This window comes from Phyllobacterium zundukense (genome assembly GCF_025452195.1).
GTDB classification, from domain to species: Bacteria; Pseudomonadota; Alphaproteobacteria; order Rhizobiales; family Rhizobiaceae; genus Phyllobacterium; species Phyllobacterium zundukense_A.
In genome coordinates, this window is the sequence record NZ_CP104973.1 from 685,966 (window position 1) to 743,636 (window position 57,671).

Sequence of the window (57,671 nt, forward strand, 5' to 3'; positions counted from 1 at the left end):
TGCTGGATCGGTCACCGATTTCAATGTCATGACACGGCGGGGGCGCTGGACTCACAGCGTCGACAATCTGTCCATCGATGGGACACAGGTCCTGCCAATCGTCGGGAATGTCTGCATCATCTTCTGCCGCACTGGTGAAATCATCCTTGATAAGAACCCGAGCGAAAATTTGTCAGGGGGTGGCGAAAAGTGCCATTTGCAGCCCGCCTTGGCGAATTTTCGCTCGGGTTCTGAGTCGTCAGCGCTTGAGGCGCATGATGCTGCGTTGATCGATGCTTCGGCTGATAGCGTGGCGATTTCCATTGGCGGGTCGGGAGAGGCAATCATCGTGCACCTGTCGCAAACTCTATCGGCCGAATAAGAGGTCGCCTTGGATCAGTTGGAAAACCCCATTACCGATACGCCGAAGGGTCAGCTCTCCGCCCGTATCCGCCACGACATCGAACAGCGGATCCTGCTCGGCGAATGGGCTCCCGGTTTTCGCATTCCGATGGAACGCGAATTGATGGAAACCTACGGTTGTGCGCGGATGACCGTGAACAAGGCTCTGTCGGCGCTTGCTGCTTCCGGACTCATCGAGCGCCGACGCAAGGCGGGAAGCTTCGTTTCGCAGCCGCTGTCACAATCGGCCGTCATCGAAATTCCGGACGTGCGTGCCGAGGTCGAGGCCATCGGTCAGGTCTACAGACTTGAGGTGATTTTACGGCAACAGCGCCGCTCGACGCGAGACGACATGGAACGCCTCAATGTACAAACGCCGCGTCAGGTCCTGGCGATTTCCTGCCGTCATTTTGCCGGCCGGCGCGTCCATGCTTTCGAGGACCGGCTGATCGATCTTGTCAGCGTTCCGGAAGCCGCCGATATCTCCTTCGCCGACGAACCTCCGGGAACATGGCTGCGCGGTCATGTGCCGTGGTCGGAGGCTGAAAACCGGATCAGCGCGTTCAATGCGGATTCCATGCTGGCCACTCGTCTGGAGGTGAAGGAAGGCTCGGCCTGTTTGCAGGTCGAACGATCGACATGGAGAGGCAAACGGCCGATCACCGCCGTTCGTATGTTTTACCCGGGTGAAACCTATCGGCTGGTTGCCCATTTCAGTCCGAAGGGCGACATGCCGCGCCGCGATCTTTCGTAGTCTCCGGTTTGGAACCAAACCAGTCTGAACCGGAACATTTTTTGCACACGAACAGGCAAAACTCATGCAGGAGTTGCCGAAACTGTTGCAAGAATCGTCGAATCTGGCGCAAGATTTTCCACCTTGACGGGAAATTCCCGTGTGCTCAGTTGCATTCCTCTTTGCCGCATGGATTTTCCGGTCTGGCTCCTGTATTTAAACCTGCGAAGTGAAAATGGGGCGGTAATGCGCAATATTCGAAACGACTGGCGATTGGCGGTGCGCATGCTTTGCGCATTGGCGCTCGTATTCGTTGCCTTCGCGCACCAGCCCATTTCAGCCTCTCCAGCCAGCGATATCGACCTTGCCGCCTATACTTTACCGGACGGGTCAGTACCCGTTCTCTGCCTCGACAACCAGGTGGAACAAGGTTCCCACAAGAGCGCCTGGCACGGCAATGGTTGCGAGGCCTGCCGTCTTTCGGCGTCCGTCGTTCTGCCGGTTCCGCCCATGGCGTTCGGCTTGAAAAACGAGCCAGTTCAATCACTTACGATTAAGCGGGAAGCGGTCCGGATCGCGCGCAGCCTCTTTCCGCCATCGGCTCCACCGCAAGCTCCTCCCCTCGTCTGACATAAAATGCGCCCTCGAGGGCGCGTCGCGGCGGCCTGCTCCGGCGGTGCCGTCAACCTTGCTGTCAGACGACTGGAACACATATGACCGTCTCAAGCATGGCTTCCGGGAAGCCTTATTATCTCAGTCTTTCGCTCTATCGCGCCATTTGGCGCTGGCACTTTTTCGCCGGCCTTCTGGTCATCCCTTTCATGCTCAATCTCGCCATCACCGGCAGCCTCTATCTGTTCAAGGACGAGATAGACAACACCGTCTTCGCCTATCGCAACGTGGTTCAGCCGCGCGGCGAATTTCTTGCCCCTTCGCTCCTGACCGACAACGCGAAAGCGGCGGTGCCGGGATCAAAAGTGCTGCGATATCAATCACCTGGTACTCCAACACAATCGGCAAGAGTCACCGTAGGTACCCCCGACGGGAACGTTCTGGTCTTCATCGATCCCTATAGCGGCGCGGTTCTGGGCAAGGTCGGCGAAAAGGAAGAATTCAACTGGGTCGTCAAGAAAATTCACAGCCTCGAATATTTCGGCCTTGCCTTCAACCGCATCGTCGAAGCCGTCGGCGGCCTTGCGTTAGTCCTTGTTATTACAGGCTTTTATCTGTGGTGGCCACGTAAACAGACTGGCGGTGTCGTCACTGTTCGCGGAACTCCGGACAAACGTGTGTTCTGGCGGGATCTGCATGCCGTGACCGGCGCAGGTGCCGGCGCATTGATCTTCTTCCTTGCGATATCCGGCATGCCGTGGTCGGGCTATTGGGGTGACAAGCTGAACACGACGTTGTCCGGCTATGGACTTGGCTATCCCGTTCAGCTGTGGGACAATGTCCCGGTTTCAAAACTTCAGACAAAACAATTACTTGGCAACTCCGGATGGACTGTCGAAAATGCACCGGTGCCGGTGTCAACGTTGGGCGGAACGCCCGTCGGGCTTGACCGGATCGTCGCCTCCGCGGCGGCAGCGGGCATGACACCAGGCTTTGAAGTCTCGCTGCCTGCCAGCAAGAGGGGGGTTTATACCGCAGCCGTCTTCCCCGACGATATCGTAAAACAGCGGACAATCCACTTCGACCAGTATAGCGGTAACCCATTGGTTGATTTGAAGTTTTCCGACTATGGAGCCGGTGCCAAGGCCATCGAGTTTGGCATCGGTGTGCATCAAGGCCAATATTGGGGCCTTGCCAACCAACTCGCCATGTTGGCGACATGCCTTGCGATCATCCTCGCCTCTTTCTCTGCCGTGGTCATGTGGTGGAAGCGGCGTCCTTCAGGACGGCTCGGCGTGCCACCCATGCCGCAGCAAAAAAGTGTCTTTGCAGTATTTACCTTGGTCATACTGGTATTCGGCATCGCCTTTCCACTGACCGGGTTCGCAATTCTCGGCATGTTGATCCTCGACCAGTTGATCACGCGCATCCCTTCGCCTTTGCAACGTGTATTCTCATAAGAAATCTGAATTGGAGACGCCTCATGAAATCTTTTTCCAGAATTACCGCCGTCGCACTGGTATTTGCGGCAATCTCGTCTGCTCAGGCGCACGATCATTCCAAGATGACGCAGGGTGCCGCCACTAGCGATGACAGCTCCATGGACCCCGTAAAAGCTGGGGATCTGACCTTGAGCGGCGCCTTTACCCGCGCCACCCTGCCCGGAGCGAAAGTCGGTGGCGGCTATATCAAGATCGAAAATCAAGCGAGCGGACCGGACCAGCTCCTTGGCGGCTCCAGTCCTGTTGCTGCGCGCGTCGAGGTGCATGAAATGAAGATGGATGGCAACGTCATGCAAATGCGCAAGCTGAAGGACGGACTTGCGATTCCGGCTGGCGGCAGCGCAGAACTCTCTCCTGGAGGCACACATTTGATGTTGATCGACCTCTCAGCCCCCCCTGAAAGAGGGCGATATGGTACCTGTTACGCTCGATTTTGCCAAAGCCGGCAAGGTCGACGTCCAGTTCATGGTCGGGCCTGCAGGCGCAACAAGCATGGAGCATAATTGATGAATTTCCGCTTCTTGCGCTATGCACTATGGGCGCTGATCGCCATTTTGTGCGGTTTTCTTGTCTTCACCTATGTCAACGCGCGCAATGGCGGTAATACCCAAGCGGTCCAGCTCGGCGTTCCGTTCAATCTCGTTGACCAGAACAACGCTCCGATTACCGCCGCGGCCTTCAAGGGCCATCCAACTGCGCTGTTCTTCGGGTTCACCCATTGCCCCGAAGTCTGCCCGACGACGCTCTTCGAAATGGCCGGATGGCTGAAGACGCTTGGCGATGAAGGCAAAGACCTGCGCGTCTTCTTCATCTCCGTCGATCCGGAGCGCGACACCCCGGACGTCATGAAGGGCTATACATCGGCCTTCACGGACCGGATTACCGGCATCACCGGCAATCCGCAGGAAGTCGAGAAGCTCCTCAAGGGCTGGAAGATTTATGCGAAGAAGGTGCCAACCGAAAACGGTGATTACACCATGGACCATACGGCATCAGTCATGCTGCTTGATCGCGACGGGCGGCTAAAAAGCACGATCGACTACAAGGAAAGCCCAGACGTTGCGTTGAAAAAGCTTCGGCTGCTGATCGCCGGATAAACATGCGCTTGCTATCTCTTCCGGTCCCCGGTCCGGAAGAGATAACTATGCTCTTCGCGGGTCGATCCGAACATTTGTATACTAAAAAGCTCATAATTTCCTAGAATTATTCTAACCTATTGATATTTTTATAGGTTTTAAAGATTTAGTATTTGACATTGCGGTTTTCAAAAGCCTTTATGCGGAAAGTGCAAAAGCACATCCCTTTGATGTCTGGGCCTTGAACCCTTTCGATTGGAGGACCCTATGATAGGTCTTTTTCTGCCACGCCTGCGCGTGGTTTCCCTGCTGAATCATCAGCAACTGTCTCCTGTCTTTGGCCGCAACAGCTTACGGCAGCTGGTCACCCGCGGTCACCGCAGTGGCCCTCTCGCCCTGATCCGCAACAACGAGCAGGATGGGAGCGGCGATGTATCCACGCATATCTGAGTCCGGCAATAGTGCAGGTTGCTATTTCGACCGCACACCGGAAAAGCTGGTGCTCGAAGGCTACCGGCGTTGGACGGCGGGTTTTGAAACCGGCTCTGTCATCGCGTGGGAAATGGCCTATGGGCTCTACAGCGAGCTGCTCGGCACGCGTAACGGCAACCGTGCACTATCCGAGCTGTCGTTCTTCATCCGGACCCTGCGCCACTGCGCATTATGCCCGCTCAAGACATTTCCATTTGGTTCGCACCATGTCTGCCGGGAAGAATGCATGACCTTAGGGCTCATCGCCGGGATACAAAATTGCGACATGGTTGCGGCACGAACCTGCCTCAATGCCATGGCATGTCCCTCGCGCCATGAGGAAGTGGAGAACGCAGCGATCAGCTTTGCCGAAACGCTGGCCGAGATGGATCAGATGCTCTTGCCGATCCCTAAATCTGCGATCGACGACATCATTTCCCGCCCGTTACGGGCGAACTTTCACTGAGGAGAGAAAGCGCATGATCATCAGTTCACGTATGGAACGCCGCCTTTCCATAGCAGCCACCGCGTTATTGACAGCCGCAATCTTCGTCATGCCAATCAAGACGCGCACTTTCAACGATGCCCGGAACGATCCCGCCGACTACACACGGTTTGCTGACGCGACGCCGGTGAAAATGCCATTGGGCAAATAGAAATCCGGGCAAGTTCACGCAGCTCGACCGGGCGAACAAATTGGGCCGGAAGATTATTCCGGCGTAGTCGCATTTTCCAGAGAAGCCCCCCGCGACCTTCTCAATCGACCAAAAACAGCTCTGCTACTTAAGTTTGAGAGAATCTTATGCCTGCGCGGAATAGACGACTGTTTCAGTAGACTATGCCAATACGGTAGAATATTCTAATTTTTCCCTGTAAAAGGAATTCTTTCTAACGCCCCTATTTGGAGGCGCTCTGCTACGCTTCAGTTCTAATCATACGGAGGCAGGCATGAAACGTTCCCGATTTTCCCTAGCACTGGCGGCTGTGTTGCTCACGGCGACGGTCGCCATTCAGCCGATGTCTGCTGCCCACGCGGACACCACCCTTTTAAACGTGTCTTACGATCCGACACGCGAGCTTTACAAGGACTTCAATGCGGCGTTCGCCGCCAAGTGGAAAGCCGACACGGGCGAGACAGTGACGATCCAGGCATCTCACGGCGGCTCAGGTGCGCAGGCGCGTTCCGTCATTGACGGGCTGGACGCCGATGTTGTGACGCTAGCGCTTGAAAGCGATGTGAATGCCATCGTCAAAGCCAAGAAAATCAATCCTGACTGGATCAAGAAATTCCCGCACAACTCTGCGCCGTATACGTCAACGATAGTTTTTCTCGTGCGCAAGGGCAATCCGAAGGCCATCAAGGATTGGGGGGACCTCGTCAAAGATGGCGTGGAGGTGATCACGCCTAATCCTAAAACGTCCGGTGGCGCCCGCTGGAATTACCTTGCGGCCTGGGCATGGGCCAACGCGCAGTACGGCGGCGATGAAGCCAAGATCAAGGAGTATATTGGAAATCTGTTCCAGCATGTTCCCGTGCTCGATTCCGGTGCACGCGGCGCGACCAATACATTCGCCCAGCGCGAACTCGGTGACGTATTGCTTGCCTGGGAAAATGAGGCGTACCTGGCATCAGCGGAATTCGGCGATGACAAATTTGATATCGTCGTTCCACCCAGCTCGATTCTCGCTCAACCGTCTGTTGCCGTGGTCGATGCGAATGTCGATGCAAAAGGTACTCGCAAGGTAGCTGAAGCCTATCTTGGATATCTGTATTCCAAGGAGGGCCAGGAGATTGCAGCCAAGCACTTTTATCGTCCCTCCGAGCCTGGACTGGTAGCGCCAGAACTAATCAAAAAATTACCGGAGTTGAAACTGGTTACGATCGATGATCCAATCTTCGGCGGATGGGCAAAGGCACAGCCCTATCACTTCGGAGATGGCGGAACCTTTGACCAGATTTACAAGCCGAAACAGTAACAGCATGACATCCAACCTTGCGAAAGCGGGTTGGCGGTTTAAGCAGCCGAGCGTTATTCCGGGATTTGGAATGGCGCTCGGTTTCACTCTTGCCTACCTCGCACTCATTGTTCTTATTCCTTTAACAGGCCTTGTCTTGCGCTCGGCTTCATTGGGCCTTCCCGGATTTTGGCATGTAGCGACTGATCCACGAACCGTAAATGCGCTGAAAATCAGCTTTGGCACATCCCTTATTGCTGCTGTGATCAACGTCATCTTCGGTATCATCGTTGCGTGGGTACTGGTGCGCTACCGGTTTCCAGGCCGCAGAATTGTCGATGCCATCGTCGATCTACCGTTTGCGTTGCCGACGGCTGTTGCTGGCATTGCGCTGACGGCGCTTTATTCGAAAAACGGCTGGATCGGCCGCTGGCTCGATTTGATCGGGATCAAGGTTGCTTTCACGCCGATCGGCATAACGATCGCCCTGATCTTTATCGGTCTGCCCTTCGTGGTTCGGACTGTTCAGCCAGTGATGGAGGAAATCCGCAAGGAAGTCGAAGAAGCTGCAGCGACACTCGGCGCCAACCGCTTCCAGACCATTACACGGGTACTCTTGCCGGGCTTGCAGCCGGCCATCCTGACCGGATTTGCGCTGGCATTTGCGAGGGCGGTGGGTGAGTACGGTTCTGTGATCTTTATCGCCGGAAACCTTCCCTATGTCTCAGAAATTGCGCCGCTTTTGATTGTGATCCGACTAGAGGAATTTGATTATGCGGGTGCGACCGCGATTGCTACGATCATGCTGTTGATCTCATTTTTCATGCTTTTCGTCATCAATCTCATTCAGGCATGGAGCCGGAGGAGGTATGGTTATGGCGCTTGAATCTGGCTCCGTCACAGACCCGACAGCTACAGCTCGGCACGCGACCACCGAGCGGCGTACGGCACGCTTCGTTTTGACAGGTATCGCGTTGGCCTTTCTTGCGCTGTTTCTTGTGCTCCCGCTCGTATCGGTTTTTGTCGAAGCTTTTCGCAAGGGACCCACTGAATATTTGGCTGCATTTTCAGAACCTGATGCTCAGGCAGCCGTTCGTCTGACACTGCTGGTCGCTTCCATCGCGGTACCGCTAAACGTTGTTTTCGGCGTTGTCGCGGCGTGGGCGATCGCCAAGTTCGAATTCAAGGGCAAGGCCTTCCTGACCACATTGATCGATCTGCCGTTTTCGGTATCGCCGGTCATTTCCGGCCTCGTATATGTATTGTTGTTCAGTTCACAATCCGCACTAGGCCCGTGGTTAAAATCACATGGCATCGAGATCCTTTTTGCGGTGCCCGGAATCGTGCTGGCGACCATGTTCGTCACCTTTCCATTTGTCGCGAGGGAATTGATCCCACTGATGCAGGAGCAAGGTACGACCGATGAAGAAGCCGCCTTGTCGCTCGGAGCCAATGGCTGGCAGACGTTCTGGCACGTCACGCTCCCAAACATCAAATGGGGCTTGCTCTATGGCGTACTTTTATGCAACGCCCGGGCCATGGGAGAATTTGGCGCAGTATCTGTCGTTTCAGGACATATCAGGGGCCTCACCAACACGATGCCGCTGCATGTCGAAATTCTTTACAATGAATATAATTTTGTCGCTGCTTTCGCAGTGGCTTCGCTCCTGGCGCTTCTTGCGCTGGTAACACTCGTTCTCAAGACTCTTCTGGAGCTGAGATACGGCGCGGAGCTACGTGCGGTTGGCGGACACTAAAGGGGGTTATTTATGGATGTTCGTGTAAGTGGTGTGCGCAAGGAATTCGATCGGTTTCCAGCGCTGCACGACGTTTCACTTGATATCAATTCTGGCGAACTCATTGCGCTGCTCGGTCCGTCCGGATCCGGCAAGACCACACTGTTGCGCCTGATTGCAGGGCTTGAAACTCCCACCGAGGGTAAGGTTTTCTTTGGCGACGAGGATGCTTCGCTGAAGTCCGTACAGGAGCGGAACGTCGGTTTCGTCTTTCAACACTATGCCCTGTTCCGCCATATGACAGTGATTGACAATGTCAGCTTCGGCTTGAAGGTACGTCCTGGCTCAAGCCGGCCAAGCAAGGACGAAATTCGTCGACGCTCGTCGGAACTTCTGGATTTCGTGCAGCTTTCCGGCCTTGAAAAACGCTATCCGGCGCAGCTCTCAGGCGGCCAGCGTCAACGCGTCGCGCTCGCCCGGGCCATGGCTATCGAACCGCGTGTGTTGTTGCTGGACGAACCCTTTGGCGCGCTTGACGCGAAGGTCCGCAAAGAACTTCGCCGCTGGTTGCGCGAAATTCACGACAAGACAAAGCATACGACTGTTTTCGTGACGCATGATCAGGACGAGGCGCTGGAATTGGCTGACCGCGTTGTGGTCATGAGCCAAGGCAGGATAGAGCAGATCGGTACCCCGGATGAGGTCTATGACCGGCCGAATTCACCGTTTGTCTACAGCTTCATCGGTGAGTCGAGTTCCATCGGCGTTCAGATCAAGAACGGCGAATTATGGCTTGATGGCGAAGCGTTGAGTATCTCGAGCGATCGACCTGACGGTGAAGGACTGCTGTATTTCAGACCGCACGATGTCGACCTTATTGAGGACTCCAACGGAGGCATCGCCGGTACAGTCGTTGCGAGCCGCCGTGTGGGTGCTACGCGACGCATCGAGCTGCGAATAGCTGGTGTAACCGATCATGTGGAGATCGAAATTCCAGCGGACCACCCGGCAACGGAAACAAGCCGCATCGCTTTTCGCCCCAAACATTGGCGCGTGTTCCCAAAGAGCTGATCGACCCAATTTAGCGAAAGACCGGGATAGCCAAATCCCGGTCTTTTTTGTTACAGTCAATGGTCTCATATTTATCGCAACGGGCTTGGCTATTCAGCTGTGACCCGCCGATGCAGCGGCTTTCCCCTGTGCAGAAGCTCCGTAATTGCGTACAAAGACTAATAGAAATCTGACTCATTTTCATCAAAACTGATCGCTAACGATAAAAGTGGTGATAGCTTAATTGCCATGACCTGATTAGACCATAAACTGAACGTGGACGATCGGCCCTGATCGCCTGAGTGCTCCAATCCCGAAGATTCTTTCTTCCAAACTGAAATGAAACCAATGCCCGTATTGAGCTTTTTTCAAGCGTTTGCATCCCAGAAGAAGACTGTTGGTCAGATTTTTGCTGTCCAACCCAACCCGATACGGGCTCATTATAAATCAATCGACGATTTGAGGGATCTTGGGACCCGGGTGGCAAAGGGCGAAGACGTTCGATTGCCCGATTACGAGCCGATGGTTTTTGAGCAGCGGACCGTCGAAAACGCAAGGCTGATCCTGCATTCCTACCGTTCCTCCGATGCGGCAGCACGTAACGGTGAAACGATAACACCAGCAGCCCAATGGCTTTTGGACAATTATTACCTGGTCGACCAGAACATACAGCAGGTCGAGCGCGACCTGCCCAAGAAATTTTTCAGACAGTTGCCGCCGCTTGCGAACCAGCCCAACATTCCGCGGGTAATGGCGCTCGCCTGGCTTTATGTCGCGCATACAGACAGCCAGTTTTCGCTGAATAGCCTGAGCGCCATCGTCGAAGGCTTCCAGACGGTCGAACCCCTGCATATCGGTGAATTGTGGGCACTTCCATCCGCCGTCCGCTTTATTCTAATTGAGAATGCCCGGCGTCTTTCGCTGCGCGTCGAGCGTGCCCGCCGCATGCGCGCGTACGCCAATAGTGTTGCCGACGAAATCACGCTGAACGCTGAAAAAGACACCCTCCCGCAGCTTTTGGCACAGTATGCGCCAGCGGCCAAGGACAGCACGTTTGCCACCCACCTGCTTTACCGTTTGCGTGGCGGCACCGCTCACTCCGGAGCTGCGGTCGCGTGGCTCGAAGACGAGCTCGAAAAGAATGGCAGCGATTCCGAGGATGCCATCATTCAGGAACATACACGCCAATCGACGGGCGGCGTGAGCATGGGCAATCTCATTCGCAGCCTGAAGGCGATCGATGACGTTGACTGGATTACCTGGTTTGAGACAGTCAGCGGCGTCGATGCCGTTCTGCGCGACAACTCCAATTTCGATGCGCTCGACTTTCATTCTCGCAATGCCTACCGCGTTGCCATTGAAAAGATTGCCCGCCGCTCAGGCAAGAGCGAACACGACATCACGCAATCGGCTCTCGAACTCGCACATAAAAGTGCTGAAGAGACCGGTGGCGAAGGGGGCGTTACCGAGCAGCGCAAACGCGATGTCGGTTATTATCTTGCCGGAGACGGCCGTCCGGAACTTGAAGAGACGTGTGGCTACAAGCCGACACTTCTTATTCGTTGGGTGCGGTTCTATCGCAGATTGGGCCTCGCCGGCTTGTGGGCCCCGGCTTCGTTCTTCTCGATCGCTATCCTCGTACTGATCAATTATTTCCTGCGCCGTGCTGGATTGTCCGACGGCATGACTTGGCTGTTCACTTTGCTCGCAGTGTTCCCCACGATGGAAACAGCCAATGGCTTCGTCAACTGGATCATACCGATGTTCATGCCGCCGACGCGGCTCATCGGCTTCGAGTACAAGAACGGCCTGCCCCAGGAGGCAAAAACCCTCGTTGCCGTGCCGACGCTGATTACCTCGCGTGACTCCGTCGATGAGCATATCCGCAATCTCGAAGTGCACTATCTCACCAATCCGCGCGGCGAGGTCTATTTCGCGCTTTTGACGGACTGGGCTGACAGCAAATTTGAACAGACCGATGATGATCTCGACATCTTCGACTATGCGCGCGAGAAAATTACTGCGCTGAATGAGCACTACACGCAGAATAATCCCCGCTTCTTCCTGCTGCATCGCAAGCGTCTGTTCAATGCGCAGGAGAACCGCTGGATGGGCTGGGAGCGCAAGCGCGGCAAGTTGCACGAGCTCAATATGCTGCTGCGCGGCGACAAGGATACGACGTATTTCCCTTCGAACGAAGAAATTCCGACCGACATCAAGTTCGTTATGACGCTCGACTCCGACACGCGCCTGACACCCGACTCCGTCAATCGCCTGGCGGGCAAGCTCATTCATCCCCTTAACAGGCCCATCTACAGTGCCAAGGCAGGCCGTGTGGTCAGTGGCTATGCCATCTTGCAGCCTCGCGTCACTCCTTCCCTGACGACCGGCGATGATGCCTCGTTCCTGCAACGCGTTTTTTCGGTCAATCGTGGCATCGACCCTTACGTTTTTGCAGTTTCCGACGTCTACCAGGACGTTCTTGGTGAAGGCACGTTTACCGGCAAAGGTCTTTATGACATCGATTTCTTTGAAGCCGCACTTGACGGAAAGATCGGCGAAAACGCGGTTCTGAGCCATGACCTGCTCGAAGGCGGCTATGCGCGTAGCGCGCTCGTAAGTGATGTCGAAGTGGTCGAGGATTACCCCACGGGCTACAATGTCGATATCTCGCGCCATCATCGCTGGACGCGTGGCGACTGGCAGCTCCTGCCTTATCTTTTCAGCACACGACCGGGCGTCACCGCAGTCACGCGCTGGAAAATGGTCGACAATCTTCGCCGCTCGCTTACTCCTATATTCTGGATCCTTGCCTCAATTGCCGGCTGGACATTGCTGCCACCGGGGCTAGCTACAGTTTGGCAATGCTTCATGATCTTCAGCATGTTCATCGTGCCGACGATGATCCTGTTTACCAATCTCGTGCCGACGGACATGAACCTTTCGCTCAAGGGGCACTTCCAGGCGATCCTCACGGATATTTTTGCAGGGGCAGCCGACATCGCCCTGCGTATCACCTTCATCGCAAATATGGCTTGCCTGATGCTCGATGCGATGGTGCGCACGCTCTATCGCCTTTTCATTTCGCGCAAACATCTTCTTGAATGGCGCGCGGCAGCTCAAGCAAAGACGAGTTCGCCCGACACGCTGAGCTACTACCTGCAACTCATGTGGCCCGCGATAATTGTCGCCCTGATCGCCATTGGCCTTCCCTTGGCAGTTCAAAGCCGGGCTTGGTTCCTGGCTGTTCCTTTCGCATTGATCTGGCTGCTATCGCCAGTGATTGCATGGCTTGTCAGCCGCTCGGCCAAACCACTCGATGATTTGAACGTGCGCTCATCTGACAAGGGTGAACTGCGACGTTTCGCCCGCCGTACCTGGCACTACTACGATACATTCGTCACCAAAGAGCAGAACTTCATTCCACCGGACAATTTCCAGGAGGACCCGTATCCCGTTATTGCGACGCGCACGTCGCCTACCAATATCGGCATGTATTTGCTCTCGACTGTCGCCGCCCGTGACTTCGGTTGGATCAGTTTTAACGAGACCCTGACCCGCATCGACCAGACCCTCGAAACGCTCGAGAAGATGGAGAAATATCGCGGCCATCTCTACAACTGGTACGAAACGACCACGCTGCGACCACTCCTTCCACTTTACGTTTCGGCGGTGGATAGCGGCAATTTGGCGGGCCATCTCGTCGCCCTGTCATCGGCGCTGGAGAAATGGGCCGAGGCACCCTCGGTTTATCTACAGAGCGATCTCGACGGCGTTCTCGACGTCAGCGATATTCTTGAAGAAGCCATCAGTGACATTCCCGATGATCGCCGCGTTTTGAGACCCTTGCGCCGCCGCCTTGAAGAACGCGTTTCCAACTTCCGCCGGGCAATCACGACGATCAAGGAGGAGCCCGAAACCGCATCGCTACGCACAATCAACCTTGCTCTCTTCGCGGGAGATATCCAGCGCCTGACAGAAGAATTGCATGGCGAACTCGAAAGCCCGGTTAGCGCCACCGCCAATGAGTGGGCGCTCCTGCTCGTCAAGACGTGTCAGGGACATACGGACGATGCAATCGGCAGTCACGAGAGCACAGACATTCTGCGCGAACGCTTGGGTACCCTCGCGACACGAGCGCGGCAGCTAGCATTCGACACCGATTTCACCTTCCTGGAGCGCAAGGAGCGGCGCCTTTTGTCCATCGGTTTCCGCGTGGAAACCAACGAGCTCGATGCCAGCTGTTATGACCTTCTCGCCTCCGAAGCGCGTCTGGCCAGCCTCTTTGCCATCGCCAAGGGCGATATTCCGGTGGATCACTGGTTCAAACTCGGCCGTTTGCTGGTGCCGGTTGGCTGGCGCGGTGCGCTGGTTTCATGGTCCGGGTCGATGTTCGAATATCTCATGCCGCCTCTGGTCATGATCGAACCGCTCGGGAGCATGTTGGATCAAACCAACAAGTTGATCGTACAACGCCAGATCGAATATGGGGAGTCCAAGGGACTGCCCTGGGGCATTTCCGAAGCGGCTTATAACGCCCGCGACCCGGAGATGAACTACCAGTACACCAATTTCGGGGTTCCGACACTCGGCCTCAAGCGCGGCCTTTCCAAAAATTACGTTGTAGCGCCCTATGCCAGCATAATGGCCAGCCAGTATCAACCGGCAGCCGCTGTCAAGAATCTGCAACGTTTGCGTGCCATGGGCGCACTCGGACAGTATGGTTTTTATGACGCCGTAGACTTTACCAAATCGCGCGTCCGCGAAGATGACGAATATGCCGTGGTGCGCAATTACATGGCCCACCATCACGGTATGTCGATTGTTGCCGTCAACAATGTTGTATTCGAAGGTCGAATGCGTGAGCGTTTCCACGCGGATCCCGTGATCGAAGCAGCTGAGCTGCTTCTGCAAGAGAAAGCTCCACGCGAAATACCGGTCCTGCAAGCCAAAGCGGAGAACCCGATGCGCAAGGCGGTGGAGAGCTCGGAAGAAACGGCTTCTATCCGCTTCATCCAGAATCCATTGAGTGCGCCAACCGCAACGCAAATAATGTCGAACGGACATTATTCGGTGATGGTCACTGCCAATGGCGGCGGATATAGCCGCTGGAATGGCCTTGCCATTACGCGTTTCCAACCCGATCCCCTCGAAAGCGGTTATGGTACGTTCCTGTTCCTGCGCGATCTAGAAAATGGCGAATGGTGGTCAGCAACAGGCGATCCTGTGCGTGTTGCAGGCGAAAAGAGCACATCCATCTTCGCGGACTACAAGGCGGAGTTCGTCAAGGAGAATGGCACGATCCATTCTACCGTTGAGGCGATCGTTGCCTCGGATTCCGATGGCGAAGGCCGCCGTATCGTCATCACCAACACCGGTACCAAAGACCGCATTATTGAAGTCACCTCTTACGCCGAACTGGTATTGACGAACGACGATACGGATACTGCTCACCCTGCATTTGCCAAGATGTTTGTGGAGACCGAGATCGACCAGCGTGGCGACGCGATCTACGCTACGCGCCGCAAGCGGGGTAATGACGATCCGGACATCCACGTGGCCCATGTCGTAAGCGACAGTTCCGGTGCGATGCGCGAAATTCAGGCTGAAACCGACCGGCGCAACTTTATCGGTCGCGGGCGCTCTCTACGTAATCCGGCTGCCTTCGACGAAGGTGCGACACTCAGCGGCAGTCATGGTTTTGTGCTCGATCCCATCGCTTCTCTGCGTTGCCGTGTCCGCGTTCCCGCGCACAAGAAGGTTACGCTGGTCTTCTGGACTCTCGTACGTCCCAACCGTCAGGAGCTCGAGGAGGTGGTCTCCCGCTTCCGCCATCCGGATTGCTTTACCCGTGAATTCTCATTGTCGTGGACGAGTTCGCAGGTTCGCCTTCACCACATCGGCATCAACCCCGACGAGGCAGCTGAATTCCAGCGTGTCGCGACGAGCCTGATCTATCCCGACAAGACGCTGCGCATGCCGTCTGAAAACATCGCAAGCGGGCTCGGCAGCCAATCCGAGCTTTGGCCCATGTCGATCTCCGGTGACTTCCCGATCCTTGCGCTTCGCATTGATGATGAAGCTGATATGGAAACCCTGAGGAACCTCTTGAAAGCCCACGAATATTGGCGTGCGAAAGGCCTCGTTGTCGATGTTGTAGTCATCAACGAGCGTTCATTCTCTTACGCACAGGATTTCCAGCGCGGGTTGGAAGCCATCTGCGAAAACAGCCGTGCCCGCGGCGCTCAGCTTGGACCGCGCGTCCACATCTTCACAGTCCGTAAAGATCAGATGAGCGACGCAAGCTACAACACGCTTCTGGCTGCAGCCCGTACTGTCATGCACGCGCAGAATGGTTCGCTTTCCGAGCAACTGAAACGCATGGCAGGTCTGAGTGCCGATCTGGTGCCGGTCACGGAAACCAGGGGTAAATCCATCATAGCCGGTGATATTGAGAATAACGATTTGCGGGGGATCGCGCCGGCACCGACGCAGCTTATGAACAAGCGCCGTCCCAAGATTTCTGCAGACGACCTGTCATTCTGGAACGGGTTTGGCGGCTTCGACATGAAAAACGGCGAATATGTCGTTCGTCTTGGTGGGCTGGTCAGTACCCCGCAGCCCTGGATTAATGTGATTTCCAACCCCAGTTTTGGCTTTCACGTATCAGCCGAAGGCGCAGGTTTCACCTGGTCCGGCAACAGCCGCGACTATCAGCTGACGCAGTGGTCGAATGATCCGGTCATCAACCGGTCCGGCGAGGCGATTTATGTGGTGGATACGGATAAGAACATCGCGTTTTCACCCACGGCATCGGTGCTCCGCGATCCCTCTGTCCAGTACGAAACCCGGCATGGACAAGGTTATTCGATCTTTATTTCGCGCCACGGCAATATAGGGCTTGAGCTTACGCACACGATCGATCCTGACCAACCAGTTCGCCTGTCGAGCCTCAAGATCACGAATAGTGGCGGTACCAGCAAACAACTGCGTGTCTACGGATTTGTTGAATGGGTGCTCGGCAATGCTCGTGCAAAGACCGCGCCATTCATCGTGCCGTCCTGCGACACTGAAACGGGCGTTCTGTTTGCCCGCAATCCATACGGCACGGACCGACGTGAGCGCGTGGCGTTCTTTGCAGCCAGTGTAAAGCCTCAGTCCTATACAGCCGACCGCGCCGAGTTCTTTGGCGCGCTCGGTTCTGTTGATCGTCCAGAGGCGGTTCTTCAGGCAAAGATGCTGTCAAACCTGGTCGAAGCCGGCGGCGATCCCTGTGCTGCACTTGCAGTCGATATCAAAATCGCTGCAGGCGAAACTCAGGAGCTGGTCTTCTATATGGGCGATGCCGGCAGCCGCGAGGAGGCTCGCGAGATACTTGCGGGCCATAGCAAGCGGCCGTTCGAAGACACTCTCTCATCTTCGAGAGCGATCTGGACAGACTTCCTCGATGGGTTGCAAGTCGATACCCCGGATGATGCTTTCAATGTCATGGTGAATCGCTGGCTGCCTTATCAGAGTCTTGCCTGTCGCATCTGGGCACGTTCGGCTTTCTACCAGGCAAGCGGCGCCTTTGGCTTCCGCGATCAGCTGCAAGATACATTGTCCATGCTGATCCTGGACCCATCGCTCGCACGTCATCAAATTCTCAACGTCTCGGCGCGCCAGTTCAAGGAAGGCGACGTTCAACACTGGTGGTTGCCGACGACTGGCGCTGGCGTTCGCACGAAGATCTCCGACGACGTGGTCTGGCTCGGCTATGCCATCGCCCATTATACCTCGGTGACGGGCGACATGAGTATACTGGATGAGCAGGTCGCATTCATCGAAGGCAGGGCGCTAGAAAACGGTGAGCATGACGCCTTCTACCAGCCAACGATCTCAGACGAGAAAGTCAGCGTCTACGAGCATGCAGCCCGTGCGCTTGACCTTGCCGTTGCCCGTACGGGTTCCCACGGCCTGCCATTGATGCTGACAGGTGATTGGAACGACGGCATGAACCGTGTCGGTGAAGACGGTAAGGGCGAAAGCATATGGCTTGGCTGGTTCTTGATCAGCACTCTGCGCGACGTCTTGCCGATCGCAAGGCATTTCAAGGACAAGGAACGCATCGAGCGATGGGAAGTCCATATTGAAAGTCTGAAAGCCGCTCTCGAGAAGGATGGGTGGGATGGTGAATGGTATCGTCGTGGCTACTTTGACGACGGTGCTCCTCTTGGCTCGAAAAAGAGCGACGAGTGCAAGATCGACTCGATCGCTCAATCCTGGAGCGTCATATCCGGCTATGGCGATCCAGACCGCAGCAAGCGGGCAATGCAATCGGTCGCAACACATCTGGTCGACGATGATGTCGATATCATCAAGCTGTTCACGCCACCGTTCAACAAGACGCGGCATGATCCAGGCTATATCAAGAGTTATCCCGTCGGCGTGCGCGAAAATGGCGGGCAATATACACACGCTGCGACCTGGGCAGTTCTGGCCATGGCCAAGCTTGGCGATGCGGATGAAGCGTATCGCTGGTTCAAGAAGTTGAACCCTGTCAATCATTCGCTGACAATGGACAAGGCCGAGTTTTATCGTGTGGAACCTTACGTAGTGGCAGCGGACGTTTATTCGGTAGATCCTATGCGCGGACGCGGCGGCTGGACTTGGTATACCGGATCCGCCGGCTGGCTCTACCGTGTGGCGACAGAAGGCATTCTTGGCATCAGCCGTCGGAACGGCAAGCTATTCGTCGAACCTGCGCTTCCGTCGGAATGGAAGGGCTTCAGTTTCGTTCTGCGCAATGGCGAGGCCCGCTATTCGATAGAAGTGAAATCGGCGTCAAAGGGTGCCGGTAAGATCACTGTCAACGGTAAGAAGCTCACCAAAGCGGAAAATGGCATCCCGTTGCAACCGACGGGCGAACACAAGGTCATCATCGAAGTACCCGTGTCATAAACATTCCGTGTTCTTACACACCCGCCGCCTGTGACATTTCACTGGCGGCGGCTGTGTTTTGGCTGCAGAGCCCATTTCCAATTGGATTACCAGTTGAGAATCTTTGCAACTGACGTCAATCTGGCGCATAGTCAGCGTTATGAAACATGCATTGAATCAGAAGCCAGACTATGAAAAGGAACTACGCAAGGCTGGTGTACGTATCACCAAGCCTCGGCGTATTATCATCGATATTCTGACATCCACCGAAGACCATCCGGATGCGATGAAGATTTTCCATCGTGCCATAGAGATTGACGCCAGCATTTCACTGTCCACTGTTTACAGGACCATGAATCTGCTGGAAGAGATGGGCGCCATCCATCGCCATGCTTTCAATGGCGGACCATCGCGTTTCGAACAGGCCCACGGCGAGCACCATGATCATCTGATCGATATCGATACCGGTGCGGTAGTCGAATTCAAGTCAGACAAAATTGAAAAATTGCAGGAAGAGATTGCCAAGTCGCTCGGCTACGATATCGTCCATCACCGTCTGGAACTCTACGGACGCAAGACCGGCAAGTCCTCATAAAAACCGCCAAAAGGGGCGGCTTTTACGACCATCTAAATACTCAGGCGGCGTTAGACGCTGGCTGCGATGTCAGCAGCTCGTAGAGCAAGCCCGCATCATGGGCGGTGCGCAACTTTGCAATGCGCTCCGGATCACGCAGCATACGCGCAATGCGGGATAATGCTTTCAGATGATCGGCCCCGGCATTTTCTGGCGCCAAAAGCAGAAACACGATATCGACCGGCTGGTCGTCCAGTGCTTCGAAAGCGACCGGCGTTTCGAGCTGAGCGAAAACACCGGCGATTCGCTTCACGCTATTTATCTTTCCGTGGGGAATGGCAATGCCGTCGCCAATGCCAGTAGAGCCCAAGCGTTCACGCTGTATGATCGTGTCAAATACTTCTCGCTCGCTCAGGCCGGTCAAGGCGGCCGCCTTTTCCGACATGATCTGCAAGAGTTGCTTTTTGGAATTGACTTTCAATGCGGGCAGGACAGCGTCGGGCTGAATGAGATCACCCAGATCCATTATCTCTCTTCCTTCCAGTTACCACCCGCGTAGCTGACTGTACGCGAGTGGTCGTTCAAAAATTCGCTATGAATCCGCTTCTTCACGTCGGAGCAACGTTTTCACCCGCCACTGTCGATGGATCGATCCAGCCAATATTTCCATCGGCGCGGCGATATACAATATTTACCTGCGTACTACCAGCGTTTCGGAAAACAACGACGGGACTATCCTTCAAGTCGAGTTCCACGACCGCAGAAGCCACACTCATGCTTCTGAGCGCCATTGATGTCTCTGCGACTATGGTTGGCGCATAATCTTCCGGAATATCCTCATCATCATCCGGTACGGGCGCCATCACCGTGTAAGAAACATCGTCGAAAACCCCATTTGAACCTGGAGCCTGATGCGACTTGAGGCGTCTTTTATAGCGCCGCAGACGCTTGTCCACGCGTTCGCCGGCTGCGTCAAATGCAAGCAATGGATCCTGCGCTTCGCCCGCCGCCTGCAAGACGGTCCCTGTATCGAGGCGAACAAGGCAGTCGGCAATAAATCGAGATCCCTGTTTTTCTACCGTGACATGACCGGTATATCCGCCATCGAAATATTTGGAGACCATCTCCCCTATCCGCTCCTCAATGCGAATGCGGAAAGCGTCACCAATGTCCATATGTTTCCCAGATACACGCAGACTCATGATACCTCACCTTCATTGTGATTTTTTCCTTGCGCGAACCAATCTACACTGTTGTTGGAAGGCGAGCAAAGACATCCCGTACAACCCGTGCGAGCGTTTCATCGCGTTTCAATTGCTGATTCTTCATTCAAAGGTGCGCTTTCACTTCAATGGTTGCAAATTACCGGCGCTTGTCTCCCTGACCAGACTTCTTCGGTCCAGTTCAATTACCCACTCAGCAAAATTCTACACCCACGTGGCGGATGAATCCAGACTTTCCATCCCCCTTGCACGCCGATGCCTGAGCTTTTTTCTCACGCCGCCTTTGTACAGAGGAAGCAATATTCATGCCCTCTCGGTATTTTGCGACGGTACGCCGTGCAATCTCGATCCCTTGTTCCTTCAACAAATCCACAATTGTATCATCCGACAGAATGTCGTCCGGCGTTTCCACGTCGATCAACTGCTTGATCTGATGACGTACCGATTGTGATGAATGTTGCTCTCCGCCTTCGGTTGCCGCGATCGCCGCATTGAAAAAATACCGTAATTCGAACACACCCCGCTTCGTCAGCATGTACTTGTTCGCTGTGACCCGGCTAACCGTAGACTCGTGCATACCGATTGCGTCAGCCACATTCCGCAAGTTGAGCGGCTTCAGATAGGCAACGCCATGACGAAGAAATTGTTCCTGCTGGCGAACGATCTCACCGGCGACCTTGAGAATTGTTTGTGCCCGCTGATCAAGACTACGCGTTAGCCAGTTGGCACTTTGCAAACACTCGCTCAAAAACGTCTTCTCAGCTGGAGACGTCTTCGTTTTCGCTATCGTCGCATAATAGCTGTTATTGATGAGTACTCGCGGCAGGGCATCGGGATTAAGCTCAATTCGCCAACTTCCATCTGACGCGGTATCCACCTGGACGTCGGGCACGATGCTGTCCGCGATGCCAGAGGAAAAGGCTGTCCCGGGTTTTGGATCAAGATGCTGGATTTCTTGCAGCATAGCTAGAATATCCGCGTCACCTACATGACACAGCTTCTTGAGACTGTGAAAATCACGCTTGGCCAGTAAATCGAGGTTTTGCAGCAAGATCTTCATGCTCGGGCCGAAGCGGTTTTTTGCACGCAGCTGGAGCGACAGGCACTCCGCAAGGTCACGCGCGAACAATCCCGCAGGCTCGAATCTCTGCAAGATTGCGATCAGTTTCTCGATATGTTTGGCATCGACACCAAACCTTGCAGCAATTTCCTCTACGTCAGCCCTCAAGTAACCACTCTCATCGAGATGATCGGCAAGCTCAGCGGCGATAAGGCGATCGCCCGCCGATGCGAAGGCGAAAATAATCTGCTCGGCGACATGGCCCCGAAGGGTCTCCGGCGTTGCTGTGACCTGTTCGAGGTTAAATCCCTCACCACCGGTTGAAAGATAGCCATCGCCGGAAGATGACTTCCACTGTGAAGCGAGATCGCCGGCAATAAAATCATGTGTTCCGGGATCGTCGGGAAAAATGTTCTCGAGAGAGCTATCGAACGTATCTGACATGGAACCCGAACTCGTCGACTCACCACTCATCAGCCACTGGTCGGCTTGCCCGCCCAAGGGGTTATCAGCTTCGCCATCGCTCCCGACCGCTCCTCTACCAAATTCGCGTTCATCACCGGAAATCCGATCGGTGTTGAAGCCGCGCTCATCGGGCGAAAAATGCTCTCCAGTTGTATCGTCTCGCTCGAGCAGGGGGTTTTTTTCAATCTCCTGCTCTATAAATTGTTCGAGTTCGATATGCGTCAGCTGCAACAGTCGAATCGACTGCATGAGCAGCGGCGTCATTACCAATGCCTGGGTTTGCCTGAGATCGAGCTTTGCCGACAGAGCCATGGTGGATGCGGGTACTCCGGTACGATTTTCTTTGCAGCTGTACAGAACTGGCCCAATCCTTGCTTGTCAATCACAAGTAAGGGAAAAACGTGTTGGTGCGGCAATTTTCAATCTAAAGACGTATTAGAAATGGCATTTCTTGCGAATGAAACCCCGAAAATGGGAAAATCAGAGCTTGAACTGATCCCCAAGGTAAAGTCGTCGAACGTCCTGATTGGCAATAATTTCATCCGGTCGACCGTGGGTAAGCACTTGTCCTGCGTGGATGATATAGGCCCTGTCAATCAGCTTCAGCGTTTCGCGCACATTATGGTCGGTGATCAGCACGCCAATGCCCCGGCCGGTCAAATGACGCACCAGTTGCTGAATATCAGCAACGGCAATCGGGTCCACACCTGCAAAGGGTTCGTCCAGAAGCATGAAATTAGGACGAGACGCCAGGGCGCGAGCGATTTCCAGCCGGCGGCGTTCGCCACCTGACAGGGAAAGCGCAGGGGCCTTGCGCAGGTGAGCGATGTGAAACTCCTCAAGCAATGAGTCGAGTTCCTGAGCGCGAGCGCTCCGATCTTTCTCGACAACTTCAAGGACAGCCTTGATGTTGTTTTCAACCGAAAGACCGCGGAAAATTGAGGCTTCCTGGGGAAGATAGCCGATGCCCAGCCGAGAACGTCGATACATCGGCATCGTCGTTACGTCGAAGCCATCGATTTCAATCGTGCCCTTGTCGACAGGGACCAGACCAGTCACCATGTAAAAACAGGTCGTCTTGCCGGCGCCATTGGGACCGAGAATGCCAACGGCTTCACCAGCGCGTACCCCAAAGGAAACACCGTTGACGACCTGGCGGCCATTGTAGCTCTTGGTGATGCCACGTGCGACAAGCGTGCCCTTCATACGGTCAACCGCCGCCGGGTCAGCAGGACGCATTTCCTGAGAGATGGTAGAGTCAGGCCGAGCGGAAAGCTTGCTGGAAGAGCGACGCGAAAACAAGGACACTATGGGCTCAGTTCTTCGGAGCGTTCTTGGGAGCCACAACGATAGAGACACGACCTGTCTGACCACTCTTGCAGCTTTCAAGCTGGGCCTCGCCCGTTTTGAGCTGCGCTGTCAGCTTGCACCCGACGGCAACATTGTCGCCTTGGGAAAGGACAACCTTGTTGCCAGTCAAGACCAGCACTTCAGTTTTCATATCAAAAGTGCCGTGATCACCCGTGGCGACCTGATCTTCGGATTTAACGTAGACCTTGTCGTTAACCTCGAGGTGATCGATATCCTGGGCTCCGGCACCGGCCACTCCCGTGGTTTTTGGCGCGTCAGCAGGGGCAGCGCCGGTTGTGTCCTTCTTGGGGCCCTTGACGTAATAGACGATCATGGAACCAGCTTTCAGAAGCGTCGCACCTTGTACGACGGTCACGTTGCCAGTGAAGGTGGCCGTGCCCTCATTGTCATGAACCACAAGCTTATCCGCATCGATCTGGATCGGCTGGTCGCCTGACAATTTGATTCCGGTTGTTGCAGTAGAAGCGTCCTGGGCGAGGACGGGAGCAATCATCATGGACGATGCCAACAGGCCCAACGCAACGGTCGAAATGCTGATCAGTTTTGCCCCGCACAACATCGTCTTCTCTCCTAAATCCGGGATTTCCCTTGAAATCAGCAACAATCCCCAGACATTACTCTGACGATTTGATTTCCTTGTCACCTTCTTGCAGCTTTGTAGGCAGAATGACAAGCCTTACCCGCTTTTCAAAAGTCATTACCTTGCCGCTTTCGGTAATTTGCATACTGTCCGCGGTTATACTCGACTTGCTATTTTTTACGCTGACCGGGTCGTCCGTCGACATGGTGTTGCCAGCTATATCTATATCAGCCGATTGCAGCAGGGCAGTAATGCCATCGGATGTTGTCAAGCTTATGGCGCTGTCGAGCTTCAACTGCCGGTTCGCATTGTCGTACACACCCGATTTCGCTGTGACCTGCGCGCGCAGGTCCTTGCCAACCGGAATTTCCGCACTAATCCCCTCCAGAGAGATCACATTGCTGTTGCCTACGTCCTGCAGTGCTCTCACGGCGCTCATTTTGTAGGGAAGCTTGTCCTTCGTAAATCCATCAAGTTTCGGGTTCGTCATGACAAGTTTACCGTTTTCCATCCCGGCATTATCGAGCGAAATATTGCTCGGCACACTCGATGTGGAAAAGAAAGTGAACCAGGAAAAAATAGCAGCACCGATCAGAGCGACCGCAGGCAAGGCAAACTTCAGAAACCGCACGCGCCGCGAGTGGCGTTCCGCAGCACGAAACACCATGGAGTCTTTGTCAGAGCCCGCGAACTGCCGGGCGACCTCAGCATGATGGTCGGCGTCGGCGGTGACATCGCGCCCCGCGCGCGTATCGTTTCTTTCGATGGACATAGGTCTGGTTGTGTTTACCGATTACAATATAATGGCTAGTTGAACGCCAATATGGTTATTTTTCGATGAAATGGGCAAGTACCTGTCGCAGAAGTTGCATCTGGTGCAACAAGTATGCCGTCATTTGACGAGATACAAGGTCCAATCTGCCGAACAAGCGCCCGCAGCAAGTCTGGACTTCGACGAAATGATATCGCAAAGAATAGCTGACCCTGGTTTGAAAGCGAATGGATAGGACTATGGCAAACACTGCTGACGCAATTATCGACAGACGACGTCTTCGCAGAAAATTGACATTCTGGCGCGCGTTCACGCTCCTGATCATAGCCCTTGCATTGATTTCACTTTATTTTTTCAATGGCTCCGAAGGGTTTTCCGGTAAATCAGCGCCGCATATCGCCAAGGTTCGCATTGAGGGCACGATTTTTGAAAATGATGAACTGCTCAAGCGTCTGAAGGACGTGGAGGATTCCGACGCGGTCAAGGGCGTGATCCTCTCCGTCGATTCACCGGGGGGGACAACGGCCGGTGGTGAAGCCATCTACGAGGCTGTGCGCAAGCTTGCCCTGAAGAAGCCTGTCGTTGCCCAAGTCGGAACGCTGGCTGCCTCGGCCGGGTACATGATTGCGAGTGCAAGCGATCACATCGTGGCTCGCCAGTCCTCGATCATCGGCTCCATTGGCGTGCTCTTCCAATATCCTGATATTTCTCAGCTGCTTACCAAACTAGGCGTGAAGGTCGAGACGATCAAATCCAGCCCGCTCAAGGCAGAACCGAATTTTTTCAATCCGGCCAGTGACGAAGCAAAGGCGATGATTCACCGGATGATCATCGATTCCTACGACTGGTTTGTAGGCTTGGTCCAGGAACGGCGTAAGTTTACGCATGAACAGGCTTTGGCCCTTGCCGACGGTTCGGTCTTTACCGGTCGCCAAGCAGTTGCCAACAAGCTGATCGACGAACTTGGTGGCGAAGACAAGGCTATTGCCTGGCTCAAAACAAAAGGGATCGATGCCAAACTTCCAGTTGTCGAATGGAAGCCCGTCGAGAAATCCTCACTCGGTATGTTTTTTTCGCATTCCGCCCTGAAAATGCTGACCAGATATCTCGGCCTTCCGGAAGAAACTGCAGGGGTGCTGCGCGAATTGACCGGCGATCGCATGTTCCTTGACGGACTCGTTTCTGTTTGGCACGTTGACGGCAAGCCTGTCGGCGCGCAATAAGGATATTAAACTCATAAGATCAGTGACATAGTATTCAGGTTGATGCTTTTTGACCTTGTCCTCCTGATCTCGAACCGGAAGGGATTTCGCTGTGATCAAATCAGAGCTCGTGCAGATCATTGCCAACCGCAATCCGCATTTGTTTCAGCGTGATGTGGAAAACATCGTCGGCGCCATATTTGACGAGATCACCGATGCACTGGCCGAGGGCAATCGGGTCGAGCTCCGTGGCTTCGGCGCATTTTCCGTCAAGAACCGCCCAGCCCGCAGCGGACGCAATCCGCGCACCGGCGAAAGCGTCGACGTTGAGGAAAAATGGGTCCCTTTCTTCAAGACCGGCAAAGAATTGCGCGACAGGCTGAATGGCAACGGCTAGGGACGCGTCCCCCGAGCATCAGCGTTGCAGGAGAGAAATATGATCAATCGTATTGTCATTGTCCTCGTTCTGGTGCCGCTTGCCGTCATCCTGATCGCCTTGTCTGTTGCAAATCGCGAGACGATATCGTTCACAATCGATCCTTTTAATCCGGGCAACCCTGCCCTCTCCTACTCTGCGCCGCTTTTTGTCTGGCTGTTTGCCTCCCTGATTCTCGGTTTGATCCTTGGCAGCTTGGCGACTTGGTATAATCAGGGAAAACATCGAAAACTCGCGCGTCAGCGCAAGCTCGAAGCGGAGTTACTGCGCAAGGAAGCCCGCAAGGCGTCGGCCGAGACACCGTCTACGCCAAACCTTCCTTCGCTCCATTAACGACCACCGAGGATATGAAATGAAACTGATCTCTCCGGCCGAGGTCGATGGGCTATTGAAGTGGCCGGATATGATCGACGCACTCGAACAGGCATTCCGTCAGGGAGTGATTCAGCCGGTGCGCCATCACCACACCGTCGATCGCCCGGACGGTGCGGCTTCAACACTGCTGCTGATGCCTGCCTGGTCCGACTTCAACGCCTTGGGGGATTCCTCAAAAGGCTATATGGGCGTGAAGATCGTTACCGTATCCCCGGACAATGGCGCCATCTCGAAACCTGCTGTCATGGGCGTGTATCTGTTGCTTGACGGCAAGACCGGTGAACCACAGGCTCTCATTGACGGACAACGGCTTACCCTGTGGCGCACTGCTGGTGCATCAGCGCTCGCAGCCCGCTATCTGGCTCGTGAAGATGCGTCCAATCTCGTGGTGCTCGGGGCCGGCGCGCTTTCGGGATTTCTGGCACGCGCACACAGTGCCATTCGTCCTATCACGAAAATATCCATCTGGAACCGCAACTTCGCTGGAGCCGAGAAAGTAGCTGCTGAGCTCGTTGCGGATGGCTTCAACGCCAAGGTTGTGAACGACAGGCATGAGGCGATCGCAGGGGCCGATATCATAACTGCCGGCACGCTTTCGACTGAGCCATTGATCCTTGGCAGACACCTGAAGCCCGGCGCCCACGTGGATCTGATAGGAGCATTCACGCCGTCCATGCGCGAAAGCGATGACGAATGCATCAAACGGGCGCGCGTTTTTGTCGATACCAGGGACGGTGCGCTGAAAGAGGGCGGTGATATCGTGCAGCCGATCAAGGCGGGCGTCGTTAACGAAAGCCACGTCATCGGCGACCTTTTTGACCTGACGCGCGGCACGATCAAGGGGCGCCAATCCGCGAGCGAAATCACGCTCTTCAAATCGGTTGGCGCCGCTCTGGAAGACCTTGCGGCGGGCATTTTGATCTATGAAAGGGCTATCTTGGCTTCCGCTTGAGCGTTTTTGCTTTCGCCTTCCCTCCTCTTGACATAGGAAACATCCAATCAACTGCGAGGGATGCACGGCTTGAAATCGTCTGGCGGAAAAATCAGGAAGGCAAAAGGGCTCGGTCCGAAGGCGAGCGCTTCGAAAGGAGCGCCGCATCGGCAAGCCGCAGTGAAGCCGCGGCCGCAATTTGCCAAAGCACCCCGCCCCGCCGATATCGATCCTCAGCAAAAATCCGCGCCTCGTTCGGAAGCGGCTCCAAAGCGCGTTTTGACTCGCCGTACCGGCGTGCGCCCCCAGGAACGAACAGGATTCATCCTCGAAACCTCGCCTTCCGACGATTATGCGCTGCTTGACAGCGGCAATGGTCTAAAACTCGAACAGTACGGGCCCTATCGAATCGTGCGTCCAGAAGGTCAGGCGATCTGGCTACCTGCCTGGGACAGAACGGAGTGGGACCAGGCCGATGCAATATTCACCGGTAATACGGATGAGGAGGGCGTCGGACGTTGGCACTTTCCAAAAGTTCCACTTGGTGAAACCTGGCCGCTTGCCTATGACGGCATCCCGTTTTTCGGACGCTTCACGTCGTTTCGGCACGTCGGCGTTTTTCCGGAACAAGGCACGCATTGGTCACATATGGACCAGCTGATCCGCAACGCCAGCCGCCCGGTCAAGGTGCTTAATCTCTTCGGTTATACGGGAGTCGCGTCCCTTGTTGCGGCGCGAGCGGGAGCAGAGGTGACGCATGTTGACGCTTCAAAGAAAGCTATAGTCTGGGCACGGGAAAATCAGGAGATGGCAGGGCTTTCCAGCAAACCCATTCGCTGGATATGCGAAGATGCGATGAAATTCGTCGCGCGCGAAGAGCGGCGCGGCAGTGGGTACGACATTATTCTTCTCGACCCGCCGGCCTATGGACGCGGTCCCAATGGTGAAGTTTGGCAGCTTTTCGACAATCTGCCGGACATGGTCGATCTTTGCCGTTCGATCCTCACGCCAAAGCCGCTCGCTGTCGTTCTGACCGCCTATTCGATCCGCGCTTCGTTTTTTGCGATCCACGAGTTGATGCGCGATGCGTTCACGGGGCTTGGAGGAAAGGTCGAGTCAGGCGAGCTTATCCTGCGCGAGCGTTCATCCGATCGTGCCCTTTCCACCTCTCTTTTCAGCCGCTGGAGCGCTTGATGAACAAACAGGATGATCACCGGCGCGGCAGCGGACTGGTTCGCCCTGGCAGGGTCAAGGAGGTCACCAGCCTCACCAATCCGATCGTCAAGGATTTACGCTCGTTGGCGATCAAAAAATTCCGCGACCAGCAGGGCGTTTTCCTCGCCGAAGGACTGAAACTCGTCATCGATGCCCTTGACCTGGGCTGGACAATCAAGACCCTCGTTTACTCAAAAGCAGGCAAGGGCAACTCGCTGGTAGAGCCAGTAGCCGTGCGCACCATCGCCAAGGGCGGCGACGTCCTTGAGGTCAGTGAAAAGGTCATTGCTGCCATAACGCGTCGCGACAACCCGCAAATGGTCGTCGGTGTTTTCGAACAGAAGGTGCAATCCTTGCCGGCGATCAAACCGCAGGCCAATGAGGTCTATGTGGCACTCGACCGCGTGCGCGATCCCGGCAATCTCGGCACGATTATTCGAACAGCGGACGCGGCAGGCGCAAAGGGCGTCATTCTCATTGGGGACACGACTGATCCGTTCTCGCTGGAAACGATCCGAGCCACCATGGGCTCTGTTTTTGCAATGCCTATCATACGTGCGACTGAAGCCGAGTTTCTTTCCTGGCGAAAAGGTTTCTCAGGGCTGGTGGTCGGAACGCACCTGAAAGGTGCCGTTGACTATCGAACAATCCCCTATGCCAACAGACCGGTCGTTTTGTTGATGGGGAACGAGCAGCAAGGCTTGCCGGATCAATTGGCTTCATCGTGCGACCAGCTCGCACGCATTCCACAGGAAGGCCGTGCCGATTCGCTCAATCTCGCCATTGCGACCGGCGTCATGTTGTTCGAGATCCGGCGCGACGCATTGAAACTTGCTCCTGACGTTTGAGAAAATGGATTTATGAAAAGCAAAGCATTCTACAGTCTTCTGGCCGTCATCGCCTTCGCCACGGTCAGTGATCAGATCGTCAAGTATTTCATCGAGACTGGCATGGACTACCAGCAGCAAATCGATCTCTTGCCTTTTTTCGCGTTGTTTCGCGTGCACAATGATGGGATCGCCTTTTCGATGTTAAGTGGGTTCGGAGATACAGCGCTGATAGCCCTGACAATCATCGTCATTTGTTTTGTCAGTTATCTGTGGTGGAGCACTGCATCCACGCGCTGGATTTCGCGGCTTGGTTTTGCCCTCATCATTGGTGGTGCGATCGGCAATCTCATCGACCGCAGCCTGCATGGGTATGTCATAGATTATTTTCTTTTCCACCTGCCGTCATGGTCGTTTGCCGTCTTCAATCTCGCTGATGCCTACATATCGGTTGGCGCAGCATTGGTTGTAATCGAGGAAATTTTTGTCTGGCTGCGCGACCGGCGGACCGGCGGCGGGCAAACCGGCAAAAATTGAAACGAAACTGGGTAATTAGCCCATTGTCACGTCATGTAGCCGTCATCCAATTGTTGTATTCAACGAACGAACGAATACCGATAAATCTCCTGGATGAGCCAAATCGATATGACCATCGCCTTGCTTGAACCGGCTTCAATCACTAAAGATCAACGCGTGATGTCGCACGTTGATTCAACTCCCTCGCCGTTTACGGCGCCACACCTTGCGTCGGTGCTTGGCCGCATCGGCACGATGGAGGTTTGCCTCGCGCAAACGGAAGATGAAATCGCTTCGTCACAACAATTGCGATTCAAGGTTTTTTTTGACGAGTTGGGCGCCAAAGGTTCTGCCACGATGGAGCAGCGTGATGCAGACCGTTTTGATCCCTTTTGCGATCATCTTCTTGTCTATGACACTTCAATAGCCGGTCCAAAACACAAGCAGATTGTTGGCACCTATCGGCTGTTGCGCTCCGAAAAAGCTTTCGAAACCGGGGGTTTCTATTCAGCCAGCGAATTTTCGATCGAACGGCTGGTTACGGCCAAGCCGGAATTGCGCTTTCTTGAACTGGGCCGTTCCTGTGTCCTCCCGGAATACCGGTCGAAACGGACAGTCGAATTGCTTTGGCAAGGGATCTGGACCTATTGCCGACATCACTCGATCGGTGTGATGTTCGGTTGTGCATCCTTCCAGGGAACGGTTCCTGCGGCGCACGCACTACCTTTGTCCTTTTTGCAGCATAATTGCCGTGCGACACCCGACTGGGACGTTCGCGCTCTACCCGCGCTTTATCAAGCGATGGATCTCGTGCCGAATGAGGCGATCAATCCAAAAGTGGCCCTCTTCGCCATGCCGCCGCTGATCAAGGGGTATTTAAGGCTTGGCGCGATGATTGGCGATGGCGCTGTGGTGGACCATGACTTTGGTACAACCGATGTCTTTATCATTCTGCCGGTCAGCCGTATTTCGGAACGTTATATCAGCCATTACGCTGCGGAAGCGAAGCGCTTCGTCTAGAGACCTTCGACTTGGACCGATCATCTGTGGAGAAAAGCCACGGATGAACCCGGAAGAGGTGTGTAAATCCTGCGATAGCGAATAGATTGCTCCTGATCGAAATCAGGAGAGCGTCTTGGCCGAACTGGCAGCCATCATCGAACCGTCCCCTTACGACGCTGACATATTGGCGCGACCAACGCCGATGATGGAGCAGTATATCGAAATCAAGGCGACGAACCCGGATAGTCTCTTGTTCTATCGTATGGGCGATTTCTATGAATTGTTCTTCGATGACGCGGTCGAGGCATCGCGCGCGCTCGGCATCACGCTGACGAAGCGCGGAAAGCATCTGGGCGACGATATTCCCATGTGCGGCGTACCGGTCCACGCCGCCGACGATTATCTGCAGAAGCTGATCGCGCGTGGCTTTCGCGTTGCTGTATGCGAGCAGATCGAAGATCCTGCGGAGGCCAGGAAACGTGGGGCAAAGTCTGTCGTCAAACGTGATGTCGTTCGATTGGTGACACCCGGCACGATTACCGAAGAAAAATTGCTCGACCCATCAGAAGCCAATTATCTGATGACACTTGGCCGTGTGAAAGGGGGGCGGATAAAGGTCAGTTTGCTCTTGCCTGGATAGACATTTCAACCGGCACATTCCGTGTGAGCGAAACCGATCCTGGCCGGTTGCTCGCGGACATTCTGCGTGTGGATCCACGCGAATTGATTGTGGCAGATCCGGTATTTCATGATCCGGATCTTCGGCCGGTCTTCGATGTCATCGGCCGGGCGGTTAGCCCGCAGCCACTCAGTCTATTTGACAGCGCTACGGCAGAAAACCGTATCCAGCGCTATTTCGATGTCAGCACATTGGACGGGTTTGGCCAATTCTCGCGTGCCGAGCTTTCAGCCATTTCCGGTGCTATCGCCTATGTCGAAAAGACACAGATTGCCGAGCGCCCGCCGCTGATGCGGCCCGAGCGGGAATCGGAAGGTTCTTCGCTTTTCATAGACCCTGCAACACGCGCCAATCTTGAACTCTTGCGCACGCTTTCCGGCAAACGCGAGGGAAGTCTGCTGAAGGCCATCGACCGAACGGTGACAGGCAGTGGGGCGCGTCTCCTCGCTGAACGGTTGACCTCTCCTCTGACCGATCCGGCTGCGATCGCGGAACGATTGGATTCGATCTCATTCTTCCTCCTCCGCCAACCGCTGGCAGATTTGGCTCGTGAAGCGATGAAAGGCGTGCCCGATATGCCCCGCGCTCTGTCGCGACTTGCAGTTGGTCGCGGCGGTCCGCGTGATCTGGGCGCACTCGCCCGTGGTCTTGAAGCGGCGGGCGATATCGCGCAATTGCTGGAACGTGAAGAACTGCCAGGAGAACTCACGCGGGTCAGAGAATGTCTTCGTCAATTGCCGCTGGAATTCGCCGAACATCTTGACCGCGCGCTTGCCGATGAGCTGCCGCTTCTCAAGCGCGACGGCGGGTTCGTCCGCCCAGGCTATCATGCCGAACTCGACGAAATGCGGGCACTGCGGGATCATTCGCGCCGCATCATCGCTGGTCTGCAAGCCGACTACATGGAAACGACTGGCGTCAGATCGCTGAAGATCAAACATAATAATGTGCTTGGTTATTTTATCGAAGTAACCGCCAACAATGCCTCGGTCATGACCGATACGGATGAAGCCAAGAGCAAATTCATCCATCGTCAGACCATTGCCAATGCGATGCGGTTTACGACGACAGAACTGGCAGAGCTTGAGACCAAGATAGCAAATGCCGCCGAACGCGCGCTTTCGATCGAGTTTGGCGTTTTCGACGCCTTGACCAATGAGACCGTGGCCAACGCCGACACTATTCGCGCAGGTGCTGCGGCGCTGGCGGCGCTCGACGTCTCCGTATCGCTGGCGACGCTCGCTGAAGAACAAGGCTACTGCCGACCGCTGGTCGATGACAGCCTTGCATTCGAGATTGTGGCCGGACGGCACCCGGTTGTCGAGCAATCGCTGCGCCGGCAAGCGGCCGCTCCCTTTGTTGCCAATGATTGCAATCTTTCTCCAGAAGGAACCGGCAAGGGAGCAATCTGGCTGCTGACCGGCCCGAATATGGGCGGTAAGTCCACTTTTCTGCGTCAGAACGCATTGATTGCTATACTTGCGCAGATGGGGTCATTTGTTCCCGCTGGTTCTGCTCATATCGGCATTGTGGATCGTTTGTTCTCCCGCGTTGGTGCCTCGGATGATCTTGCGCGCGGGCGTTCTACCTTCATGGTGGAAATGGTCGAGACCGCAGCCATTCTCAACCAGGCCAGCGCTCATTCGCTCGTGATCCTCGACGAAATCGGCCGAGGTACCGCTACCTTCGACGGCCTTTCAATTGCTTGGGCCGCGGTTGAATACCTGCACGAAAAGAACCAGTGCCGGGCAATTTTTGCAACGCACTTCCACGAAATGACCGCACTTTCAGAAAAACTCGAACGGCTCAGCAACGTGACCATGCGCGTGAAGGAGTGGGACGGCGATGTCGTTTTTCTGCATGAGGTCGCCAAGGGCGCCGCCGACCGTTCATATGGTGTGCAGGTGGCCCGTCTGGCTGGTCTGCCAGAAGCTGTTGTCAATCGCGCCCGCGACGTACTGCACCAGCTCGAAGCGGGAGAGACCTCTGGCAAGGCTGACAAGCTGATCGACGACTTGCCTCTGTTTTCAGTTGAAGTAAGGCGTCAGGCACTCAAGCCGGTTCAGGGTAAGGATAGTGGTTTGCTCGCAGCCATATCCACCATCAATCCGGATGAGATGACACCGCGTGAAGCACTGGAGGCGCTGTATCGGTTGAAGGGCCTCGTCGCGAACACGATATCTTGAATGCTGCAGGGATCGAGTGTTTCAAATGTAATCGTTTCGCTTGACACAAATTCGCGCTATAGCGTGCGGCCATTATCCATAAAGACGTATTCATGAGCGCTTCAGACCTGAGACTGGAACAGATCGTCAACCCGGCCGAGCTTCATCGACAATTTGAAGAGTTGGTCACGTCAACGAACAAACAGGGCACTGGAACCGTCGAGCGTAACGACGTGTTGCAGCTTGTGAAACAGTCGCTGATCGCGGGCCGCAAGTCGGCCGAAGACATGCTGATGAAGGATGCCGGCGGGACGCACTGTTCCATCCGGCTTTCTTATCTAATGGACCAGATTATTTCTGGGCTCTATGACTTCGCGGTTACCCACGTTTATCCCGCTGTGAACCCATCTACTGCGGAACGGATGACGGTCGTTGCAGTCGGCGGCTATGGCCGTGGGGGACTGGCACCTGGTTCCGATATCGATCTGCTGTTCCTGCTACCTTACAAGCAGACGCCTTGGGGCGAGCAAGTCGTCGAATATATTCTCTACATGCTGTGGGACGCCGGTCTCAAAGTCGGCCACGCCACCCGTAATCTGGATGAGTCCATCCGTCAGTCGCTGGGCGATATGACGATCCGCACCAGCATTCTGGAAGCCCGTTACCTTTGCGGGAATGAAGACCTTTTCGCCAAACTGGTGCAACGCTTTGATGACGAGGTGGTCAAGGGCACGGGGCCGGCTTTCATCGAGGCCAAACTTGCCGAACGTGACGTCCGTCACCGCAAGGCGGGCGAGACGCGATATCTGGTGGAGCCGAATGTCAAAGAAGGCAAGGGCGGCCAGCGCGATCTGCATACACTGTTCTGGATCGCAAAATATTACTATCGGGTGAAGACAAGTGACGAACTTGTCGACCTAGGAGTTCTTTCGCGTGCGGAACACAAAATCTTCCGTAAGGCGGAAGATCTGCTGTGGGCGGTACGTTGCCATATGCATTTCTTGACGGGCAAGGCAGAGGAACGCCTTTCGTTCGATATCCAGGGTGAGATAGCCCGGCGGCTCGGCTATACCGCCCATCCCGGTCTACGAGACGTCGAGCGATTCATGAAACACTACTTCCTTATTGCTAAGGAGGTCGGTGATCTTACGCGCATTATCTGCGCCGCTCTGGAAGAAGAGCAAGCCAAGCATGTTCCCGGTTTCAACCGGATTTTCCTCACCTTTTCGCGCCGCAAGCGAAAGCTCGCCGGCACAAGTGATTTTGTCGTCGACAATCACCGCATCACCATTGCCAATGACGATGTCTTCCGGAAAGACCCCGTCAATATAATCCGCCTGTTTCGTCTGGCGGACCAGCACGGCCTGGAGTTCCACCCCGACGCCATGCAACTAGTGTCGCGTTCGCTGTCGCTGATTAAAGCTGATCTGCGGGAAAATCCCGAGGCAAACAGGCTTTTTCTGGAAGTGCTAACCTCGGAGCGCAACCCCGAGCTCATCCTGCGGCGAATGAATGAATCCGGCGTACTTGGTAAATTCATTCCCGATTTCGGCAAGGTCGTCGCGATGATGCAATTCAATATGTATCATCACTATACTGTCGATGAACATTTGTTGCGCTGCATCGCAGTCATGTCGGAAATCGACCACGGCGATCTTGGACAGGAACATCCTCTTGCCAATCAGATCATGCCCGGTTTGAAAAAGGACCGGCAGGTCCTCTACGTGGCGCTACTTCTTCACGATATTGCCAAGGGAAGGCCGGAAGACCACTCCATTGCCGGTGCGAGGATCGCCCGGCGGATTTGCCCGCGTCTTGGCCTGTCCCAGGCCGACACCGAAACCGTTGCCTGGCTCGTCGAACAGCATTTGACGATGAGTAGAGTGGCACAGTCGCGCGATCTGAACGACCGCAAGACCATCGAAGATTTTGCTGAGATTGTCCAAACCCTCGACCGGATGAAACTGCTGCTGGTTCTGACCATCTGCGATATCAAGGCAGTCGGACCGGGGGTCTGGAATGGCTGGAAAGGCCAGTTGCTACGCAATCTCTTCTATGAAACGGAATTGATGCTGACTGGCGGGTTTTCGGAAGTCTCCCGCAAGGAGCGCACCGATCACGCTCGCACTCAGCTCGACAATGCGCTGTCGTCCTGGCCGCAGATCGAGCGCCAGTCGTATCTCGCATTGCATTATCAAAACTACTTGCTGACCGTCAGCCTCGAAGATCAGATTCGCCACGCCAATTTCGTGCGCGAGACCGATGCCAGCGGCAAAGCACTCGCCACCATGGTAAAAACCCATGACTTCGAGGGTGTAACGGAGATCACCGTGCTGTCCCCCGACCATCCGCGTTTGCTTTCAATCATCGCGGGCGCCTGCGCCGGCGCCGGCGCCAACATCGTCGATGCGCAGATCTTCACGACTAGCGACGGGCGCGCACTTGATACGATCCTTATAAGCCGCGAATTCCCGACTGACGATGATGAACGACGGCGCGCCATGCGCGTCGGCCGCCTGATTGAAGACGTGCTTTCCGGGAAATCCTATCTACCCGAGATGCTGGCAAGCCGCACCAAACCGAAGCGCGCGGTCAAGGCCTTCCGCATCACGCCGCGTGTCGAGATAAACAATACGCTGTCCAACAAATTCACGGTCATCGAAGTGGAAGGGCTGGACCGCCCCGGTGTTCTCTCCGAGATAACCGGTACCATCTCCGACCTCTCACTCGATATTGCCTCTGCTCATGTGACGACCTTCGGTGAAAAGGTCATCGACGTGTTCTATGTCACCGATCTTGTCGGTCATCAAATCACCAATACGACACGCCAGAATCGTATCCGCAAGAAGCTGCTTGCGCTCTTTGGCGAAGGAGACATCACGACCGCCCAGCCGCAACGGCAAAACATCCTCATGACGGCTGAATAGAATGAGCTTGGTCAAGAAATTTGCAACGGTTGCGTCCGGCACATTGATGAGCCGCGTGTTCGGTTTCACGCGCGAAATGCTGATGGCCTCGGCGCTGGGCACGGGCCCTGTCGCCGATGCTTTCAATGCTGCGTTCCGTTTCCCCAACACGTTCAGGCGGCTCTTCGCGGAAGGCGCGTTCAACTCTGCTTTCGTACCTTTGTTCGCCAAGGAAATCGAAGCCAATGGGCTTGATGGAGCGCGCCGTTTTTCCGAAGAGGTATTCGGTGTCCTTTTTACGGTGCTGCTCGGCCTGACGATCCTGATGGAACTGTCAATGCCGCTGATCGTGCGCTTCGTCATAGCTCCGGGCTTCGTGGCTGACCCGATGAAGTTCGACAACACCGTATCGATGGCGATCATCATGTTTCCCTACCTCGCCTGCATGTCGCTCGCCGCCATGATGAGCGGGATGCTGAATTCCCTGCATCGCTATTTCGCTGCGGCGATCGCTCCCGTTTTCCTGAATGTCATTCTCATCGGTGTGCTCGGCTATGCTTGGTGGAAGGGTCAAGACGGCAGGGCCGTAGGCTATGCACTGTCCTGGGGGGTCATGGTCTCCGGCTTGGTTCAGCTGGCCATTGTCTGGTTTGCGGTGCGCAATGCCGGCATTTCCATCGGATTCCGGTTGCCCCATATGACCGCCAACGTCAAACGCCTGCTGATACTGGCATTCCCCGCCGCTGTAACTGGCGGCATCACCCAGATCAACCTCTTGATCAACACCAATATCGCTTCCGCAAAATCGGGCGCCATCTCGTCTCTGGCCTATGCCGACCGCATCTATCAATTGCCGCTGGGTGTCGTCGGCATAGCAGTCGCGACGGTGCTCCTGCCCGAGTTGGCGCGTGCGCTGCGCTCTGGAAATCTGAAGGAAGCCGGCAGCCTGCAGAACCGCTCGGTCGAGTTCACACTGTTTCTTACGCTTCCTGCTGCGGCGGCGCTGCTGGTAATGTCGGAACCGATCGTTCGGATGCTGTACGAACGCGGCAATTTCTCCACCGCATCGACGCATACGGTCGGCAATATCCTGGCGATTTACGGGCTTGGCCTCCCGGCGTTCGTCCTGATCAAGGCCTTCTTGCCAGGGTTTTTCGCCCGCGAAGATACCCGCACACCGATGATCTTTGCGGCCATCGCCGTCATTGTGAACGTCAGTCTCGCACTGACGCTTTTTCCAATCATGGCAGAGACCGGCATTGCAACCGCCGAGATCGTCGCCGGGTGGACGAACGCGATTCTACTTTTCGTTACCCTCATCTGGCGGGGGCATTGGGGCCGCGACATTCCTTTGCTTACCCGCATCCCACGGCTGATTGTTTCCGCAGGTCTCATGGGTCTTGCACTCTATTACGCAATTCGCTGGATGGGCCCGGCGCTCGAGCCACATGCGCCTCTGCACATGCAAGCCATCGCCGTCGTATTACTGGTCGGGCTGTCGATGATCCTCTACTTTGCGCTCGCTTTCGGGACAGGTGGTGCGAGCTTTGGAATGATCCGCCGTAATGTCAAACGGCGAACAAAAGCGCCTGAGGACGCTTCGTGAGCCGGTTTATCGGCATGATCACACTTGTCGTGCGCGATTATGACGAGGCGATTGCCTGGTACACAAAGGTGCTCGGTTTTTCGCTTGTCGACGATACGGCTCTCTCCGAAGCAAAACGTTGGGTTGTCGTCGCGCCCGAGGGTGATGGCGCCCGGCTATTGCTGGCGAAAGCGGATGGTGACACGCAGAAAACCAGCATCGGCAACCAGACCGGCGGACGCGTTGCATTTTTTCTGCATACGGATGATTTCCCGGTGGACCACGCGAAGATGGTGGAGGCGGGCGTACATTTTCTTGAAGAGCCTCGCCATGAACCCTATGGCAGCGTCGCGGTGTTCGAAGACCTCTATGGTAATAAATGGGATCTGCTGGAGTTCAAATGAAGGTTGGCATCGATAAGGCTTGAATAGAGCGTCTCCCTCTGCCAAAAGCTCGGTTTCATTGCTTTCGGAGCCTGCAAGCCCGATCCCCGAACGATCAAGGACGATTTTATGAGCACGTTTGAACCGCTCGTCTTTTCCGGTGTCCAGCCTACCGGCAACCTGCACCTTGGCAACTATCTCGGCGCGATCCGTCGCTGGGTTGCTTTGCAGGAAAGCAGCAAATGTATCTACTGTGTTGTGGACCAGCACGCGATTACCCCTCCCATCTCCGTCTGGGGCGGGCCGGCCGAACTCATGCGCAATACGCGTGAGGTCACCGCGGCTTTCCTTGCTTCTGGCATCGATGCAAAAGAGAACATCGTTTTCAACCAGAGCCGCGTGCATCAGCATGCCGAGCTGGCATGGGTTTTCAACTGCATTGCCCGCATGGGTTGGCTCAACCGCATGACCCAGTTCAAGGACAAGGCCGGTAAGGATCGTGAAAATGCGTCCGTCGGTCTGTTCGCATACCCGAACCTGATGGCGGCGGACATCCTTGTCTACCGCGCCACGCACGTACCTGTCGGTGAAGATCAGAAGCAGCATCTGGAACTGACGCGCGACATCGCCCAGAAGTTCAACACTGATTTCTCGGACCGGATCGCTGAACTTGGGCTTGGTGTTGAAACGCAATCGGGGGATGAAACGATTGCCAGCTTCTTTCCGCTGACCGAACCGGTCATCGGCGGACCAGCAGCACGCGTCATGAGCTTGCGCGATGGGACCAAGAAGATGTCAAAATCCGACCCGTCGGACCTCTCGCGTATCAATCTGACAGACGATGTGGATACGATCTCAAAAAAGATCCGGAAGGCCAAGACCGATTCGGAACCCCTGCCATCCGAGCTCGAAGGATTGAAAGAGCGACCAGAAGCTGACAATCTCGTCGGTATCTATGCCGCATTGGTCGACAGCGATAAGGCCACCGTGATCCGCGATTTCGGCGGACAGCAATTCTCGACCTTCAAGCCCGCACTTGCTGACCTCGCGGTAGAAAAGCTTGCGCCGATCGCTGCGGAAATGCGGCGAATTTCTGCGGACCCCGGTTTTGTCGATGCCGTCCTCAAAGATGGTGGTGAACGCGCTAGTATTCTCGCAGAGAAGACGATGCGCAATGTCCGTGATATTATCGGATTTCTGCAGAACTAGACCGCGCGAGGGAAAGCCTTGCGGACGATCAATGCTTGGGGCAGGTTGCGCACATGGTATCAAGACGTCTTAGCCGCGAAGCCGGCCACCGCCGCAAATTTCTGGCCGTCATTGACGAAACGCCGGAATGCGAGCGGGCTGTCGCCTATGCCTCGCGCCGAGCCAAGACGACCGGCGGTGTACTCTTGCTGCTGTTTGTCATCGATTCAGCAGATTTTCAGCAGTTTCTTGGCGTTGAACAGATCATGCGCGCGGAAGCCCAGGAGCGGGCCAATTCGACGCTCAGCAAATTTGCGGCCAACGTCCGGGAAACAATAGGGATCGAGTCGGAACTTGCTGTCCGCGAAGGCATTACATCCGACGAGATTCGGAAGCTTATCGAAGAAGATCAGGATATCGCCATCCTTGTCCTGGCGGCTGGTTCCGGCAAGGACGGACCTGGCCCGCTTGTTCAATCGCTGGCAGGACGGGAATCCTTTTCCATTCCAGTTACGGTCGTGCCCTATAATCTGTCTGATGAGGATATCGACGCGATTACCTGATTACGTCGACCAAACGTGATATAATCCTGACTTGAAGAGAATGGTTTAAAGGCCTATATGCCATTTGAATAGTTCTAAACTAGATATGCGAGATCTGCCATGTTCATCCAGACCGAAGCAACGCCCAATCCAGCGACCTTGAAGTTCCTGCCTGGAAAGGTGGTGCTTGAAGAAGGAACCGCCGATTTTCGCGACGCAGCAAGTGCTGGCGAATCTTCACAGCTTGCTGGCAAGATTTTTGCCGTTCCGGGCGTCACCGGCGTATTTTTTGGCTATGATTTTGTCACCGTTACCAAGAGCGAAGGTCCGGAATGGCAGCACCTCAAGCCCGCCATTCTAGGTGCGATCATGGAGCATTTCATGTCTGGCGCACCGGTCATGGCCAATGTCAGCCAGATCGCTGACACCGCCCAGCGGGAGACCGATGGTGAATTCTTCGACAGCGCCGATACCGAGATCGTCGATACGATCAAGGAGTTGCTTGAAACACGTGTCCGCCCGGCCGTGGCTCAGGACGGCGGGGACATCACGTTCCGCGGTTATGAAAACGGTACTGTGTTTCTGCACATGAAGGGCGCCTGCTCGGGCTGCCCATCGTCTACCGCGACGCTGAAGCACGGCATCCAGAACCTGTTGAAGCATTTCGTTCCGGAAGTTCAGCAAGTCGAGTCGATTTGATTTTTTCAGTTTGGTTGTTGAAAAAGGCCGCTTTTGAGCGGCCTTTTTTATTGCTCTAGTTCACCGCGCCAGGTCCTGGTATCGCGCCGGGGGGGCACTTTCCGAGAATGATCATGCCGAGCACTTCGTCCTCGTTGACATCGCTAACCTTGGCAGTGCCAACCACCTGACCGTTTTTCATCACCGCCACGCGATCAGCGAGGTGGAATACGTCATGGATATCATGACTGATGAGAAAGATACCGATACCTTCACTCTTCAATTGCTTGATCAGTTCCCCGACCTGCGCGGTTTCCTGCGGTCCAAGCGCCGCAGTCGGCTCGTCCATGATCAGTATCCGGGCGTTGAACAAGATCGCACGTGCAATCGCAACGGACTGCCGCTGACCGCCCGAAAGGGCCTTGACCGGGTCCTTGAAACGCTGAAACCGTGGATTTAGTCTACCCATGACTTCGCGGGCGCTGTGCTCCATCGCGACGTCGTCGAGAGTGCCCCAAGGCGTCATCAACTCACGGCCGAGATAAAGATTGGCGGCCGTATCAACGTTGTCCGCCAGTGCCAGGGTTTGATAGATCGTTTCGATGCCATAGGCCTTGGCATCACGCGGATTGTTGATTGCCGCTTCTTCTCCATTGACCTTGATCGTACCATTGTCGCGCTTGTAGGCGCCCGACAGTATCTTGATCAGGGTCGATTTTCCGGCACCGTTGTGACCGAGAAGCGCAACAACTTCACCCGGAAAGAGATCGATCGAAGCTCCATCCACTGCACGGATGCCACCAAAGGCGATCGAGACATCTTCCATATCGATGAGAGGTGTTTGTGTGTTGGTCATGATTGTTCCTCCCTTAAGCTGTACGGCGGCGATAGATTGTGTCGAGCCAGACGGCCACGACAAGAACCAGACCGACAACGATATTCTGCAGTGGCGTGTCGAGACCGAGCAGAACCATGCCTGAGCTTAGTGATTGCATCAGCACCGCTCCGATCATGGCCCCGGCGATGGTGCCGACACCGCCAGCCAAGGACGTTCCGCCAATAACGGCGGCGGCGATGGTCAGGAGCTCATCGAGGGTGCCTTGTGCATTGGTAGCCGCATTGAGACGAGCGGTGGAAATGGCACCCGCAATGGCGCAGAGAACCCCCATAATGATGAAAATCTTCATCGTCACCCAGCGCGTATTGATACCGGCAAGGTCCGCCGCTTCCGGATTGCCACCCATGGCGAAGACATAACGGCCGAAACGGGTCCGCGTCGACAGGAACGTCATGACGAGACCCGCAGCTACAGCAATCAGCACCGGGATTGCAATGCCGTGTGAGATGAACAGCCCGCCATCGGGAATGGCGATGTTGTTGGCTTCGGCATATTTACGAACGATGCCGATCGGCCAGTAGTAGGCGTTGGCAATGGCGACTGCGCCGAGCACGAGAACGCACCCCACGGCCGCCATGAAGGCTTCGGCCCATATAGGACGACGGGGAAAGTTGAAACGTTTACGCTGGCGCCGGCTGTTAATGATCATCCCGACGATGGCGATACAGGCGACGACGCCAACGACCCAACTCCAGAATGCACCAATTGAACCCTCGGGACCTCCGCCCATAAGACGGAACGTCGAGTCCATTGGCGCAACCGTACGGCCTGAGGTAACCCACCAGGCAGCGCCACGCCATACAAGGAGACCACCAAGCGTGACGATAAAAGCGGGCACGCCCAGAAATGCAATGATAAAGCCCTGAAATCCGCCGATGAGCGCGCCTGTGATAACGCCAACACCAAGCGCAATGAGCCATGTCGCCGGATGCTCGAAACCAATAAGTCTTGGCAGGAACTCGGCTTGTGTCACGCCCATGATCATACCGACAAAGCCAAGAATCGAGCCCACAGACAGATCGATGTTACGGGTAACGATGATCAGTACCATCCCGGTCGCCATGACTGCAACAGACGATGTCTGAACAGACAGGTTCCAAAGGTTGCGTGGCGTCAGAAACTGACCGCCCGAGAGAAACTGGAAGGCAAGCCAGATAATGACCAGCGCTGCGATCATGCCGAGAAGACGGGTATCAAGCTCAGTCGCCTTGAAGAATCTGGCAACAATGCCGAGCTCCGACGAACGGGCCCGATCGAGGCTGATGGCCGGATCACTCATTGTACTCTCCCAGTTTTAATGTCTTCTTAAAACGCCGCCGATCCATCTGGACCAGCGGCGTTCAATTTAACAGATTTAACGATGTTACTTGCAGGCTGGTGCTGAACCTGCCTTCACGCCCTGACAGACCACGTCCTTCTTCACCCAGCCAGCGTCGATGACCACATCGAGATTATCCTTGGTGACAGGAACCGGAGTGAGGAAGACAGCGTTGACCTCAACTTTATTAACGCCGCCAGCAAACTTCTGAACGTTCGGGATCTCTTCCATCTTCTTGCCATCTGCGAGGGCGGAGGCGATACCCGCCGCTTGCTTGCCAAGTTCACGGGAGTCCTTCCAGATCGTCACGGTCTGCGTGCCGAGCGCTACGCGGTTAAGTGCGGCGAAATCGGCATCCTGACCGGAAACAGGAACTGTACCGGCAAGGCCCTGAGCCTGCAGCGCTGCGATAGCACCGCCTGCTGTTCCATCATTCGCAGCAACGACGGCATCGACCTTGTTGTCATTGGCAGTCAGGAACTGTTCCATGTTCTTCTGGGCGTTGGCAGGAAGCCAGCCATCCGTATAGGCTTCACCGACGTTCTTGATCTTGCCGGCGTCGATAGCTTCTTTCAGCACTTCCTGAGCGCCGGAAAAAAGAAAATCTGCGTTCGGATCTGCGGAGCTGCCCTTGATGAAGACGTAATTGCCTTCAGGCTTCACGGCAAATACGCCACGTGCCTGCATGCGGCCAACTTCCTTGTTGTCGAACGTGATGTAGAACGCATCCTTGTTTTCGATCAGGCGATCATAGCCTACGACCGGAATTCCTTCGGCAACGGCCTTCTCAACCGCAGGTCCGATGGCGCTCGAATCCTGCGCCAAAATGATCAGGGCATTGGCACCTTGCGAAATCAGGCTTTCAACGTCGGTCAGTTGCTTGGACGCAGAGGACTGTGCATCTGCCGAGATGTACTTGTCGCCGTTGGCTTCCAGCGCTTTTTTGATCGCGGCTTCATCGGTCTTCCAGCGCTCTTCCTGAAAATTCGACCAAGAGACACCGACGATCTTGTCCTTTGCCAGAACGGGGCCGGCAAATGATACAGCAAGGATAGCAGCCCCCGCCAATGCGGTTGCATATTTCTTCATGGTAACCCTCCCGGTGCATTTAGCACGTTGACTGAATGGATGCAGGCACTTGACCTCCGGCCGGCATCTAAACCTCTTTAATTCGAGGCTCGAAAAAAATAGTGACTTAAAAGCATTTACGTGTCAACTTAGATTTTCGTAGCATGGCACACCGCGCCGCGTGGGGTATTGTGGTGCACTGGACGCAGGTTTTTGGGAGGAAATCGCTTGTTCCTAGATGAGATTGCGCGTCCTGACGACGTCAGGCGGCAGAACCGACGGCTTGTGCTCGCTACGTTGCGGCGTCACGGACTGCTTTCTCGCACAGACATCGTGGCGCAGACCGGCCTCAGTCCATCCACCGTCTCAGCCATCACTACCGCGCTTATTGCGGAGGGAATTATCGCCGAGAGCCGCGATGGAGACGTCATCGCCAATCGGCGTGGCCGCCCTCAGGTGGCACTAACGCTGAACCCCGCGGTAGCGACGGTTGCAACCGTCGAACTCGCGCTCAATCTCGTCCATACAGTTCTGTTCGACTACAAAGGCCAGATGATCGCCGAGGAATTCCACCGCGTTTCAACACTCGATGCAAAGTCGGATGATCTCATCCATTCCATATGCCTGATGCTTGACAATCTGCTCGAAAGCCGTCCGTCCAATGCAGGCCCTCTCATGCATATTTCGATGGGCGTACAAGGAGTTACTGACGCGATCAGCGCTGTCATGCTGTGGTCGCCGATCACGCCGGACGTCAACATTGCCTTCGCCAAGGTACTTTCGAAGCGATACGACGTAACTGTCGCTGTGGCCAATGATTGCAATATGATTGCCGAGGCGCTGCGCTGGATTGAGCCCGAGCACTACGCAGAGGACTTTGCGGCAATCCTCCTCTCCCACGGGATCGGCATGGGCCTCTATCTCAAAGGCAAGCCTTTTCTCGGTGCCCACTCCTCTGCCGCGGAGTTCGGTCACATGTTGCATGTACCCGATGGCGCACTTTGCCGCTGCGGACGTCACGGCTGTATCGAAGCCTATGCCAGTGATTATGCCATTTTGAGAAGGACATCCGGTCAGGACGAGAAAGACCAGCCGGCACAGGACGTGGATGCGGCAATCTATGACGAGGTTGCAAATCGGGCCCGCACTCGCGACGGCGAAGAACGGGCTGCCTTCCGCAAGGCAGGTCAGGCAATAGGTTCAGGTTTGCGGAGCCTGTTTTCTCTGATCGACCCTATTCCTGTGGCCTTGGTTGGATCGGGCGCAGCTGTTTTCGACCTCATCGAGGACGAATTGCGCGATATCGTTTCCGGCACCTCCGGCTGGGGGGCAGCGCAGGAGTTGAGCATACGTTGCTATCCGGATGAACATCCGCTGATCCTGCAAGGCTGTATGATGACTTCCCTGCTTCACCTCGATACACAGGTTTTTGCTCCGGGCGACGCAGGTGATACGCCACTCAAGCGGGCAATTTGAACAGAATTCAGGAGGAGAATCCATGTATCTTGGCCTTGATTTAGGCACGTCCGGCGTCAAGGCGCTGTTGATCGGTGAAGACCAATCGGTCATCGGATCCGGAACCGGGACGCTCGATATTTCACGACCGCATTCCGGCTGGTCGGAGCAGAATCCCTTGCATTGGGTCAAGGCCACCGAAGACGCAGTTCAGGCGCTCAAGACCACGCACGCAAAAGAGCTTGCTGCAGTCAAAGGTATCGGCTTGTCCGGCCAGATGCATGGCGCAACGCTGCTCGACAGCAATGACCAGGTACTTCGTCCCTGCATCCTGTGGAACGATACCCGCAGCCACAAGGAGGCTGCTGAACTCGACAGAGATCCGAAGTTTCGGGCGTTGAGCGGCAACATTGTTTTTCCAGGATTTACCGCGCCGAAAGTCGTCTGGGTCCAGAACAACGAGCCCGAGATCTTTGCCAAGCTGCGCCGCGTGCTGTTGCCAAAAGACTATCTACGGCTGTGGCTCACGGGCGAGCGTGTGTCGGAAATGTCGGATGCGGCGGGAACGTCATGGCTCGATGTCGGCAAGCGCGCATGGTCGTCGGAGCTTCTCGCCGCAACCGGTCTTGATGTCAGCCATATGCCTTCGCTGGTCGAGGGGACTGAAGTCTCCGGGACTTTGAAGGCCGATATTGCGTCCCGGTGGGGCATGGGCAGCAGTGTCGTGGTTGCGGGCGGAGCGGGAGACAATGCCGCTTCGGCCTGCGGCATGGGGACGGTCGGCGAAGGCCACGCCTTCGTCTCGATTGGAACATCCGGCGTGCTCTTTGCTGCCAATGGCTCATATCTGCCAAATCCCGAGAGCGCGGTTCACACATTCTGCCATGCCCTGCCCGATACCTGGCACCAGATGGGTGTTATCCTGTCGGCGACTGATGCCCTGAATTGGTACGCCGGCATTACATCACGCAAACCTGCCGAACTTACCGAAGAACTGGGCGATGAACTGCGTGCACCTTCCGGCGCAACGTTCCTGCCCTATCTTTCCGGCGAACGGACACCGCTCAACGATTCCGCAATTCGGGGTTCGTTCCAAGGGCTCGAGCATGCCAGCGACCGTGCAGTCCTGACACAGGCGGTGCTGGAGGGCGTTGCGTTTGCGTTTCGTGATTGCCTGAACGCACTTGCGGCGGCGGGCACCAAACTCGATCGTGTAACGGCGGTCGGCGGCGGGTCACGTTCGACCTATTGGCTGAAAACCATCGCAACTGCGCTGAATATCCCCATCGATGTGCCGGCGGATGGCGATTTCGGTGCGGCGTTCGGTGCCGCGCGCCTCGGGTTGATCGCCGCAGAAAAAGCTGACCCACGCACGATTTGCGCCGCGCCTGCAACCGACTACACGATCGAGCCGGAAGCCGACCTCATCGGCGATTTCGACGCGGCGTATAATCGCTACCACAATCTCTACCCAGCATTAAAAGGAGTTCAATCATGAGCAGCGGTTTTTTCGGCGACGTAAAACCAGTCAAGTATGAAGGGCCGGACAGCACCGATCCGCTCGCCTATCGCTTTTACAATCCTGACGAAATCGTTCTTGGCAAACGGCTCGAGGACCACTTGCGATTTGCCGTCGCCTATTGGCACTCGTTCGTCTGGCCAGGCGGCGATCCGTTCGGCGGGCAGACCTTCGAACGTCCCTGGTTCAACGATACGATGGATGGGGCCAAGCTCAAGGCGGACGTGGCATTTGAAATGTTCTCGATCCTTGGCGCGCCCTACTTCTGCTTCCACGATGCCGACGTGCGCCCGGAAGGCGACAGCATCGCGGAAAGCGACAAGCGCCTGCATGAAATCGCCGACTACTTTGCCGGCAAGATGGAAAAGACCGGTACCAAGCTTCTTTGGGGCACCGCCAATCTCTTTTCCAACCGCCGCTACATGTCGGGTGCGGCGACCAATCCTGACCCGGATGTCTTTGCCTATGCCGCCGCGACGGTGAAAACCTGTATCGATGTGACGCAAAAGCTGAAGGGCGAGAACTACGTTCTTTGGGGCGGACGCGAAGGCTACGAAACGCTGCTCAACACCGACATGAAGCGCGAGCTCGACCAGATGGGCCGGTTTCTAAGCCTCGTTGTGGACTACAAGCACAAGATCGGCTTCAAGGGAGCGATCCTGATCGAACCGAAGCCACAGGAGCCAACCAAGCATCAGTATGATTACGATGCGGCGACGGTCTATGGCTTCCTCAAGCGTTTTGGCCTCGAGAAAGAGGTCAAGGTCAATCTGGAACAGGGCCACGCCATCCTCGCCGGGCATTCCTTCGAGCATGAAATCGCCACGGCAGCAGCGCTTGGCATTTTCGGTTCGATCGACATGAACCGCAATGATTACCAGTCCGGCTGGGATACGGATCAGTTCCCGAACAACGTCCCGGAAGTGGCCGTCGCCTATTACGAAATTCTGAAAGCCGGCGGCTTTACTTCCGGCGGCACGAATTTCGATGCCAAGTTGCGTCGCCAGTCGCTCGATCCGCAAGATTTGCTGGTCGCGCATATCGGCGGCATGGACACCTGCGCGCGGGGCCTCAAGGCAGCGGCGAAGATGGTCGAGGACAAGGTTTTGACCGGATTCGTCGATGATCGCTATGCCGGCTGGTCGACGCAGCGTGCGCAGGACATGCTCTCGGGCAAGGTCTCGCTTGAAGAGATCGCAAAGCAGGTCAATGACGGAAACCTGCAGCCGCAGCCCCGCTCCGGTCGCCAGGAATATCTGGAAAACGTCGTCAATCGCTACGTTTGACGCTACTCATGAAAGGAATAAGTTCTCAGCTGAGAACTTATTCCTTTAGCATTTAGCCATGACAGTGAGCGGATTTTCGTCTCGATTAACCCGTTTTTGTTCCAAAATGAGCTATTTTTGAGTGAAATCGGCCTAAACTTATCCCGAATTTCATGGCGAAACCGTGGCTTTTTCGCGGCGTCGCGCCGCAATTGATTGGTGGTTTTCGGTAGCCAATGCCGATTAACTCCATGTGGAGAGGATGAGGATTTTCAAATTGGGCTAATGCGGGATGCGTGACCCATGTGCGTGGTTCGACAAGCTCACCATGAGGGAGGTGGGAGATTGCAGGGCCAGAGATATGAAGCGTGGCGATTAGCGTTGCAGCCCGCCAGCACCCTCATGGTGAGCTTGTCGAACCACGCACATGGGTCACGCCCGCCGCCGTCCCTCCGCACAAAGGGGAGGGCAAGCCTCGGCGCTCTAAACGTGCTGGCCGCCGTTGATATGGATCTCGGAACCCGTCACGTATGATGACGATTCGGTGCACAGGAAGTAGATCGTTTCAGCCACCTCTGCCGTCTTTCCCAGCCGGCGCAATGGTAGATGTTCTATCATTTTGTCGGTGCCGGGAGACAAGATCGCCGTGTCGATTTCACCCGGTGCAATTGCATTGACGCGAATGCCATGAGGCCCGAAGTCTGACGCCATTTCACGTGTGAGAGATGCCAGCGCCGCCTTGGAGGTGGCATAGGCGGTGCCCGCGAAAGGATGGACGCGGCTGCCGGCAATCGATGTCACATTCACCACCGATCCCTGCGCCGCCTCAAGTTCGGCAAAGAGGCCTCGCGCCAGCATGATGGGCGCGAAGAAATTCACCTGAAACACGCTCATCCATGTCTGCATGGGGGTCTCGATGGAATCGAGACGGTCACCCAAACTGTTTTTCGGTGAAATACCGGCATTGTTAACCAGCGCATTGAGCCTGCCGCCCTCCACGGCGAGCCTTTGCCTGATTTCGGACACCGCATGATCGACATCGGCGGGGTTCGCAAGATCGACTTTGATGTGATCGTCAGGACCAGCTGGCCAAGGGCAATTATCGTCGAAGCTCTGGCGAGAACAGGTAATGACGCGCCAACCGGCGCGCGAGAAGCGTTTGACAGTAGCGTGGCCGATACCGCGGCTCGCGCCCGTCAGGACAAGTACCTTGCGTGGTTCTTCGTTGGTCATGGGAATACTCCGTTGCACCAGCAATAGCTTATCGCATTGCAAAATTCGAGGCATATCATGTCGCAACGATTGATCCGCCCGGGCGAAGCCAATATCGTGGCCCGCAGATCAGGGGGGAAGCATGAACGGATATATTCTGGCCATCGACCAGGGCACCACGTCGAGCCGCGCTATTGTCTTCGACAAGAACCGCAAGGTTGCGGGCAAAAGCCAGCAGGAATTCACGCAGATCTATCCGCAATCGGGCTGGGTGGAGCATGATCCGGAAGAGATCTGGCGATCAGTACTCAAGACGTGCGAAGTGGCGATCGAGAACGCCAAGATTGAGGCTGGCGACGTCGCGGTGATCGGCATCACCAATCAGCGTGAGACGGTTGTCGTCTGGGACAAGGAGACCGGCAAACCAATTCACAATGCCATCGTCTGGCAAGACAGGCGAACGGCGTCGCTCTGCCAGAAGCTGAAAAAGCAGGGCCTTGAAAAGACGTTCACGAAGAAGACAGGCCTGCTGCTCGATCCGTATTTTTCCGGCACCAAGCTCTCCTGGATCCTCGACAAGGTGCCCGGTGCACGCAAACGCGCGGCAAACGGTGAACTACTCTTCGGCACGGTCGACAGTTTTCTCATTTGGCGGCTGACCGGCGGCAAGGTGCATGCAACCGACGCTACGAATGCTTCACGCACGTTGATCTTCAACATAGCGACGAATGAATGGGACAATGAGCTCCTCGAGATTCTCCGCATCCCTCGCGCCATGCTGCCGGAGGTAAAAGACTGCGCGGCAAATTATGGTGCTGCCGAAGCTGACATTTTCGGCGCTTCAATTCCCATTCTCGGCGTTGCCGGTGACCAGCACGCTGCAACCATAGGTCAAGCGTGTTTTGAGCCGGGCATGTTCAAATCTACCTATGGAACCGGATGTTTTGCCGTTCTCAACACGGGCAGCGATATGGTGCTGTCGAAGAACCGGCTGCTGACGACAATTGCCTATCGCCTCAATGGCAAGACGACCTATGCACTGGAAGGCTCGATTTTCATTGCCGGCGCCGCCGTGCAGTGGCTGCGGGACGGGCTGAAGATCATCGGCTCGGCGCCCGAAACCGGCAAACTCGCCGACCAGGCCGACCCAAGCCAGAATGTCTATCTTGTTCCTGCATTCGTCGGTCTTGGCGCGCCGCATTGGGATGCCGAGGCGCGGGGCGCTATTTACGGCCTTACCCGCAACACCGGCCCGGCAGAATTTGCCCGCGCTGCCCTGGAATCGGTTGCCTATCAGACGCGGGATCTGCTCGATGCGATGCGCAAGGACTGGAAATCCTCCGGAACGAAGACCGTTCTGCGTGTCGATGGCGGCATGGTCGCTTCCGACTGGACCATGCAACGTCTGGCCGACATTCTCGATGCGCCGGTGGATCGTCCGACGATTCTTGAAACCACAGCACTCGGAGCCGCTTGGCTGGCAGGCTCGAAGGCGGGTATCTGGCCGGGCAAGCGCGATTTCGCCAAGACCTGGGAACGCGACATACGGTTTGTGCCGAAGATGGACGACAAGACGCGAAAGGCGAAAATCGCCGGATGGCGGGTCGCGGTGAAACGCACTTTGACGAGTTAGACCGAGGACTTTTCTCTGACTTCGCCTTTAAGAACGCCCCAGCCGCGAAGCAGGGGCGCTGTAATAGTTAAGGCAGCTCAGGAAGTGACAGCAGGTTGTCGTTTAACTTACCGTCTGCGATCGTTCTCACATAAGGACCGTTTGGTCCGTCGATGACACGAATGTCACCACGATTGCCATTAACGTTCGTAAAGAACGTGTTGGTATTGTTTTCGATCGATGCAATGACAGCCGCTCTTGGCCACTTCCAATTGGCACTGGGATTGCCCAGATGGGTTATTCCCTCGTGGGTGCTGTTGCGATCTTTCTTATTTATTCCTGTGACTAAAACATCAGCCATTTTGGTATTTCCTTATGGTTCCAATTTCTCGCCAGACCATTCAGGCAAGAGATGAGTGTCCGCATATTCAGTCAATTGATTGATCTCACGAGAGGCGGAGAAAACTTGCCGCTGTAAGCATCAAGAACGTGACTTCTCTTGCGAACACTCTTAGAAAAGGAACCAGGCGGCAGCTTTAGCGGGAAGCCGCCCGGTTCGCGTCCAACCCCAACTACTTTTTAGGTGGCTGTGGTTTGACCGTTTCGACTACGTGGGTGCTGGGCTTGTTTCGCGCGGTGGTAACCGTTGTGAAACGCCCAGTGCTTGCGTTACGTCCAATCTTGCTCATCTTCTTTTTCACCTGCCTTCCTATTCTTGGCTGCCAGCAAATCTGGCGCTCCAACATTATCTAGTATCATTACTGGGTGTAAACACTAATTATAGTGTTAGTTGGCCATTTACCCAGCAAACATTTTATCTGTGTGCAGACGATTTTTCCGTTTGGACATGCCTTACCGGTCACCCGCACCTAAGCGCAAGCTTCTACAAACACTCTATAAGCTGGAAAATGGCCGGTTACAGACAACCGGGTCACGCCACCAACGCAACGCCGACTTTAGGAAAGATGACTCGCGTGCAAGCGTCAAGTCATAGTTTTTTACATGATAGTGACCGTAGTATCGCGTGTGTCACATATGTGGATAGTGGGGAGAATTACTTCTCCTCGTGCTCTTCCCACAAGGAGAGGGGCAACGTAGCACCCTTGGCTCCAGCCCAGCCCATCTTGTTCTGCCTCAATTGCCCATGATCAGATCGAACAGCGTCGTCTTGCGGCCCTTGTGACCAACCTCGCCGGGAGGCACGGGGCGGGTTGAGCCGGTTTGATCGCCGAGATCCGCAGGAGGAACCGGGCCGACCGGATCAAGCTGCGCGGAAGGCACGCCCTCGGCGGCTGGCACGGTTGGATCGACCCCGGACGAGGGCAGGATATCGTTGCCGTCATTGACTTGCTGATGCAGCTGATAGTCACCCGGCAACTGCGCCACCGGCACGCCCTTGTGTGCTGCGACCATGAAGTCTTTCCATGCGATGGCTGGCAGGGAACCGCCGGTGATCTTCCTGGTCGGCTTGCCGTCATCATTGCCGAACCAGACGCCGGTCGTCAGGTTCGATGTGTAGCCGATGAACCAGGCATCGCGGAAATTCTGGCTGGTGCCGGTCTTGCCCGCTGCCGGCCAGCCGAATTTGGCTTTCGTCGCCGTCCCCGTATCGACTGTCTGGCGCAGCATGGCATTCATCATGCCGACGTTGCGCGGTTCGATGACACGGTCAGTAGCCGTGTTCTTGTGCTGGTACAGGACCTTGCCTTCATTGGTCGTCACGCGGCGGATGATATAGGGCGGCGCCCTGTAGCCGCCATTGGCAAACGGCACGAAAGAATCGGTCAGTTCGAGAAGCGTGACTTCCGATGTTCCAAGCGCCAGTGAAGCATTTGCCGTGAGATTCGATTGAATGCCGAGGCGATGGGCTGTCGACACGACAGTCGTCGGGCCGACTTCCATCACAAGCTGCGCCGAAACCGAATTCAGCGAGCGCGCCAGCGCTTCGGCCAAGGTGACCTTGCCGAAATATTTGCCGTTGAAGTTACCGGGCGTCCAGTTGCCGATGCGGATCGGCGCGTCATTGCGTACGGATTCCGGCGTGAACCCTTGCTCAAGCGCGGATAGATAGACAAACGGCTTGAACGCCGAGCCCGGTTGACGCTTGGCCTCGCTGGCACGATCGAACTGGCTGTTGGCATAATCATAGCCACCCACCAGCGCCCGTACTGCACCGGTACCATCCACCGAAACCAGCGCGCCCTGCGAGACATTGAGTTTCTCGCCATTTTTGCTGATCAGATCGCGGATTGACGCCTCGCCGAGCTTTTGCAGGCCGAGATCGACAGTCGTATCCACGATCACGTCGCTGCGCACATCGCCGATCAGATCCGGCAATTCTTCAATGACACGATCGGCGACATATTGCTCCGAACCGCTCCAATAGGAAGCGGCGCGGGTCGCCGGCTGTTTCATGGCGAAGTTGAGTTCCTTGTCGCCGATCATGCCCTGTTCGCGCATGGCCGCGAGCACAAGCTGCGACCGTTCACGCGCGGCTTTCGGATCACGCGCAGGCGACAGGCGCGATGGCGCCTTCAACAGCCCGGCAATCAGTGCCGCTTCCGGCAAGGTCACTTCCTTGGCCGATTTGTTGAAATAGCGCCGGGAGGCTGCGGCAACGCCGTAGGAACCTGAACCGAGATAGACCCGGTTCAGATACATTTCGAGAATTTGATCCTTGGTGTATTTCTGCTCGAGCCAGAGGGCGAGCATGACTTCCTGCACCTTGCGTTCGATGGTGCGGTCCGGTGTGAGGAAAAGGTTCTTGGCCAGCTGCTGGGTGATGGTCGAACCGCCCTGAACAAGCCGTCCGGACATGACATTGGCAACCATCGCACGTGTAAATCCGATCGGATCGACGCCGAAATGCGAATAGAACCGGCGATCCTCGATGGCGACGACGGCTTCCGGCAGATAGGGCGACATATCGTGCAGGCTGATCGCCTCGCCGCCCGATGCGCCGCGATTGGCGATCAGATCACCCTCGACCGAAACGATCTTGACGTTGGGCGGACGATCGGGAATGGCCCATGTGGTCGTCTGCGGCATCTTGGCGGCGAAGTAGACGACAGTGCCCGCCAAGGCTATCCCGCCCCAGATGCACAGAACGAACGACCAGTAGACCAGACGGCGCAGCGCACCGAGAAAACCGCCGCTGCTGCGGGCGCGGCGCGATCTGCCACGTTGCGATTTGGCGGGTTTGCGTGCCGTCTTGCGTTTTGCCACAGGCCTGTCCTCCGGATCTGCGCGCAAATCATCGCCCGAACGGCGGCCCGTACCGAACCCGGGTTCAATGCGCTGTCTGCCCTTGTCGCGTGATGCCATTGATGAGAAGTCCCGCCCCGATGAGCCCGAAAAGTTTGAAAGCGCCCCGTTGCAGGGTAAATGCGGCGATTTAAGGTGCGGTTAAAGCCGCCTCAGTTAATTAATGTTAAGGATCAAGGCATTGGAACGGACGCGTTACCGCCCGTTACCGCTGCCGTTACCGCTCTGTTCTCGGCCCTTCAACCGAGCGTCTGCGAAGCGGTCCGCTGCTTCTTCTGTCGCACGATCGTAAACCGCCGATGTCGTGCGCGTTCCACTGTGGCCGGCAACCTTTGCAGCGTCGTCGGTTGTCGCACCAGACGCCCTGCCTTCAGTGATTCCCGAGGCCCTGAGGTCGCGAGCCCACGCCTTTGGATCGATACCGGCGACTTCCCTATCCTCGGCCCATCGGTCTGTAATGGCTCGAGAGTTGTAAGGCAGACCGGTCGTCTCCGAGACGATCATTGGTCCTATGTGCTTGTCGTCGGGCCAGTGCGCCATTTCCTCCAAGACCATAGGCGCCTTCGACAGGGGATATGCGATCGACTTACCAGACGTGTTTGCGGTCTTAGATGGCGTGAACTTCAACAAAAGATTGTCATCAACATGCTCCCATCGCAGACCAAACCATTTCAGTCCAGCCTCCACGTCAAGCACGTCTGAGACGCCACCTGTCTCAATAGGCCACCATTGGCCTGCAGCGTCCCAAAGACGCAAGGTGGTCTCATAGACAAGAGCGTACAGGAGAGCAGAGGATGGCCTGCCAGCGGCGTGCGCTGCTTGTCTGGCGGCAATGGCCTCCGCGGCCGTAAGAACCGTCTCACGACGCTTTGGCTGGGGCAATCCAGAGCGAGCGGTCTTTAGGATTTCACGCAATTGAATGCATCCGTCAAAACGGCGCAGGATGCCATGGCGCACCGCCGCCTCAAGGATGGCTCGGCAAGTCGCTGCTGCCGCAAGGTGCTTGTCTCCATCACTCCAGATTTTGTGCCAACGGATAACGTCGATGCCCATTATGGAATCGACGCGCCGCGGACCAATGTGCTCCTCGAGCTTCGCGATGTAATGCTTATACGGGACAAGAGATCCGGGCTTCAACTTGTGGAAGGCGCTTTCCTCATCCCGTTGATACGTGGAGAACAACGAGCGAAGCGTGCCATCGAAAGCGAGCGGGTCGTGGCGATACCCCGTCCGCCAAAGCAGCATATCCGCCTGAAGTGCGTTGCACTTGGCGACTAACATTTCTGGACTGTCTTGCATGAATGAGAGATTGACGGTCTTTGGACTATAGCCGCGCTTAACATCCGCCTCGTCGGCAACCCAGACGGGTACGTGACCAGATGCGCGCTTCATCCATTTGAGACCTACTGCTTTCGGCCTTTCCATTCGCCCTCCCCTCGGTCAGGCATGCCGCCCGACCCAACTGTGATCCCGAGATAGCTCTGATAAAAAACTCGCACGAGCGGAACGGCGCGTCCGCCGTGAAAGGCGTCGATCTGTGGGAAACCAGGCTTCTCTGATATCGTCGGCAATCGTTCCTTCAGCCAGCGTGGTGCGGCTGCCTTACCTACGATTGCCTCTGCAATCGCCGCATCGCTCGCAAAAAGCGGAAGGCGGGCAAACGGGTCATTGTCATTTTCAGCGCGCATAGCCGCCTCCTCTTCTGGTGTTTAGTTGCTGCCAATCCAGTACGCACACAACCCAACGATGCTGCCAACTGGAATCCAAATACTTCCACTCTCAACTGTTAGCAGATGAAAAAAGACCGGCGCCTTTGGAGAAAGTACGCCGGCCAAGTTGGCTGTGGTGGTTGTGGTGGCTACTATCTTCTGTTCACTGCTATCTCCTCGTGTCGCGGATGGTCAGGCCGCTAGTGCTGCAAGAACAGTTTCGCGCCCGTCGAAACGCACCATGTCGCGGCCGATACTCGCGCCAATCGCTGCAATCTGTGCACCCCATTGTCCGTCATCTGGATTATCAACGAGGATCTTTGCTGCGGCTACTTTGGATTCCACTTCGCGATAGTCGACGCTCGGCGTGTTTACGATCTCGTAGATTACACTGGCGTGCGCATCGAACAAGGCGTTCATGGCTGCATCTGGCATTCCGCACAGATACATTGCGGAGTTGATACTGGCCAAAAGGTTGGTCATTTCGCTAATGGGAAATCTGTCTGGTTCCTGCGATACTGCTACTGCATTGGTCATTGGTGTCTCCGGGTTGCTCTAATTGGGTCGATGTGATACTTTTAGATCAACATAACCTCTATGTCAACACCTTTGGATAAATTTGATACTTATGGATCAGACTTCAGCTATAACTGGGCGCCAGATTGCAGCCGCACGGACACTCTTGGGTATCTCCCAGGCCGAGTTGGCGGTAAGTGCCCGCATCTCGATTCCAACCTTGAAGCGGATGGAAGCAAGCGATGGATACGCTACCGGTATGATCAACAATGTTGCAGCAGTTCGATCGGCCCTCGAGACTGCCGGCATACTTTTCATTGATCCCAATGGGAATGGCCCAGGCGTGCGCCTACGGGATCGTCAGCCATGAGCGCTAGATCACTTAGCTTGGTAGTGATCGGTTTCACCGCAACCCTACTTTTTGGCTGCAACGAAGCAAAGGGCATCTATACGCTATATCGGAGTAGCATGGTTGGCGACGGCATGGGCATTCATGTGGCGACTTTCGACGCTGCCGATGGTGACGCTTACAACCGTGAGAATTGCGATATCGCCACGCATCTGTTCGCCGAACAACCTGGGGTTCAAGTTAAATACTGGTGCGAAAAGGGTCCGTTTCACAAATAAATCGTGCGTTGCGCGGCCCCAAAATACCTGTGAATATAAGTCGACCTATTGGACTATAGGTCAAAGGCGAGCCTACGCTCTGTACATGAAAAATCTT

At 55.6% G+C, this 57,671-nt stretch carries 51 protein-coding genes and 1 pseudogene (2 of these 52 only partly in view); 37 read left to right on the forward strand and 15 right to left on the reverse strand.

The annotated features are described in order from the left end of the window. The 15 genes from N8E88_RS15720 to N8E88_RS15790 all read left to right on the forward strand — a co-directional run. Nucleotides 1-361, forward strand: the 3' portion of a protein-coding gene (locus tag N8E88_RS15720) for a HutD/Ves family protein (RefSeq protein ID WP_262295493.1). Its footprint begins 269 nt before the window's first position; 361 of the gene's 630 nt are visible here — the last part of the coding sequence; its start codon lies off the left edge, out of view; the stop codon is at nucleotides 359-361. A 9-nt stretch (nucleotides 362-370) separates the two neighbouring features. After that, on the forward strand, nucleotides 371-1,135 hold the full coding sequence (gene hutC / locus N8E88_RS15725; protein WP_410010652.1) for a histidine utilization transcriptional repressor HutC: 765 nt from the start codon (nucleotides 371-373) through the stop codon (nucleotides 1,133-1,135). Between the two features lie 225 nt (nucleotides 1,136-1,360). Then, a complete protein-coding gene (locus tag N8E88_RS15730; RefSeq protein ID WP_262294484.1) occupies nucleotides 1,361-1,744 on the forward strand; it encodes a hypothetical protein in 384 nt (127 codons plus the stop codon). 83 nt (nucleotides 1,745-1,827) lie between these two features. Beyond that, nucleotides 1,828-3,186: a PepSY-associated TM helix domain-containing protein gene (locus N8E88_RS15735; protein ID WP_262294485.1), complete on the forward strand. Its 1,359-nt coding sequence runs from the start codon at nucleotides 1,828-1,830 to the stop codon at nucleotides 3,184-3,186. 23 nt (nucleotides 3,187-3,209) lie between these two features. Further along, nucleotides 3,210-3,731, forward strand: a complete 522-nt coding sequence (locus N8E88_RS15740; protein ID WP_262294486.1) for a copper chaperone PCu(A)C — start codon at nucleotides 3,210-3,212, stop codon at nucleotides 3,729-3,731. Between the two features lie 3 nt (nucleotides 3,732-3,734). Further along, nucleotides 3,735-4,325: an SCO family protein gene (locus N8E88_RS15745; RefSeq protein ID WP_262294487.1), complete on the forward strand. Its 591-nt coding sequence runs from the start codon at nucleotides 3,735-3,737 to the stop codon at nucleotides 4,323-4,325. A gap of 246 nt (nucleotides 4,326-4,571) precedes the next feature. Then, the gene (locus N8E88_RS15750; RefSeq protein WP_262294488.1) at nucleotides 4,572-4,754 is read left to right on the forward strand and encodes a hypothetical protein; all 183 of its coding nucleotides are present in this window, start codon (nucleotides 4,572-4,574) and stop codon (nucleotides 4,752-4,754) included. Beyond that, nucleotides 4,735-5,241: a hypothetical protein gene (locus N8E88_RS15755; RefSeq protein WP_262294489.1), complete on the forward strand. Its 507-nt coding sequence runs from the start codon at nucleotides 4,735-4,737 to the stop codon at nucleotides 5,239-5,241. Before N8E88_RS15750 ends, N8E88_RS15755 begins: the two co-directional genes overlap by 20 nt. A 13-nt stretch (nucleotides 5,242-5,254) precedes the next feature. Next, nucleotides 5,255-5,431 carry a hypothetical protein gene (locus N8E88_RS15760; protein WP_262294490.1) on the forward strand — a complete coding sequence of 59 codons (177 nt, stop codon included), beginning with the start codon at nucleotides 5,255-5,257 and terminating at the stop codon, nucleotides 5,429-5,431. 292 nt (nucleotides 5,432-5,723) lie between these two features. Then, nucleotides 5,724-6,752: a sulfate ABC transporter substrate-binding protein gene (locus tag N8E88_RS15765; RefSeq protein WP_262294491.1), complete on the forward strand. Its 1,029-nt coding sequence runs from the start codon at nucleotides 5,724-5,726 to the stop codon at nucleotides 6,750-6,752. Nucleotides 6,753-6,756: 4 nt separating this feature from the next. Beyond that, complete coding sequence (gene cysT, locus N8E88_RS15770) at nucleotides 6,757-7,617, forward strand: sulfate ABC transporter permease subunit CysT (protein WP_262294492.1); 861 nt, start codon at nucleotides 6,757-6,759, stop codon at nucleotides 7,615-7,617. Next, nucleotides 7,601-8,488 (forward strand): sulfate ABC transporter permease subunit CysW, encoded by an 888-nt coding sequence (cysW, locus tag N8E88_RS15775; protein ID WP_410010653.1) that lies wholly within the window; start codon nucleotides 7,601-7,603, stop codon nucleotides 8,486-8,488. The genes cysT and cysW overlap by 17 nt, the downstream gene beginning before the upstream one ends. Nucleotides 8,489-8,500: 12 nt before the next feature. Beyond that, the gene (locus N8E88_RS15780) at nucleotides 8,501-9,538 is read left to right on the forward strand and encodes a sulfate/molybdate ABC transporter ATP-binding protein (protein ID WP_262294494.1); all 1,038 of its coding nucleotides are present in this window, start codon (nucleotides 8,501-8,503) and stop codon (nucleotides 9,536-9,538) included. A 327-nt stretch (nucleotides 9,539-9,865) separates the two neighbouring features. Next, nucleotides 9,866-18,457 (forward strand): glycoside hydrolase family 94 protein, encoded by an 8,592-nt coding sequence (locus N8E88_RS15785; RefSeq protein WP_262294495.1) that lies wholly within the window; start codon nucleotides 9,866-9,868, stop codon nucleotides 18,455-18,457. A gap of 139 nt (nucleotides 18,458-18,596) precedes the next feature. Next, the gene (locus N8E88_RS15790) at nucleotides 18,597-19,031 is read left to right on the forward strand and encodes a Fur family transcriptional regulator (RefSeq protein ID WP_262294496.1); all 435 of its coding nucleotides are present in this window, start codon (nucleotides 18,597-18,599) and stop codon (nucleotides 19,029-19,031) included. Nucleotides 19,032-19,071: 40 nt separating this feature from the next. Here the strand turns inward: N8E88_RS15790 and ptsN are convergent, their stop codons facing one another. The 5 genes from ptsN to N8E88_RS15815 form a co-directional block, all read right to left on the reverse strand. Then, a complete protein-coding gene (gene ptsN / locus N8E88_RS15795; protein WP_262294497.1) occupies nucleotides 19,072-19,536 on the reverse strand; it encodes a PTS IIA-like nitrogen regulatory protein PtsN in 465 nt (154 codons plus the stop codon). Nucleotides 19,537-19,618: 82 nt separating this feature from the next. Next, nucleotides 19,619-20,212: a ribosome hibernation-promoting factor, HPF/YfiA family gene (hpf, locus tag N8E88_RS15800; RefSeq protein ID WP_112525521.1), complete on the reverse strand. Its 594-nt coding sequence runs from the start codon at nucleotides 20,210-20,212 to the stop codon at nucleotides 19,619-19,621. A 214-nt stretch (nucleotides 20,213-20,426) separates the two neighbouring features. Continuing rightward, the gene (gene rpoN / locus N8E88_RS15805) at nucleotides 20,427-22,070 is read right to left on the reverse strand and encodes an RNA polymerase factor sigma-54 (RefSeq protein ID WP_262294498.1); all 1,644 of its coding nucleotides are present in this window, start codon (nucleotides 22,068-22,070) and stop codon (nucleotides 20,427-20,429) included. Nucleotides 22,071-22,238: 168 nt separating this feature from the next. Continuing rightward, a complete protein-coding gene (gene lptB / locus N8E88_RS15810; RefSeq protein WP_112525525.1) occupies nucleotides 22,239-22,997 on the reverse strand; it encodes an LPS export ABC transporter ATP-binding protein in 759 nt (252 codons plus the stop codon). Between the two features lie 76 nt (nucleotides 22,998-23,073). Then, nucleotides 23,074-23,625 carry an LptA/OstA family protein gene (locus N8E88_RS15815; protein ID WP_262294499.1) on the reverse strand — a complete coding sequence of 184 codons (552 nt, stop codon included), beginning with the start codon at nucleotides 23,623-23,625 and terminating at the stop codon, nucleotides 23,074-23,076. Between N8E88_RS15815 and N8E88_RS15820 the strand changes: the two genes are divergently transcribed. Further along, a complete protein-coding gene (locus N8E88_RS15820; protein ID WP_262294500.1) occupies nucleotides 23,624-23,752 on the forward strand; it encodes a hypothetical protein in 129 nt (42 codons plus the stop codon). The genes N8E88_RS15815 and N8E88_RS15820 overlap by 2 nt on opposite strands. Here N8E88_RS15820 and lptC read toward each other — a convergent pair. Continuing rightward, on the reverse strand, nucleotides 23,744-24,319 hold the full coding sequence (lptC, locus tag N8E88_RS15825; RefSeq protein WP_262294501.1) for an LPS export ABC transporter periplasmic protein LptC: 576 nt from the start codon (nucleotides 24,317-24,319) through the stop codon (nucleotides 23,744-23,746). The genes N8E88_RS15820 and lptC overlap by 9 nt on opposite strands. A gap of 401 nt (nucleotides 24,320-24,720) precedes the next feature. On the opposite strand from lptC, the gene sppA reads away from it, so the two are divergent. The 15 genes and pseudogenes from sppA (at nucleotide 24,721) to N8E88_RS15900 (ending at nucleotide 41,132) form a co-directional block, all read left to right on the forward strand. Then, nucleotides 24,721-25,704 carry a signal peptide peptidase SppA gene (sppA, locus tag N8E88_RS15830; protein ID WP_262294502.1) on the forward strand — a complete coding sequence of 328 codons (984 nt, stop codon included), beginning with the start codon at nucleotides 24,721-24,723 and terminating at the stop codon, nucleotides 25,702-25,704. A 91-nt stretch (nucleotides 25,705-25,795) separates the two neighbouring features. Further along, the gene (locus N8E88_RS15835) at nucleotides 25,796-26,080 is read left to right on the forward strand and encodes an integration host factor subunit beta (protein ID WP_106662485.1); all 285 of its coding nucleotides are present in this window, start codon (nucleotides 25,796-25,798) and stop codon (nucleotides 26,078-26,080) included. Nucleotides 26,081-26,119: 39 nt separating this feature from the next. Next, on the forward strand, nucleotides 26,120-26,452 hold the full coding sequence (locus N8E88_RS15840) for a lipopolysaccharide assembly protein LapA domain-containing protein (RefSeq protein WP_262294503.1): 333 nt from the start codon (nucleotides 26,120-26,122) through the stop codon (nucleotides 26,450-26,452). Between the two features lie 19 nt (nucleotides 26,453-26,471). After that, nucleotides 26,472-27,446, forward strand: coding sequence for a bifunctional Delta(1)-pyrroline-2-carboxylate/Delta(1)-piperideine-2-carboxylate reductase (locus N8E88_RS15845; RefSeq protein WP_262294504.1), 975 nt, complete (start codon nucleotides 26,472-26,474; stop codon nucleotides 27,444-27,446). Nucleotides 27,447-27,506: 60 nt separating this feature from the next. Then, complete coding sequence (locus tag N8E88_RS15850; protein ID WP_262294505.1) at nucleotides 27,507-28,619, forward strand: class I SAM-dependent rRNA methyltransferase; 1,113 nt, start codon at nucleotides 27,507-27,509, stop codon at nucleotides 28,617-28,619. Next, nucleotides 28,619-29,488 carry a TrmH family RNA methyltransferase gene (locus tag N8E88_RS15855; protein ID WP_262294506.1) on the forward strand — a complete coding sequence of 290 codons (870 nt, stop codon included), beginning with the start codon at nucleotides 28,619-28,621 and terminating at the stop codon, nucleotides 29,486-29,488. Before N8E88_RS15850 ends, N8E88_RS15855 begins: the two co-directional genes overlap by 1 nt. Before the next feature lie 12 nt (nucleotides 29,489-29,500). Continuing rightward, the gene (lspA, locus tag N8E88_RS15860) at nucleotides 29,501-30,004 is read left to right on the forward strand and encodes a signal peptidase II (RefSeq protein ID WP_262294507.1); all 504 of its coding nucleotides are present in this window, start codon (nucleotides 29,501-29,503) and stop codon (nucleotides 30,002-30,004) included. A gap of 108 nt (nucleotides 30,005-30,112) precedes the next feature. Continuing rightward, nucleotides 30,113-31,003, forward strand: a complete 891-nt coding sequence (locus N8E88_RS15865; RefSeq protein WP_410010678.1) for a l-ornithine N(alpha)-acyltransferase — start codon at nucleotides 30,113-30,115, stop codon at nucleotides 31,001-31,003. A 115-nt stretch (nucleotides 31,004-31,118) separates the two neighbouring features. After that, nucleotides 31,119-33,850 (forward strand): annotated as a pseudogene (gene mutS / locus N8E88_RS15870) (DNA mismatch repair protein MutS). A 92-nt stretch (nucleotides 33,851-33,942) separates the two neighbouring features. Next, a complete protein-coding gene (locus tag N8E88_RS15875; protein WP_262294508.1) occupies nucleotides 33,943-36,756 on the forward strand; it encodes a [protein-PII] uridylyltransferase in 2,814 nt (937 codons plus the stop codon). A gap of 1 nt (nucleotide 36,757) precedes the next feature. After that, entirely contained in the window at nucleotides 36,758-38,341 is a 1,584-nt protein-coding gene (gene murJ, locus N8E88_RS15880; RefSeq protein WP_262294509.1) for a murein biosynthesis integral membrane protein MurJ, read from the forward strand. 14 nt (nucleotides 38,342-38,355) lie between these two features. Continuing rightward, the gene (locus N8E88_RS15885; protein ID WP_262295496.1) at nucleotides 38,356-38,724 is read left to right on the forward strand and encodes a VOC family protein; all 369 of its coding nucleotides are present in this window, start codon (nucleotides 38,356-38,358) and stop codon (nucleotides 38,722-38,724) included. Between the two features lie 108 nt (nucleotides 38,725-38,832). Next, nucleotides 38,833-39,912, forward strand: a complete 1,080-nt coding sequence (gene trpS / locus N8E88_RS15890) for a tryptophan--tRNA ligase (RefSeq protein ID WP_262294510.1) — start codon at nucleotides 38,833-38,835, stop codon at nucleotides 39,910-39,912. Between the two features lie 53 nt (nucleotides 39,913-39,965). Then, nucleotides 39,966-40,454, forward strand: a complete 489-nt coding sequence (locus N8E88_RS15895; protein WP_262294511.1) for a universal stress protein — start codon at nucleotides 39,966-39,968, stop codon at nucleotides 40,452-40,454. 99 nt (nucleotides 40,455-40,553) lie between these two features. After that, entirely contained in the window at nucleotides 40,554-41,132 is a 579-nt protein-coding gene (locus N8E88_RS15900; protein ID WP_262294512.1) for a NifU family protein, read from the forward strand. A 55-nt stretch (nucleotides 41,133-41,187) separates the two neighbouring features. On the opposite strand, the gene N8E88_RS15905 is transcribed toward N8E88_RS15900, so the two are convergent. From N8E88_RS15905 to xylF, 3 genes are all read right to left on the reverse strand, one after another. Then, nucleotides 41,188-41,967 carry an ATP-binding cassette domain-containing protein gene (locus N8E88_RS15905; RefSeq protein WP_262294513.1) on the reverse strand — a complete coding sequence of 260 codons (780 nt, stop codon included), beginning with the start codon at nucleotides 41,965-41,967 and terminating at the stop codon, nucleotides 41,188-41,190. A gap of 13 nt (nucleotides 41,968-41,980) precedes the next feature. Next, nucleotides 41,981-43,288, reverse strand: coding sequence for a sugar ABC transporter permease (locus tag N8E88_RS15910; RefSeq protein WP_262294514.1), 1,308 nt, complete (start codon nucleotides 43,286-43,288; stop codon nucleotides 41,981-41,983). An 84-nt stretch (nucleotides 43,289-43,372) separates the two neighbouring features. Beyond that, a complete protein-coding gene (gene xylF, locus N8E88_RS15915) occupies nucleotides 43,373-44,416 on the reverse strand; it encodes a D-xylose ABC transporter substrate-binding protein (protein ID WP_262294515.1) in 1,044 nt (347 codons plus the stop codon). 207 nt (nucleotides 44,417-44,623) lie between these two features. Here xylF and N8E88_RS15920 point away from each other — a divergent pair, with 207 nt between their 5' ends. From N8E88_RS15920 to xylA, 3 genes are read left to right on the forward strand one after another with little or no spacing between them, the layout of a single operon-like run. Next, nucleotides 44,624-45,871 carry an ROK family transcriptional regulator gene (locus N8E88_RS15920; protein WP_262294516.1) on the forward strand — a complete coding sequence of 416 codons (1,248 nt, stop codon included), beginning with the start codon at nucleotides 44,624-44,626 and terminating at the stop codon, nucleotides 45,869-45,871. Between the two features lie 22 nt (nucleotides 45,872-45,893). Continuing rightward, complete coding sequence (xylB, locus tag N8E88_RS15925; protein ID WP_262294517.1) at nucleotides 45,894-47,348, forward strand: xylulokinase; 1,455 nt, start codon at nucleotides 45,894-45,896, stop codon at nucleotides 47,346-47,348. After that, complete coding sequence (gene xylA / locus N8E88_RS15930; RefSeq protein WP_262294518.1) at nucleotides 47,345-48,655, forward strand: xylose isomerase; 1,311 nt, start codon at nucleotides 47,345-47,347, stop codon at nucleotides 48,653-48,655. The genes xylB and xylA overlap by 4 nt, the downstream gene beginning before the upstream one ends. Before the next feature lie 462 nt (nucleotides 48,656-49,117). Here xylA and N8E88_RS15935 read toward each other — a convergent pair whose 3' ends face one another. Next, the gene (locus tag N8E88_RS15935; RefSeq protein WP_262294519.1) at nucleotides 49,118-49,921 is read right to left on the reverse strand and encodes an SDR family NAD(P)-dependent oxidoreductase; all 804 of its coding nucleotides are present in this window, start codon (nucleotides 49,919-49,921) and stop codon (nucleotides 49,118-49,120) included. Nucleotides 49,922-49,988: 67 nt separating this feature from the next. Here N8E88_RS15935 and glpK point away from each other — a divergent pair, with 67 nt between their 5' ends. Then, nucleotides 49,989-51,479, forward strand: a complete 1,491-nt coding sequence (gene glpK / locus N8E88_RS15940) for a glycerol kinase GlpK (RefSeq protein WP_262294520.1) — start codon at nucleotides 49,989-49,991, stop codon at nucleotides 51,477-51,479. Between the two features lie 67 nt (nucleotides 51,480-51,546). Here glpK and N8E88_RS15945 read toward each other — a convergent pair whose 3' ends face one another. The 5 genes from N8E88_RS15945 to N8E88_RS15965 form a co-directional block, all read right to left on the reverse strand. Beyond that, nucleotides 51,547-51,819, reverse strand: coding sequence for a DUF3892 domain-containing protein (locus N8E88_RS15945; RefSeq protein ID WP_262294521.1), 273 nt, complete (start codon nucleotides 51,817-51,819; stop codon nucleotides 51,547-51,549). Nucleotides 51,820-52,592: 773 nt separating this feature from the next. Further along, on the reverse strand, nucleotides 52,593-54,782 hold the full coding sequence (locus N8E88_RS15950) for a transglycosylase domain-containing protein (protein ID WP_262294522.1): 2,190 nt from the start codon (nucleotides 54,780-54,782) through the stop codon (nucleotides 52,593-52,595). 135 nt (nucleotides 54,783-54,917) lie between these two features. Further along, the gene (locus N8E88_RS15955) at nucleotides 54,918-56,147 is read right to left on the reverse strand and encodes a site-specific integrase (protein ID WP_262294523.1); all 1,230 of its coding nucleotides are present in this window, start codon (nucleotides 56,145-56,147) and stop codon (nucleotides 54,918-54,920) included. Then, a complete protein-coding gene (locus N8E88_RS15960; protein WP_262294524.1) occupies nucleotides 56,126-56,410 on the reverse strand; it encodes a hypothetical protein in 285 nt (94 codons plus the stop codon). The genes N8E88_RS15955 and N8E88_RS15960 overlap by 22 nt, the downstream gene beginning before the upstream one ends. 213 nt (nucleotides 56,411-56,623) lie before the next feature. After that, nucleotides 56,624-56,968 (reverse strand): hypothetical protein, encoded by a 345-nt coding sequence (locus N8E88_RS15965; protein WP_262294525.1) that lies wholly within the window; start codon nucleotides 56,966-56,968, stop codon nucleotides 56,624-56,626. A 345-nt stretch (nucleotides 56,969-57,313) separates the two neighbouring features. On the opposite strand from N8E88_RS15965, the gene N8E88_RS15975 reads away from it, so the two are divergent. Together N8E88_RS15975 and N8E88_RS15980 are read left to right on the forward strand one after the other, a co-directional pair. Then, the gene (locus tag N8E88_RS15975) at nucleotides 57,314-57,574 is read left to right on the forward strand and encodes a hypothetical protein (protein WP_262294527.1); all 261 of its coding nucleotides are present in this window, start codon (nucleotides 57,314-57,316) and stop codon (nucleotides 57,572-57,574) included. Nucleotides 57,575-57,659: 85 nt separating this feature from the next. Continuing rightward, on the forward strand, nucleotides 57,660-57,671 hold the beginning of the coding sequence (locus N8E88_RS15980) for a pyocin activator PrtN family protein (RefSeq protein WP_262294528.1). The gene runs 282 nt beyond the window's last position; the window shows 12 of its 294 coding nt (coding positions 1-12); it begins with the start codon at nucleotides 57,660-57,662; its stop codon lies off the right edge, out of view.

What these genes read in the sequence shown, in the direction of transcription:
- N8E88_RS15730 (WP_262294484.1), top strand. Translation starts at nt 1,361, where the DNA reads ATGCGCAATATTCGAAACGACTGGCGATTGGCGGTGCGCATGCTTTGC.
- N8E88_RS15735 (WP_262294485.1), top strand. Translation starts at nt 1,828, where the DNA reads ATGACCGTCTCAAGCATGGCTTCCGGGAAGCCTTATTATCTCAGTCTT.
- N8E88_RS15740 (WP_262294486.1), top strand. Translation starts at nt 3,210, where the DNA reads ATGAAATCTTTTTCCAGAATTACCGCCGTCGCACTGGTATTTGCGGCA.
- N8E88_RS15745 (WP_262294487.1), top strand. Translation starts at nt 3,735, where the DNA reads ATGAATTTCCGCTTCTTGCGCTATGCACTATGGGCGCTGATCGCCATT.
- N8E88_RS15750 (WP_262294488.1), top strand. Translation starts at nt 4,572, where the DNA reads ATGATAGGTCTTTTTCTGCCACGCCTGCGCGTGGTTTCCCTGCTGAAT.
- N8E88_RS15755 (WP_262294489.1), top strand. Translation starts at nt 4,735, where the DNA reads ATGTATCCACGCATATCTGAGTCCGGCAATAGTGCAGGTTGCTATTTC.
- N8E88_RS15760 (WP_262294490.1), top strand. Translation starts at nt 5,255, where the DNA reads ATGATCATCAGTTCACGTATGGAACGCCGCCTTTCCATAGCAGCCACC.
- N8E88_RS15765 (WP_262294491.1), top strand. Translation starts at nt 5,724, where the DNA reads ATGAAACGTTCCCGATTTTCCCTAGCACTGGCGGCTGTGTTGCTCACG.
- cysT (WP_262294492.1), top strand. Translation starts at nt 6,757, where the DNA reads ATGACATCCAACCTTGCGAAAGCGGGTTGGCGGTTTAAGCAGCCGAGC.
- cysW (WP_410010653.1), top strand. Translation starts at nt 7,601, where the DNA reads ATGGTTATGGCGCTTGAATCTGGCTCCGTCACAGACCCGACAGCTACA.
- N8E88_RS15780 (WP_262294494.1), top strand. Translation starts at nt 8,501, where the DNA reads ATGGATGTTCGTGTAAGTGGTGTGCGCAAGGAATTCGATCGGTTTCCA.
- N8E88_RS15785 (WP_262294495.1), top strand. Translation starts at nt 9,866, where the DNA reads ATGCCCGTATTGAGCTTTTTTCAAGCGTTTGCATCCCAGAAGAAGACT.
- N8E88_RS15790 (WP_262294496.1), top strand. Translation starts at nt 18,597, where the DNA reads ATGAAACATGCATTGAATCAGAAGCCAGACTATGAAAAGGAACTACGC.
- ptsN (WP_262294497.1), bottom strand. Translation starts at nt 19,536, where the DNA reads ATGGATCTGGGTGATCTCATTCAGCCCGACGCTGTCCTGCCCGCATTG.
- hpf (WP_112525521.1), bottom strand. Translation starts at nt 20,212, where the DNA reads ATGAGTCTGCGTGTATCTGGGAAACATATGGACATTGGTGACGCTTTC.
- rpoN (WP_262294498.1), bottom strand. Translation starts at nt 22,070, where the DNA reads ATGGCTCTGTCGGCAAAGCTCGATCTCAGGCAAACCCAGGCATTGGTA.
- lptB (WP_112525525.1), bottom strand. Translation starts at nt 22,997, where the DNA reads ATGCGTCCTGCTGACCCGGCGGCGGTTGACCGTATGAAGGGCACGCTT.
- N8E88_RS15820 (WP_262294500.1), top strand. Translation starts at nt 23,624, where the DNA reads ATGGACGATGCCAACAGGCCCAACGCAACGGTCGAAATGCTGATCAGT.
- N8E88_RS15815 (WP_262294499.1), bottom strand. Translation starts at nt 23,625, where the DNA reads ATGATGATTGCTCCCGTCCTCGCCCAGGACGCTTCTACTGCAACAACC.
- sppA (WP_262294502.1), top strand. Translation starts at nt 24,721, where the DNA reads ATGGCAAACACTGCTGACGCAATTATCGACAGACGACGTCTTCGCAGA.
- N8E88_RS15840 (WP_262294503.1), top strand. Translation starts at nt 26,120, where the DNA reads ATGATCAATCGTATTGTCATTGTCCTCGTTCTGGTGCCGCTTGCCGTC.
- N8E88_RS15845 (WP_262294504.1), top strand. Translation starts at nt 26,472, where the DNA reads ATGAAACTGATCTCTCCGGCCGAGGTCGATGGGCTATTGAAGTGGCCG.
- N8E88_RS15850 (WP_262294505.1), top strand. Translation starts at nt 27,507, where the DNA reads ATGCACGGCTTGAAATCGTCTGGCGGAAAAATCAGGAAGGCAAAAGGG.
- N8E88_RS15855 (WP_262294506.1), top strand. Translation starts at nt 28,619, where the DNA reads ATGAACAAACAGGATGATCACCGGCGCGGCAGCGGACTGGTTCGCCCT.
- lspA (WP_262294507.1), top strand. Translation starts at nt 29,501, where the DNA reads ATGAAAAGCAAAGCATTCTACAGTCTTCTGGCCGTCATCGCCTTCGCC.
- N8E88_RS15865 (WP_410010678.1), top strand. Translation starts at nt 30,113, where the DNA reads ATGACCATCGCCTTGCTTGAACCGGCTTCAATCACTAAAGATCAACGC.
- N8E88_RS15875 (WP_262294508.1), top strand. Translation starts at nt 33,943, where the DNA reads ATGAGCGCTTCAGACCTGAGACTGGAACAGATCGTCAACCCGGCCGAG.
- murJ (WP_262294509.1), top strand. Translation starts at nt 36,758, where the DNA reads ATGAGCTTGGTCAAGAAATTTGCAACGGTTGCGTCCGGCACATTGATG.
- N8E88_RS15885 (WP_262295496.1), top strand. Translation starts at nt 38,356, where the DNA reads ATGATCACACTTGTCGTGCGCGATTATGACGAGGCGATTGCCTGGTAC.
- trpS (WP_262294510.1), top strand. Translation starts at nt 38,833, where the DNA reads ATGAGCACGTTTGAACCGCTCGTCTTTTCCGGTGTCCAGCCTACCGGC.
- N8E88_RS15895 (WP_262294511.1), top strand. Translation starts at nt 39,966, where the DNA reads ATGGTATCAAGACGTCTTAGCCGCGAAGCCGGCCACCGCCGCAAATTT.
- N8E88_RS15900 (WP_262294512.1), top strand. Translation starts at nt 40,554, where the DNA reads ATGTTCATCCAGACCGAAGCAACGCCCAATCCAGCGACCTTGAAGTTC.
- N8E88_RS15905 (WP_262294513.1), bottom strand. Translation starts at nt 41,967, where the DNA reads ATGACCAACACACAAACACCTCTCATCGATATGGAAGATGTCTCGATC.
- N8E88_RS15910 (WP_262294514.1), bottom strand. Translation starts at nt 43,288, where the DNA reads ATGAGTGATCCGGCCATCAGCCTCGATCGGGCCCGTTCGTCGGAGCTC.
- xylF (WP_262294515.1), bottom strand. Translation starts at nt 44,416, where the DNA reads ATGAAGAAATATGCAACCGCATTGGCGGGGGCTGCTATCCTTGCTGTA.
- xylB (WP_262294517.1), top strand. Translation starts at nt 45,894, where the DNA reads ATGTATCTTGGCCTTGATTTAGGCACGTCCGGCGTCAAGGCGCTGTTG.
- xylA (WP_262294518.1), top strand. Translation starts at nt 47,345, where the DNA reads ATGAGCAGCGGTTTTTTCGGCGACGTAAAACCAGTCAAGTATGAAGGG.
- N8E88_RS15935 (WP_262294519.1), bottom strand. Translation starts at nt 49,921, where the DNA reads ATGCCTCGAATTTTGCAATGCGATAAGCTATTGCTGGTGCAACGGAGT.
- glpK (WP_262294520.1), top strand. Translation starts at nt 49,989, where the DNA reads ATGAACGGATATATTCTGGCCATCGACCAGGGCACCACGTCGAGCCGC.
- N8E88_RS15945 (WP_262294521.1), bottom strand. Translation starts at nt 51,819, where the DNA reads ATGGCTGATGTTTTAGTCACAGGAATAAATAAGAAAGATCGCAACAGC.
- N8E88_RS15950 (WP_262294522.1), bottom strand. Translation starts at nt 54,782, where the DNA reads ATGGCATCACGCGACAAGGGCAGACAGCGCATTGAACCCGGGTTCGGT.
- N8E88_RS15955 (WP_262294523.1), bottom strand. Translation starts at nt 56,147, where the DNA reads ATGGAAAGGCCGAAAGCAGTAGGTCTCAAATGGATGAAGCGCGCATCT.
- N8E88_RS15960 (WP_262294524.1), bottom strand. Translation starts at nt 56,410, where the DNA reads ATGCGCGCTGAAAATGACAATGACCCGTTTGCCCGCCTTCCGCTTTTT.
- N8E88_RS15965 (WP_262294525.1), bottom strand. Translation starts at nt 56,968, where the DNA reads ATGACCAATGCAGTAGCAGTATCGCAGGAACCAGACAGATTTCCCATT.
- N8E88_RS15975 (WP_262294527.1), top strand. Translation starts at nt 57,314, where the DNA reads ATGAGCGCTAGATCACTTAGCTTGGTAGTGATCGGTTTCACCGCAACC.